The following is a 55722-nucleotide window of genomic DNA, read 5'->3' as shown; positions in this document are numbered from 1 at the left end:
AGCCGGCAGAATGGCCGTTCAAAAAGGCGCAAACTACTTGGAAAAACCTCTTGGTGGCAAAGGCATCCTATTGGGTGGCGTACCGGGCACATTGCCTGCTAAAGTCATCATCCTTGGTGGTGGTGTAGTAGGAACCCAAGCTGCATGGATGGCTGCCGGATTAGGAGCTGACGTGACTATCATGGATGTATCCCTTCCAAGAATGAGATACCTATCCGACGTGATGCCTAAAAATGTTAAGACTATGATGTCTAACGAATTCAACATCCGTAAAATGATCAAGGAAGCTGATCTTATCGTAGGGGCTGTTTTGATCCCTGGCGCCAAGGCTCCTCACTTGATCACTAGAGATATGCTGAAAGAGATGCAGCCAGGTACCGTATTGGTAGATGTGGCTGTAGACCAAGGAGGCTGTATCGAAACCTGTAAGCCAACTACTCACCAGGATCCAACTTATGTAATTGACGACGTCGTTCATTACTGTGTAGCTAACATGCCAGGTGCTGTACCTTACACTTCCACAATTGCATTGACTAATGCGACTCTACCTTATGCCATCCAATTGGCGGACAAGGGATGGAAGAAAGCAGCTTTGGAAAATCCTGAACTTGTTCCAGGTCTGAATGTAATCAAAGGTGACATTGTGTATAAAGCAGTTGCCGATGCATTTGACATGCCATATGTTCCAGTAGACAAATATCTTGAAGAAGAGTTAGTTAACTCATAAAAACTCAAAGCCCGGAAATTTCCGGGCTTTTTTTTTGCCAAATAATTAACCATTCCTCCCCTAGTTCCAACCCTTTCCACAAAACATCCCTTCGCGAATTACATAAAACACAAAAACAAGTTGGTATTTTTGAAACTCAGACAAAAAGTTGTCGATATTTTTATTTTGTATAATAAAAAACATCCTTTACCTTTGAAACATGTTATTATTCGCAGCACTATATTTTAGCTTCTTTTACTTTTACTTTCGCCCCCAAGGTCGAATCGGAGCTGCGTATTGTCTAGTGGAAAAATAAACTTCAAGATATTTACAAACCTAAAGCCCGGTTCGCAAGATCCGGGCTTTTTCTATTTTAAACCTATTGCAAAATGAAAAATCACTTACAGTCATCCGAATGGGGTTTGAACCTCAGCAACCAATTGATCATCGCAGGTCCCTGCAGCGCGGAAAGTGCAGAGCAGATTGAAAAAGTCTGCCTGGCCATGAAGGAGGAAAATGTATTGCCCTCCCTGTTCAGAGCTGGCATCTGGAAACCCCGCACCAGGCCGGGAAGCTTCGAAGGCATCGGCGAAGAAGGACTCAAGTGGATGGAGATCGTTCGCCACCACCTCAATATCCCCATCACTACTGAGGTAGGCAATGCCGCCCACGTGGAAATGGCCCTCAAGCACAAGGTTGATGTGCTCTGGATCGGCGCCAGGACCACTGTCAACCCGTTTGCGGTACAGGAAATTTCAGAAGCCTTGAGAGGCACGGATATCCCTGTGATGGTCAAAAACCCCATGAACCCTGACCTTCAGCTTTGGATCGGCGCTTTGGAAAGACTTCATGCCGTTGGCATTGATAAACTGGCCGCCATCCACCGGGGCTTCAGTGATGCGTACGACAAAAGATTCCGGAACAAGCCAAACTGGTCAATGCCCATCCACCTGAAAAGAGAATGGAAAGGCATGCAGGTCATCAACGACCCAAGCCATATTGTTGGTAAAAGGGACGGCATCCTGGAAACCTCCCAGCGAGCACTCAACTTCGGCCTCGACGGACTGATGATAGAAACCCACCACGACCCGGACAAGGCATGGTCGGATGCCCAACAGCAGGTTACCCCGGCCCAGCTAAAGCAGATCCTGCAGCAATTGGATTTCAAGACCCCATTGGAGGAAGTGCAGCCAAGTGAAAAACTTCATGATCTGCGGGCGGCAGTGGACCATCTCGATGATCAGCTGCTGGACATTCTTGCGGAGAGATTTGCCGTCATTGAGCAAATTGGCGCCCATAAAAGAGAAAACCACCTCAGCGTTTTCCAATCAGAGAGATGGAAGCAGGTGATGGAATCCAGAACACAAAAGGGCATTTCAAAAAACCTTGGGGAAAAATTCATGAAGGAGCTTCTTTTCACCATCCATGAAGAATCCGTTAAAAGACAGGAGAAGCAGTTGAGAGAGCCAGTGAAAATCGTAAAATAAGCAGTAATTTATTTGTAATTTGGACCTCAACATAATTTAAGGAAATTTGGAATCAATCATTTTCTCAGAAAAAATAGCTGAAAGGCTCACTGGCTTTTTAAGCAAGCAATCCTATTCAAAGTTGGGCATCATTACTGACAGCAACAGCTTTAATTACTGCTACCCTATGGTTGCCGACAAGCTTCCGGACCACCTGACTTTCACCTTTCAGGCAGGTGAGGCTCACAAGAACCTAGAAACCTGCACTAAAATCTGGACCTGGATGACGGAGAATGATTTTGATAGGAAATCCCTCATTATAAATCTGGGTGGAGGTGTCACAGGGGACATGGGAGGTTTTTGCGCCAGCACGTTCAAAAGAGGCATGCGTTTCATCAACATCCCCACCACCCTTTTGTCACAAGTGGACGCCAGTGTGGGAGGGAAACTGGGGATTGATTTTATGGGTTTCAAAAACCACCTGGGTGTATTTGCAGAGCCTCTTGCAGTAGTGATTTCTGAAGAGTTTCTCCAGACTCTTCCGCTTCGCGAGCTCAGGAGCGGATATGCCGAGGTGCTCAAGCATGGCCTTATCAAAAGCGAGAATTATTTTCATTGTCTCAAAACTGACAACTGGCAGGTACAGCCATGGAAGGACATCATAGAAAAATCAGTTTCCATCAAAAAAGAGGTGGTTGAAAAAGACCCCAAGGAAGAGGGTTTGCGGAAGATTCTGAATTTCGGGCATACCATTGGACATGCAGTGGAATCCCATTATCTGGACACTCCCGAACACCTGCTCCATGGGGAAGCCATTGCCATAGGAATGGTGGCCGAAGCCTATCTTTCCCATCTTAAATTGAGGTTGCCAAAAAATGACCTTGACACTGTATGCGACAAAATAATCGCTGTCTTCGGCAAGGTTTCCATAAACCCGGAAGCTTTCCAAAGCATTTCTGATTTGTGTTTGCAGGACAAGAAAAACGAGGGCAAAACCATCAACTGCTCCCTTTTGAGAAGAATCGGCGAGTGTGAGTACAATATTCCCATCACCAGAGAAGAGATTATTTCGGCCTTGGCCTTTTACAATGAATTGAAGCATGAACCAGCTTAGACTTCCACAACAAAGTAATATTCCATCCACAACAATCCCCCTGCCTTCCAGCAAAAGCGAAAGCAACCGGGTACTGATCATTGACGCACTCACTTCAGGTGAAAACCGGATTGAAAACTTGGCAGAGGCCCGGGACACGCAGACGATGATCCGACTGCTCAAAAAAGATCCACCAATTTATGATGTGCTTGACGCCGGCACCACGATGAGGTTTTTGACAGCCTATGCTGCGATTACCAACAAACAAAAAGTAATGACGGGAACCCCGAGGATGTGCGAACGCCCGATCGGGATTTTGGTTGAAGCCCTACAGCAGCTGGGGGCAGAGATCCATTATTTGGGAGTTGAAGGCTATCCTCCGCTTGCAGTCAACGGGTTTTCAGAGCAGAAAACGGATTTGATCACCATCAGGGGTGATGTCAGCAGCCAATATATATCCGCCATCCTGATGATTGCCCCGCTCCTCCCTCAAGGCTTGAAGCTGGAACTGACCGGAAAAGTCGGATCCCGCACATATATTGAGATGACCCTGCAACTGATGAAGCAATTTGGGATCAGCTATACTTGGAACGGCAACTTAATTTCCATTCCCCCCCAACCTTACCGGCCCACAATCTACTCAGTGGAAAGTGACTGGTCAGGTGCAAGCTACTGGTACAGCCTGTTGGCCTGTGCCGAAAGTGGTGAGCTCTTCCTAAATGGACTTAAAGAGGAAAGTTTGCAGGGAGATTCCAAAATAGTGGATATCATGGCCCATCTCGGCGTAGCAAGTGAATTCCAGAAAGATGGAATTAAATTGACTAAAATCCCGGTAAAGGGAATGCAGGAGTTCGATTTCACCCATTGCCCTGACCTGGCACAAACGGTGGCTGTCACCTGCGCAATCATTGGACAAAAAATGGAGTTTAGCGGACTGGAAAGCCTCCGGATTAAGGAAACCGACCGTATTGCCGCACTTCAGGCTGAACTGGCCAAGTTCAACGCCCACCTGTTGGAAGGCGGGGACGGCAGGTTTACTTTGATTCCATCAGTAAATATCCCGGATGAAGTGACGATTTCAACTTATGATGATCACCGCATGGCAATGGCCTATATGCCTCTTATGACAAAAACCAATGTGATCATCGAAGATCCGGAGGTGGTAAACAAAAGTTACCCAAGCTTCTGGAAGCATGTTGAAATGCTGACCTTAATCAAAAATCAATAGCCTTTACCAAAATATGAAAGGCATTTACACAATTGTCCTCCTGGTGCTTTCAAACACCTTTATGACATTTGCCTGGTATGGGCATCTCAAGTTTAAGGACCTCAAGTGGTTTGAGAATTTGGGTCTGATCTCCATTGTGATGATCAGCTGGGGCATTGCGCTCTTTGAATACTTCTTTCAGGTACCGGCCAATCGGATCGGCTTCAGAGAATATGGAGGCCCATTTTCCTTGGTAGAACTGAAGGTTCTGCAGGAGGTAATTACCCTGGTGATTTTCATGGTCTTCACCTTTGCGTTTTTTAAAACAGAAACCATTCGGCTCAACCACCTCATTGGTTTTGGCTTTTTGGTCTTAGCGGTTTATTTCATTTTCAAAAAGTAAAAAAGATGCCTATAGCAATCCAAGGAATCCCGGGCTCCTTCCACCACCAGGTGGCAATCAATGTGTTTGGCATTGACGCAGATGTACTCTGTTTTGACACTTTTGAAGAAATTGCAGCAGCAGTGGGAAATGGTTCGGCTTCACAGGGAGTAATGGCCATTGAAAACTCCATTGCCGGAGCCATCTTACCCAATTATGAAGTGATCGACAGGCATGGACTCTTTATCCAAGGCGAGCACTATCTGCCCATTTCACACAACCTGATGGCTTTGCCCGGCTTGAAAGTGGAAAATCTGCAAGTTGTGAAGTCCCATCCCATGGCCATTTTACAATGCCAAACATTTTTCCAAAAGCATCCCCATATCAAACTTGAACCAGGAAAGGATACCGCCAGCGTCGCCCGGGAAATATCAGAGAAAAAACTCCAATACCAGGGAGCAATAGCCAGCCATAAAGCCGCAGAAATATACGGATTGGAAATTCTGGCCGAAAATATCCAAACTGTAGAAGAAAACTTCACTAGATTCATCCTCCTGGCCAAAGAACCTGAAAAACCGGCCCAAATACCCAACAAGGCTTCCTTAAAAGTAATCATCCGCAACGAAAAAGGCGCACTGGCTAAGCTTCTTCAAATCTTTGCTGACCAGGACCTTGACCTGAGCAAAATCCAGTCAATCCCTGTGATTGAAAAACCCTGGGACTACGCTTTTTTCATTGATACTTTGATTTCCGATTATTCTAAATATTCCAAGGCGCTGGAAAAAGTAAGGGGAGCAGGGAATGAGGTGAAAATATTCGGAGAATACATAAGCCAAAAGCCATGAAAAAATATTCCAAAAGGCTCCAAAATGTCCAGGAATACTACTTTTCGTCCAAACTCAAGGAAGTAAAGCAACTGATTGCCCAAGGACAGCCTATCATTGAGATGGGAATAGGAAGCCCTGACCTGCCTCCACATCCGAGCATTATCAAAGCCTTACAGGATTCCGCCGGTCAGGCATGTTCACATGGATACCAAAGCTATCAGGGTTCTCCCGAGCTGAGGGCTGCTTTTGCCGAATTTTATCAAAGGCAGTATGGGGTCAGCTTTACGCCTGAGAATATCCTGCCACTGATGGGATCCAAGGAGGGTATCCTGCACATTTCCATGGCGTTTTTGGACGAAGATGACCAGGTATTGATCCCAAACCCCGGGTACCCCACCTATAGCGCTGTCACAAAACTGGTCAAAGCCCATCCAGTCTATTACAACCTAAAGGAAGAAGACAATTGGCAACCTGATTTTGAAGCCTTGCAACAGCAGGATCTTTCCAAAATAAAATTAATGTGGGTCAATTATCCCCACATGCCCACAGGTGCATTAGCCTCAGACAGCTTATTTGAAAAACTTGTCGCGTTTGGTCAAAACCATAACATCCTTATTGTCCATGACAATCCATACAGCTTCATCCTAAACCCGGAGCCCAAAAGCATTTTCTCAATAGAAGGGGCCGCTGAAAGTGTTCTTGAACTGAATTCGCTGAGCAAAACCTTCAACATCCCGGGATGGAGAGTAGGGATGGTGGCAGGGAAAAAAGAATTTCTGCAGGCAATTCTGCAGGTCAAAAGCAATATGGATTCGGGGATGTTTCTGGGAATCCAAAAAGGGGCAGTTGCTGCACTCGGACTGAACCAAGAGTGGTTTGATGGATTGAATTCCGCTTATCAGTCCAGAAGAACGCTGGTCTGGAAGCTTGCCGAAAGTCTTGGTCTGACCTTCCATCGACAAACGGCAGGCATGTTTGTTTGGGCTAAATTGCCGGACGGTATGGATGATCTGGAGTTCGCGGACAGGTTGATGCAGGAAAAGCAAATCTTTGTGGCACCCGGCAGCATTTTCGGATCAGGGGGTAAGGGCTATATCAGATTTTCCCTTTGCACACCCGAGGACCGCATACTGGCGGCTATCAGAAGGTGCTCCTCTTAATTAAATTCTATCGAAACCTATTAACCTAATGAAACACATACACATCATCGGCCTTGGCCTGATCGGAGGATCATTTGCCCTAGCCATTCGAAAAGCATTCCCGGAAGTACACATCAGCGGATTTGACAAAAACGATCAGCATCTGGAGGAGGCTCAATACCTAGGGCTAATTGACGAGGTCTCAGAAAAACCTTCCGCTGACACAGATATTGTCCTGCTGGCGACTCCTGTTGACGTACTACCTGAACTTTCCAAAAAACTTTTGGATGAGGTAAACGCAGAAACCTTGATCATCGACTTGGGCTCCACAAAGGCCACCCTCTGCAAACACCTTTCAGATCACCCAAAGCGGGGGCAGTTTCTGGCCGGCCACCCAATTGCGGGGACCGAATACTCAGGGCCTCGGGCGGCAAAAGAAGACTTGCTGAACAGAAAGGTTTTCATCATTTGCGAAATGGAAAAAACAGATGTACACCTCAAGGGTAAAGCATATGAGCTTTTCGAGGCACTGAACCTGAAACTCCGTTTTATGGATCCCGAAGAACACGACCTTCACCTTGCCTTCGTATCCCACCTTTCCCATATTTCATCCTTCATGCTGGGCAAAACAGTGATGGACAAAATGGAAGACGAGCGTCACATCTTTGATATGGCGGGCTCAGGTTTTGCTTCCACCGTAAGGCTGGCAAAAAGCTCCCCGGAAATGTGGACACCGATACTGAAGGAGAACAAAACACATGTGCTTGAGGCGCTGGGATGCTATATCGAAAAGCTTAAAAATCTTGAAAATAGCATCAAAAGAGATGATTTCGAGTCGGTGTACCGGCAACTGAAAGAAGTCGGCCCGATAAGGGAGATAATGGATATGGATTGAGAACAGCAAAAGGTTAAGATGGCCATCTGGCAATCTTGACCTTGTTTTGATTTAAAAATCGATAGCGGCGGGCAGGTGATTTTTTCTATAACCTTTCAAAATACTCCGGAGCCTTTGTAAGCCTGCTTCCATACCAAGAAAACATTTCACCATCAACTAACTTAACATTCGCATATGGGAATCTTCGCTTAAAATCTTCAAGATGTTTCTCTTTGAAAGGAAATGGTTCCGAACTCAGCAAAACCGTTTCAGGGTTTAATGCAGTAATTTCCTCAACGGTCATTTCGGGATACCGACTGGCATCCACCAAATTGGTATAACCTGCTTTCTCTAGCATGCAGTTCACAAACGTATCCTTCCCGGCAACCATTATGGGATCCTTCCATATCAGGTAAACCACGGTTCCCTTATAAAAAAAATCGCGGCGGAAACCGTATTCCACCAAGTTGATAATTCTTTCTGCTTCTACTTGTTTGCTAGTCATTTCCCCCAGACTTTTCATCATATCCAAAGCATCTTCTAGATTATAAATATCACTTACCCATACCGGGAAATCTTTGGCAAGTGCTTCGATCCCTTCCTGATAATTTTCCTCCTTATTTCCGATGATGAGGTCCGGGTTCAAGGATCGTATTTTGTCGAAATGAAAATTTTTGGTCCCCCCGATAATCGTTTTTGACTTTTTAAAACCTTCTGGATGAACACAAAACTTGGTTACCCCTACAATCTCTTTCCCCAACCCCATATCGGCCAGGAGCTCAGTCTGGGAAGGTACAAGGGACACAATGCGTTGAGGTTCATCAGGTATAGTCAGATTTCTTCCAAGTTGGTCAGTAATTTCCATATGTGCTTTTCTAGTGTTTTATATCCTCTCGATTTCTTCTACCTTTTTTGGCTAGAAAATTGGAACAATTTTATTTCCTAATACCCAAATAATTGAAAAATCAGGCAAGAAACCAAATGGAGTCGATAATCTTAATCCACCGACAGATTTGATCTAAACTTTGCTTCTATTGATCTGCGCAAAATCTTTGGGCTTTGATCTATTAACATGAAAAGTCCATAGTAGTCCAGCTTAATTTTACCAAGCCTCATTTGGTTGATCATTTCTTGGGTATAATATTTTTTCCAAAAATTAACTCCTTCCTTAAATGCCTTTTTTTCTTCAACTGATTTAATTAACGGCTTATTTCGATTCAATACTGAAAGAGCGGCTTTCAGCATTTTGGAATAATTGGATGACATATTGGATAAGTGAATCCTATATGCTGCAATAATTTTTTCATGATGAATAATTTCATATTTGCGTGTAATCTTGAGGTAAAGGTCATAATCCTCACACATCTTGAGATTCACATCAAATTTATATTCATCAAACACCCATTTATTATATAAAACGGCTGCATGCATTCCAATAAAGTTGCCCTGCAACATGTAGTAGAAATGATTTTCGTTGACAGTATCATTCAAAACAAAAACTTCCCCAGTCTCCTCATAAACTTTCTCATGGGATCCTGCCACAAAAGCGATTTGGGGGTTGTTTTGGATTATATCCAAGTTCGTGTGAAGAGAGTTGGGTTTAAAGTAATCATCCGCATCTAAAAACGCCAAGAATTTGCCTCTACTGTGTCTAATACCAGTATTGCGAGCCGCAGAAAGCCCTTGATTATATTGATAAATATACCTTACTGGCAACAACTTGGCAACCTCTGATGTATCATCAAGCGATCCATCATCGACAACCAAAATCTCCAATTCCTCTATATTTTGTTCAAGGGCACTCTGAACTGCCTGCTTCAGAAATTTCCCATGATTATAGCAGGTAATAATCACTGAGACCTGCACATTTGATAAATGCCTAGTTTCCATCTAAAAAATATTCTTAAAAGTTAAAAATTTAATACAATATAGCAAAAAATGCAGAATTGATTTAGAAGCAACAAAAAAGGGGCAACTAATTGTTACCCCTTCTTTTTTAGCTGATATACCTAAAATCAAACTCCGGATCAAAGTCCTCCAAGAACCCTTTGATCAGTGCGATTACCTCGTCAATATCTTTCTTACTGGCCGTCTCCACGGTTGTATGCATATATTTAAGCGGGAGGGATATCAGCGCCGATGGCACACCTTCATTGCTGTAAGCAAAGGCATCGGTATCGGTACCTGTACCCCGGGAGGCTGCGGCCCGTTGGAAATCAATTTTGCGGTTTTTTGCGGCAGCTATGATTAAATCTAAAAGCTTTTTATGCACTGAAGCTCCATAAGTCAATACAGGCCCATTTCCAGCTGTCTGGTCACCACTCGTCACCTTGTTGTACAAGGGAGCAGTGGTGTCATGACATACGTCGGTAATGATGGCCACATCAGGCTTGATTCTTCTGGCAATCATTTCTGCTCCACGCAGTCCGATTTCTTCCTGAACGGCATTGACGATGTACAGACCGAAAGGAAGTTTGACACCCTCTTCATGAAGTTGCCTGGCTACTTCTGCAATCATGTAGCCCCCGATCCTATTATCAAGTGCCCGGCCGGAATAGAATTTCCCATTTAGCTCAGTCAGTTCATCCCTGAAAGTTACTACGCAGCCAACATGAATCCCCATCTCTTCAACTTCATCCTTGCTTCTGGCTCCCACGTCGATAAAGATATTATCAAGAGTTGGCCCTTCTTCTTTGCTTTTGTCCCTGACATGTATGGCCGGCCAACCAAAAACACCCGGAATGATCTTCTCATCTGTATGTATGTTGACCCGCATCGAAGGAGCGATCATGTGGTCGGAGCCCCCGTTGCGGCGAACATAGATGTAACCTTCCGGCGTAATGTAGTTGACAAACCAGCTGATCTCGTCCGCATGGGCTTCAATTACCACCTTAAATTTGGCATCGGGATTAAGCACCCCCACAGCTGTACCATAATTATCGGTGAAATATTCATCCACATACGGTTTGATATAATCCAACCATATTTCTTGTCCGGACGCTTCAAACCCAGTGGGCGAGGCATTATTTAAATATTTGTATAGAAATTGTGTATTTGCTCCCATTAAGTATTTTGTTTACAAAGGAATATTGCCATGCTTCTTTCTAGGCAACTTGTCCACCTTGTTCTCCAGCATTTTAAAGCCTCTAATTAACTTCTCTCTTGTTTCCGACGGCATGATCACCTCATCGATAAAACCTCTGTGTGCGGCTCTGTATGGATTGGCAAACTTAGCGGTGTACTCGTCAACCTTCTCCTGCAATTTGGCCTCTTTATCATCAGCCTCTGCAATTTCCTTCTTAAAGATAATCTCGGCAGCACCTTTGGCACCCATTACCGCGATTTCGGCTGTTGGCCATGCAAAATTGAGGTCAGCACCGATATGCTTGGAGTTCATCACGTCATATGCACCTCCATAAGCTTTTCTAGTAATCACGGTAATTCTTGGTACTGTCGCTTCCGAGAAGGCATATAGCAATTTGGCACCATTGGTAATAATGCCGTTCCACTCCTGATCTGTACCAGGTAGGAAGCCTGGTACATCTACCAACACTAGCAAAGGTACATTGAAAGAGTCACAGAAACGCACAAAACGCGCAGCCTTTACAGAGGCGTCGTTATCCAAAACGCCAGCCATAGACTGAGGCTGGTTACCCACTACTCCAATACTTCTACCGGCGATTCTTGCAAATCCAACAACAATATTGTCTGCGTAATTTTTATGTACTTCCAAGAATGACCCCTCATCCACGGTTCCCTCGATTACCTCCCGCATGTCATATGGATGGTTGGGGTTTTCAGGAATTACCTCATCGAGCACCTTACGGCTTTCATCCTCCTTCATTTCGTATGGAAACACCGGAGCCGTGTCCTCACAATTCTGAGGGACATAGCTTAAGATCTGCTTGATATGGTTAATGCACTCCATTTCGTTGGCACAGGAGAAATGGGTCACCCCGCTTTTTACAGAGTGGGCACTGGCCCCTCCAAGTTCTTCTGCGGTCACATTTTCCTGGGTAACCGTTTTCACCACGTTTGGCCCAGTCACAAACATATAGGAGGTATCCTCTACCATTAAGATAAAGTCAGTGATAGCTGGGGAATAAACTGCCCCGCCAGCGCATGGCCCCATGATACCTGATATCTGCGGCACCACCCCTGAAGCAAGGGTATTTCTGTAAAAGATATCTGCATAGCCGCCAAGGGAATTGACACCCTCTTGGATTCTTGCTCCACCCGAGTCATTTAAGCCAATAACTGGAGCTCCATTTTTCATGGCCATATCCATGATTTTGCAGATCTTCTCAGCATGGGTCTCCGATAGCGATCCTCCAAAAACAGTAAAATCCTGGGAAAAAACATAGGTCAATCTACCGTTGACATTCCCGTAGCCAGTAACCACGCCGTCGCCAAGGTAATGTTCATTGTCAATACCGAAGTCCTTGCCCCGGTGCATCACAAACTTGTCAATTTCCTGGAAGGAACCTTCATCCATTAAAAGGTGAATCCTTTCCCTGGCTGTCAGTTTTCCTTTTTTATGTTGAGAGGCTATCCGGGCTTCTCCCCCGCCCTGGAGCGCCTCTTGGTTTTTCTTTTTTAATAAATCATATTTTTCCTGGTTGCCAGGTAAAGTATATACGCCTTTAGTTGTACTATCCATGAGTTTATTGTTGTAAAGATTTAGTCAAATATAGCCATGCAAACCCTATCCAAAAAATTTGCCTTCAACTTATTGTTGTTTTTGTCCAATGTCGGCCTAATTATTGGATTGTGGGCAGAAGATATTTTTTCCTTCTATTTTTTCTTAGTTAAATAAAAAGGAGGAACTAATGCTTTTTAAATAAACTTTCTATATTCGCACAACTAAATTTTGCCAAAAGATGAATTTTAAGAAGGCAGCAGTCATAGACATGGGGACCAATACATTTCATTTGCTATTGGTAGAATTGCATGAAGATAGTTTCAGGACAATTTATAAGGAAAAAGTTGCCGTTAAACTCGGCCAGGGGGGAATTTCCAAAAAACAACTTATGCCTGATGCCCGAAAAAGAGCCTACCACACCTTACAGCATTTCCACAACCTGATCAAAGGTGAAGGAATAAATGACATTTTTGCTTTTGCTACTAGTGCGGTTAGAAATGCAGAAAACGGCCCCGAATTCGTCCAAAAAATCAAAAAGCTTTACAATATAGAAGTAAATGTAATCGATGGTGAGCAAGAGGCCCAGTTGATATATGAGGGTATCAAATTCTCCGGTTCACTTTCGGATAGTACCAGCTTAATGATGGATATCGGTGGCGGAAGCGTGGAATTCATCATTGGCAATAATGTACAGTCCTTCTGGAAGCAAAGTTTTGAAATAGGGGGACAGCGCATGCTTGATCTTTTCCACTATCACGACCCGATTCTTCCTGAAGAAATGGATAAGTTGGAAAGCTACCTAGCCGAAAAACTTCACGATCTAGTTCTCGCTATCCATAAGTTTGAACCGACTGAACTGGTAGGAGCCTCTGGAACCTTTGATACGCTATCAGACATCTATTTTGCAAGCCTTAAACAGAAAAAGCAGAAAACTCAGCAAACATTTGACCTCCCTTCGACTGAGTTTTATAAAATCGCAAAACAACTCGTAACGTTGAACAAGCAAGAAAGGCTGGATATCCCTGGCATGATTCCCATGAGGGTGGATATGATCGTGGTGGCCAGCTTACTGATCACCTATATCTTGAAATTTGTCCCAGCCCAACACTTGTATTGTTCCACTTACGCACTCAAAGAGGGCGCTATTTCCCAACTTATCAGAAAAGAGTGCCCAGTAAATAGTTAATACTCTTCCGTACTTGATTACATGAATTACACACTTGATCGATTAAGTAAATTTTCAAAAGAAGTTTTTTTAAAAATCGGCTGTCCTGAAGACCAGGCAAGCATTGCTACCGGAATTCTATTATCTGCAGACCTGCGGGGGGTGGATTCACATGGAGTGGCTAGGCTATCTGGTTATGTCAGGTTATGGGAGGCTGGAAGGATTAATCCTAAACCAAATATCCACGTCACCTACGAAACTCCCAGCACGGCTGTGGTAGATGGTGATGGAGGCTTAGGGTTGGTAGTAGCGCCTTATGCAATGAAGGTTGCTATTGAGAAGGCAAAACTTGCGGGAACCGGCTGGGTTTCCGTCAAAAACTCCAATCACTACGGAATTGCGGGCGTTCATGCTATGGAGGCTTTGCAGCACGACATGATCGGGCTGTCTATGACGAATGCCAGTCCACTCGTGGCTCCTACTTATGCTAGGGAGCGCTTGTTAGGAACCAACCCCATCTCTGTAGCCATACCGGCGGGAAAGCAGCCCCCTTTTGTGGCAGACTTGGCTACTACCACTGCGGCAAATGGTAAGCTGGAAATCCTTACCCGAAAAAATGAGCAGGCACCATCAGGATGGATTCAAGATAAAGACGGGCAACCAACTACTAGTCCTAGCGGCGTAAAAGATGGTGGCGCATTACTCCCATTGGGGGGTGACAAAGAACATGGTTCACATAAAGGCTATGCTTTGGGGGCCATTGTAGATATATTCTCCGCAGTCCTTTCTGGAGCTAATTATGGTCCTTGGGTGCCGCCATTTGTAGCTTTTCTACAACCAGACCCAAACCCGGTTGGAGAAGGACTGGGACACTTCTTTGGTGCAATGCGGGTAGACGCTTTCCGACCGGCTGAAGAATTCAAATCAAACATGGACAATTGGATTTCAAGATTTAGATCGGCCAAGACAATTGAAGGCCATGATAAAGTCCTAATCCCCGGTGACCCTGAAAGAGAAATTGAGACAATCAGGAGAAAAGATGGAATACCATTGCTTCCTTCCGTGGTGGATGATTTAAAAGCGTTGGGAGAAAAATTTAGCGTTGAGCTGTAAAACAAACGGGGCTTGAATATCAGATATTCAAGCCCCGTTTGTTTTATGCGCCACCTTAATCAACCAAAAAGATCTGAACTCAGATATCTATCCCCCCTATCGCAGACTATGCAGACAATCCAACCTTTATCTATTTCAGAAGCCACTTTAAGCGCAGCATGCAAGGCACCCCCACTGCTCATGCCTGCAAGGACCCCTTCTTCTTTAGCCAATCTTCGAGTCATGTGAGTAGCATCTTGCTGGCTTACGTCTATTACCCTATCTACCCTTTTAGGCTCAAATATTTTTGGCAAAAACTCTTTGGACCACCGTCTTATACCCGGAATGCTTGAACCATCTGTAGGCTGGGTTCCTACAATCTGTATATCTGGATTTTTCTCTTTCAAGTATCTGGACACCCCCATGATTGTTCCCGTAGTCCCCATGGCTGAAACAAAGTGGGTGATTTGGCCATCTGTATCTCTCCATATTTCCGGACCCGTACCGACATAGTGGGCTCTATAATTATCCGGATTGGAAAATTGATTAAGAATGAAATAACCATCCCTTTCGGCCATTTCCTCTGCAAGAGTCCGGGAATACTCAATAGTTTTAGCAGCTGGAGTCAATATGACTTTAGCCCCATAAGCCTCCATGGATAATATTCTCTCTTTGGTGGAGTTATCCGGCATTACGAGGGTCATGTGTACGCCTAGTAAGTTGGCTACCATGGCGAGCGCGATACCGGTATTCCCAGAAGTAGCCTCAATAAGTCTGTCCCCAGATTTAAGCTCTCCCCGGTCTAGGGCAGAGCGGATCATATTATAGGCAGCCCTATCCTTCACGCTCCCTCCTGGGTTTTGCCCTTCAAGCTTTGCGAAGATTTTTACATTTGGATTTTCAGGAATTACGTTAAGCTCTACCAAGGGTGTATTGCCTATCAATTCAAATAAACGCATGGAAAAGAAATTTAAGATCCGCTTTTAACTATAAAAGTATCGGTTTCATTGGTGTTTTCTTGGTGCATTTTAGCCTGATAATAAATTTTAGAATCCGCCGGAATGCTTTTAGTTAACCAGACATTGCCTCCAATGATGCTTCGAGCACCTATTTCCGTTTCGCCACCAAGAATAGTCGCTCCTGCATAAATAACCACCTCATCATGAATGGTTGGATGTCGTTTTTTGTCAGCCATTTCTTTATCAACACTGAGGGCCCCAAGTGTTACACCCTGATACACCTTCACACCGCTTCCGATCAGGGCAGTTTCTCCAATCACTACACCCGTCCCATGATCAATGCAAAAACGTCTTCCAATCTGCGCGCCGGGATGAATATCTATGCCAGTCATACCATGGGCATACTCTGTCATCATACGCGGGATCAGCATTATTTTGTTTCTATACAATATATGGGCTATGCGGTAGGCTGCTATCGCTAAAAACCCAGGATAGCTTCGGATGATTTCAGTTTTGCTTTTGGCAGCGGGATCACCCTCAAACATTGCCTCAACATCCTCCAGTATCAAATCATAGACACCATCAAGATCAGCAAAAAACTTATGCTGTAGCTGAGTTACATCTTGATTGTGAAGTTGAGGATTGAGAAGCAAAAGAGAAGCAAAATCCTCTTTAATTTTCTCATACTTTTCTTCAACTTCAGTCCTTTTCAATAATGATTTCGGGGCATATTCTGGAAAAAGAAACCCTAAAAGCTCTTCCAGGAAATCATGAATGATTTTTCTGGAAGGACATTTAGGGCAGGCCGTGTGGGCTTTATAAATTTTATCAATGAACTTTTGCATAATTGGTTTTTTCCTAAAAAAGAAAACCCGCTCGAATTACATATGGTTCATTGTAGGGGGACCTTAGATTATCATACATCAAATTGTAAAGAATAGATATATTAATCCCTCCTCGTTGGCCAAATGGGGAAAAATAACCCCCTCCAACAAAAAGACCTGGCACCCAGTCACGCTGTAGTCTATCCTGATAATCTACATATTGGGCATTTAAGGTTTCAAATTCTCCATGAAGAAAGAAGTTGGGCAACACGTTAAACCTGTTGAATATCCTACCCCCAAATACACTTGAACCTGGTGTGTTGAGCCAACGGAAGTTTATGTATTGATAAGTTGCACCCACACCGGCGGAATATCTTTCGGTAATCATAACACCAGCCAATGGCGAAACATCAATGAAGGTAACAGACCCAAACTGCAAACTGAAATTACCTCCATAATACATTCTGTCCTTCAATGGAGGGCTTTCATCCAAGTATATTTCTCTCTGCGCAAAAGAGTCAAATGATAAGGCAAGTATTAAAAACAGGACTATTAAGGTAAGTTTACTCTTCAACAATGACATACAGGTCTTCTGATTTACGTTTCATTAAATATCTTTCACGGGCAAACTTCTCCAAAAGTTCATAATTGCTCATCAACTCTTCCCTCTCAGCCTGAATTTTGGTTTTCCGCTCTTGGTAGAATTCTTTCTGTTTTTCCAAATCCCGGAGCTTTGCTCTCAGTTTAAACTGGCTAAAGATGTCATTTGTATCAATGAAAATCATCCAGCATATGAATAGAACTGTAAAAATAAAATAGAAGTTTTTGGTGTACTTAAGGTATTTGGCCATTGCTGCAGATCTTTAACTCAAGCAAATATAAAAATTATTCAATAGAAAAAGGCCCTTCCGAGCTTGGGGCATCTAAAAATAAAAAAGGTAACCGATTGGTTACCTTTTCTTTATTTATTAAAATTTCTTTCCAGGAAAATAGGCTGATTCACCTAGCTGCTCCTCAATTCTCAAGAGCTGGTTGTATTTTGCCATTCTATCAGACCTGGAAGCTGAACCAGTTTTGATTTGGCCAGTATTTAAGGCTACTGCCAAGTCAGCAATTGTAGAATCCTCAGTTTCACCAGAACGGTGAGACATTACAGACTTATATTTATTTCTATGACAAAGGTCAACCGCTTTAATAGTCTCAGTCAGAGAACCGATTTGGTTTACCTTTACCAAAAGAGAATTGGCAATGTTCTCATCTATACCTCTTTGAAGTCTTTCCACATTGGTCACGAATAGATCATCTCCAACAATTTGGATTTTATGGCCAACAGCGTCGGTCATCAATTTCCAACCATTCCAATCATCCTCATGCATACCGTCTTCGATGGAGATGATTGGATACTTGTTGACCCAATCAGCCCAGTAATCAGCCATCTGCTGAGAAGTGAGTTCGTCACCAGTAGACTTTTTGAAAACATATAGGCCTTTTTCCTCATCATAGAATTCAGAAGAAGCTGCATCCATGGCTATGAATACATCCTCTCCAGGTCTGAATCCAGCCTTTTCGATAGCCTGTAGCACCACCTCAATAGCTTCAACATTGGAACGCAGGTTAGGAGCAAATCCTCCCTCATCGCCAACGTTTGTAGAAAGACCTTTGGACTTCAAAACTGACTTTAAGTGGTGGAAAATCTGAGTTCCCATTCTCAAAGAATCAGAGAAGGTCTCGGCACCAGTAGGCATTACCATGAATTCTTGGAAGTCAATCGCGTTATCAGCATGAGACCCACCATTCAAGATATTCATCATAGGTACAGGAAGTGTGTTGGCACTTACCCCACCGATGTATCTGTACAAAGGCTGACCAGCTTCCATGGCTGCAGCTTTGGCTACGGCCAACGAAACACCTAGAATAGCGTTGGCACCTAGATTTGACTTATTTTTTGATCCATCCAAATCAATCATGATCTGGTCAATCATATTTTGTTCAAAAACATCGAACCCAGCCAATTCAGGTCCTATCTTATCATTTACATTGGCGATGGCTTTCAAAACACCCTTTCCCATGTAAACCTCTTTGTCATCATCTCTAAGCTCTACAGCTTCATGAACACCCGTGGAAGCACCACTAGGCACTGCTGCTCTACCAAAAGCTCCGCTATCGGTTACCACATCTACCTCAATAGTAGGATTGCCCCTGGAGTCAAGAATTTGTCTAGCGTGAATTTGTTGTATTAAACTCATATGTATAAAAGGTTATAGGTTGATTTAATTATTGATTAAGGCTAAAAACTCATCAAAAAGGTATCTTGAATCATGTGGGCCCGGAGAGGACTCAGGGTGATACTGCACAGAAAACGCCGGTTTTGAAGTATGCTTGATACCTGCAATGGTTCCATCGTTCAAGTGGACGTGAGTAATTTCAACATTTGGGTTGTCCGAAATATCCTCTTTTGTAATATTGAAGCCGTGATTCTGAGAAGTAATCTCACTTTTCCCAGTTTTAACATTTTTGATTGGGTGATTAAGACCTCGGTGACCATGGTGCATCTTGTATGTCCCCACTCCGCAAGCTCTAGCTAACAACTGATGCCCCAAACAAATCCCGAAAAGCGGTTTGTTTAACTCAAGCAATTCTTTTGTAGTTTCAACTGCGTAATCCATCACAGCTGGATCACCAGGACCGTTAGAAAGGAAATAAGCATTGGGCGCCCATTTTTCCATTTCGGCCACACTGGTTTTAGCTGGAAACACTTTGCAATAAACACCGCGATCGGCCAGATTTCTTAAGATATTTAGCTTAATTCCGTAATCTATACAAGCAACTTTTACCTCTGCATTTTCATCTCCAAAGAAGTAAGGTTCTTTGGTTGACACCTTAGAGGAAAGCTCCAAACCGGCCATACTAGGAACTTTGTCCAATTCGGCTTGCAGATCTTCCAAGTTATCATATTCTGAGCTGATAATGGCATTCATAGCCCCTTTAGATCGAAGGTGCCTTACGAGTTTCCTTGTATCCACATCAGCAATACCAGTAACACCGTGCTCTTCCAAGTAAGCCTGTAAGCTCTTAGTGGCATCTATCCTACTATGCACATCAGAGAAGTGGCTCACCACTATCCCAGCAATCAAAGGATGTGCAGATTCAACTTCTGTATCTATAGTGCCATAATTTCCAATATGAGGAGTGGTGTTTACGATAATCTGGCCTGTATACGAAGGGTCGGTATAAATCTCCTGATAACCGGTCATCCCGGTATTGAAACATATTTCTCCGCCATTAGTGCCATCCTTGCCTACAAGAGTTCCGTAAAAAACGGTTCCGTCCGCTAAGAGTAAAGTTGCTTTTTTTCTGTTCATTCTTAGGTATTAGATTCGTTGGTCAAATTTAGTGAAATTATTAAGAAGTGAAGAATGTCCTATTCTTAAAGGATATAAAAAAAGGGATTGAACCAAAGCCCAATCCCTTTTCTATATTATGAAAATAACATATCTTATTCAGATTTGTTTTCATCTTTTGATTCTTCAGCATCAGACGACTTAGCTTCAGTAGAAGCATCAGTTCCTTCAGCCTTAGAAGCACCAGATCCTCTTCTACTTCTTCTAGTAGTTTTCTTAGCTGGCTTAGCTTCTTTCAACATCAATTCGTTGAAGTCAACCAATTCAATGATACACATTTCAGCATTATCACCTAGACGGAATCCAGTTTTAATAATTCTAGTGTACCCTCCTGGTCTTGTACCTACTTTCTCAGAGATTTCGCCGAAAAGAGCCTTTATGGCTTCTTTGCTTTGAAGGAAAGAGAAAGCAATTCTTCTATTGTGAGTAGTGTCCTCTTTAGCTCTCGTGATTAGAGGTTCTACATGTTTCTTCAATTCTTTAGCCTTGGCAAGCGTGGTGGATATACGCTTGTGAAGAATTAAGGAAGTAGCCATGTTCGAAAGCATTGCTTTTCGATGCGAGGCTGTCCTGCCAAGGTGGTTAAATTTCTTACCGTGTCTCATCGTTTATTATTCTTCATCAAGTTTATACTTAGACAAATCCATCCCGAAGGTCAATCCCTTATCTTGGATCAACTGCTCCAACTCAGCTAGAGATTTCTTACCGAAATTTCTAAACTTCATCATATCGGAGATTTCAAGTTTGGCAAGGTCACCCAAAGTTTTCACATCCGCTGCTTTCAAGCAGTTGAATGCTCTTACAGAAAGATCCAAATCGCCTAGAGAAGTCTTCAACAATTTTCTCATGTGAAGGAATTCCTCATCGATTGGCTCAGCTTGGTTCATTGTCACATCCTCAAGTACCATAGTCTGGTCAGAGAACAACATGAAGTGCTGAATCAAAATCTTGGCAGATTCCTGAAGAGCTTTCTCAGGGTGGATAGAACCATCAGTAGATACTTCAAGAATCAATTTCTCAAAGTCAGTCTTCTGCTCTACCCTTGTGTTTTCCACGCTGTATTTCACATTCTTGATAGGTGTGAAGATAGCATCAATAGGAATGACACCGAATACTTGCTCTTTTGGCTTGGACTCTTCAGCTGGAAGGTAACCTCTACCTTTTTCAACTGTTATTTCAATTTCAAAACTTTTCGTATCATCCAAGTGGCAGATGACCAACTCTGGATTCAGGACCTCAAAGGAAGAGGTGAACTTAGCGATATCTCCGGCAGTAAAGACATCCTGATTTTTGATTTCGATGGTGATTTTTCCATCAATAGAATCATGAATCTTCTTAAGTCTTACTTGTTTAAGATTAAGAATGATATCAGTAACGTCTTCGACAACCCCTTCAATGGTTGAAAACTCATGCACTACTCCAGGAAGTTTCACTGAAGTGATGGCATAACCTTCTAGGGAAGAAAGCAAAATTCTTCTCAACGCATTGCCAATTGTTACCCCATAACCCTTTTCAAGTGGCTTGAAGGTAAATAGGCCGTGAAAATCATCAGCTTTTTCCATTACCACTTTTTCGGGCATCTGAAATGCTAGTATGGACATATCTTTAGTTCTTTTAAGTCAGAAGTTATATTATTACTTAGAGTAAAGTTCAACGATAAGTTGCTCCTTGATATTCTCAGGGATATCATCTCTAGAAGGGATGCTTACAAACTTACCAGAATAAGAACTGTTATCCCACTCTAACCAAGGATAACGGTTTTGTGCTTTACCTGCAAGACTCTCCGTAATAGCTTCAAGAGACTTAGACCGTTCTCTAACCGCTACAACATCACCAGGCTTAAGGGTATAAGATGGGATATTTACAATCTCGCCATTCACTAAGATATGCTTGTGAGAAACCAACTGTCGAGCTGCTCTTCTAGTAGGGGCAATACCTAATCTAAATACGGTATTATCCAATCTACCTTCCAACAACTGAAGAAGGTTTTCACCAGTGATACCCTGCTTTCTAGAAGCGATATCAAACATTTTGGCGAACTGTCTTTCCAATACACCGTAGATGTACTTAGCTTTTTGCTTTTCCATCAACTGAATTGCATATTCAGACTGCTTTTTTCTTCTACCTCTCCCGTGCATGCCTGGAGGATAGTTTTTCTTTTGAAGTGCTTTGCTTTGTCCTTCGATTGGTTCACCGAACTTCCTAGCAATTTTCGCTTTAGGACCTCTATATCTAGCCATTCTCTTTATCCGTTAATATTAAACTCTTCTACGTTTTGGAGGACGACATCCGTTGTGTGGAAGTGGCGTCACATCTGTAATCGTAGTTACATCAAGACCTACATTTTGTAAAGTTCTGATGGCAGACTCTCTACCAGAACCAGGACCTTTTACAAAAACCTCGATTTTTCTCAAACCTAAGTCATAAGCAACTTGTCCGCAGTTTTGAGCGGCCATCTGTGCTGCATAGGGAGTATTTTTCTTTGAACCTCTGAAACCCATTTTACCGGCAGAAGCCCATGAAATCACCTGACCAGAGTTATTGGTAATGGAGATGATGATGTTGTTAAAAGAAGCTCTGATGTGGGCTTGCCCTACTGCTTCTACTTTAACAACCCTTTTTTTACCTTTAGCTTTATCGTTTCTTTTCTGAGCCATAATCTAAATCAAGATTTATTTAGTTGCTTTTTTCTTGTTAGCAACAGTCTTTCTCTTACCCTTTCTAGTTCTAGCGTTGTTCTTAGTCTTTTGACCTCTCAAAGGAAGACCTTTTCTGTGTCTTAGACCTCTGTAACAACCGATGTCCATCAATCGCTTGATGTTTAGCTGAACTTCAGACTTCAGTACACCCTCAGTTCTGTATTCTTCAGCAATAATATTTCTAATAGCGGTAGACTCCTCATCATCCCACTCACCTGCTTTTTTATCCTCAGATATGCCTGCTTTTTTCAAAATAGCTTCAGCTGAACTTCTTCCAATACCGAAGATGTATGTTAAGCCGATTACGCCGCGCTTGTTGTCCGGAATGTCAACACCTGCAATTCTTGCCATAATATTAACCTTGTCTTTGTTTAAACTTAGGGTTTTTCTTGTTGATAACGTAAAGCTTCCCTTTTCTTCTGATCACTTTACAGTCAACACTTCTCTTTTTAATAGATGCCTTTACTTTCATGTCTGTGTTATTTAATGGTCTACTAATATGAAGCTATCTTAATAGACCCTTCATGATAGTTTATTTATAACGATATACAATTCTGCCTTTGGAAAGGTCGTATGGAGACATCTCCAATTTCACCCTGTCACCAGGAAGAATCTTAATATAGTTCATTCTCATTTTACCGGAAATATGGGCTATCAGTTGATGACCATTTTCCAATTCTACTTTGAACATTGCGTTGGACAATGCTTCGATTATAGTACCATCCTGCTCTATAGAGGTCTGTTTCGCCATGTTTAGAATTTAAAATTTTCTTCTATATACTTATGTGTAGTCAATATCTCCGTTCTGTCCTCAAATACCGCAATGGTATGTTCAAAATGGGCTGAAGGTTTGCGATCAGCAGTCCTAATGGTCCATCCATCCCGTTCCTGCACCACATTTCTCGATCCCAAATTTACCATGGGCTCGATGGCGATTACCAGACCGTCCATTAGTTTTTGTCCACTTCCCCGTTTGCCGTAGTTAGGCACTTCAGGAGATTCGTGAAGGCTGCGGCCTAAGCCGTGTCCTACCAGCTCGCGGACTACCGTGTAGCCCTTGGCTTCTACAAATTTTTGGATCGCGTGGCCTATATCACCAATGCGGTTACCGAAAACAGCTTTTTCAATACCGTGATATAAAGATTCTTTGGTAGCTTTTAAAAGTGACAGTACAGAGGGGGAAACTTCACCGACAGGGTAAGTATAAGCGCAATCGCTATGAAAACCTTGGTGAAAGACTCCACAATCTATTGAGATTATATCGCCATCTTTCAAAACATACTCCCCTGGAAAACCATGTACAACAACTTCGTTGACCGATATACAAAGGGAGGATGGAAATCCATTATATCCTTTAAACGAAGGGACACCCTGGTGATCCCGGATGTACTCCTCCGCAATTTTATCCAAGAAGGAAGTCTTGACTCCTTCTTTCACATATTTGGCAACTTCTCCGTGAGCTCTGCCTAAAATTTCAGCACTATCTTTTATTAACTGGACTTCTTCTGAAGTCTTGTAATGTATCATATATTATGCGACAGCGTAGTTTGAAGGATTATTTTTAATGTTTCCACTCTTCATCATTCCTTCATAGTGTCGCATCAACAGATAGCTTTCTATTTGACGCAAAGTATCCATGATTACCCCTACCATAATCAGTAGAGATGTACCACCATAGAACTGGGCAAACTCACCTCCGACTCCAGCCATCATCGCAAAAGCTGGCATGATTGCCACCAAAGCCAAGAGAATGGATCCCGGTAATGTAATTCTTGAAATAATATTATCAATGAAATCTGCAGTAGGCGCACCTGGCTTGATACCCGGTACAAAACCACCATTTCTTTTCATGTCTTCAGCTATTTGCTCCGGATTAACCGTGATAGCGGTATAGAAGAAGGTGAAGAGGATAATCATTATTGCAAATACCAAATTGTATTGCCAAGAGGTAAAGTCACTAAATGTGCTCCCGATATAGTTGGCTATATCACTGTCTTCCGCCCAAATCTGAGCTACAAGAGCAGGAAGGAACATCAAGGACTGGGCAAAGATGATAGGCATTACCCCAGAAGCATTCACCTTGATAGGGATATACTGTCTCTGGCCGCCATAAACTTTACCACCAACCACTTGTTTGGCATACTGCACAGGTATTCTTCTGGTAGCTTCTGTCAACGCCACAACACCAACCACTACAAAGAACAGAACAGCAGCTTCAATGATCAGCAACAACATACCGCTGGTACCTCTAGAGAGGGTTTCTGCGATAATAGCTCCAGGGAACCTAGAAATGATACCGATCATAATCAACATGGAAATACCGTTGCCGATGCCTTTCTCCGTGATTTTCTCACCCAACCACATACAAAACATGGTACCGGCTGACAACAACACTAGAGAAGAGAACATGAATAAAGGCTTACTCACCATAATTGCTTCATTTGGAATGGTAGCGGTGACATAACCTATACCTTGGGCTACTGTGATCAAGATCGTCAATACCCTAGTGATTTGGTTGATGCGTTTTCTACCCGACTCCCCTTCTTTCTGAAGCTTTTGGAAATATGGTACTCCAACAGTTAACAATTGCAATACAATGGATGCCGAGATGTATGGCATAATACCTAACCCAAAAATGGATGCATTGCTAAATGCTCCACCAAGGAAGGTATCAATAAGCCCAAATATACCTTCAGATGATCCTGTTAGCTTACTTGGGTCAACACCTGGCAATACGATAAAAGAACCTAATCTGAATACAATCAGAAAACCGATTGTATTCAGAATACGGATTCTTAAATCTTCAATAGAAAAGATGTTCTTAACTGTTGAGATAAACTTTTTCATTCTTAAATCTTGTTAACAGATCCGCCAGCTTTTTCGATAGCTTCAACAGCGGATGCTGAGAAATGGTGAGCACTTACGTTTAATTTCGCCGTAAGTTCGCCTCTTCCAAGGACTTTTACAACATCTTTTTTCGCAGCTAGACCATTTTCTACTAAAGTATCAAATGAAATCTCCTGAATGTTAAGCTTATCAGCCAATTCCTGAAGGGTATTTAGGTTGACAGGCTTACATTCAATTCTGTTAAGGCTCTTGAAACCAAACTTAGGAACTCTTCTTTGAAGAGGCATTTGACCACCTTCAAAACCTAATTTAGATTTATAACCAGACCTTGATTTTGCTCCTTTGTGACCTCTTGTCGAAGTCCCACCTCTACCAGATCCTTGGCCACGGCCAATTCTTTTTCGAGTTTTTACGGAACCTTCGGCAGGTTTTAATGTATGTAATTTCATAATTAAGCTTCCTCCACTTTTACAAGGTGACTTACTTTTCTTATCATTCCAGCGATCTGAGGGGTGTTTTCCACTTCCACAGTCCTGTTAATCTTACCTAGACCTAGAGCGGTTATAGTCGCCTTTTGATCTTCTGGCTTACCGATTGTGCTTCTAACTTGCGTTACTTTTACCTTAGCCATGTTCTTAACCGTTAAATACTTTTGATAATTTAACTCCACGCTGTTGTGATACAGCGATAGCATCTCTAAGTTGAGAAAGCGCATCGATAGTAGCTTTCACCACGTTGTGAGGGTTAGAAGATCCTTTGGACTTAGCCAATACATCTTTCACACCAGCACTCTCCAACACCGCACGCATCGCACCACCGGCGATAACACCAGTACCGGGAGCAGCAGGTTTGATCAACACCAATCCGCCACCAAATTTTCCAATTTGTTCGTGAGGAATGGTACCTTTCAACACAGGAACCTTTACAAGGCTCTTCTTAGCGTCTTCTATACCTTTAGTAATTGCATCAGTTACCTCATTAGCCTTACCAAGACCAAATCCCACAATACCGTTACCATCACCGACTACTACAATAGCAGAGAAGGAAAATCTTCTACCACCTTTTACTACCTTAGCAACACGGTTGATAGCTACAACTTTTTCTTTAAGATCAGTATCTGTTGCCCTAATGGGTTTCTTTTTAACTTGGGACATAATTTCTATTAAAATTTAAGGCCACCTTCTCTTGCACCTTCGGCAAGAGCTTTTACATTACCATGATATAAATATCCACTTCTGTCGAAAACAACACCAGTGATACCATTTGCTACTGCTCTCTCAGCAAGCTTTTTACCTACTTCTTTAGAAACTTCAACGTTGGCGTTTTTCTTGCTTTTGTCTAGTTCTTTTGAGGAAGCCTGAGCTAAGGTGTGACCTTTAAGATCATCTACTAATTGCGCGTATATACCAGTATTGCTTTTAAATACTGACAAACGAGGTCTTGAATCAGTACCGGAGATCTTTCTCCTGATACTTTTCTTGATTCTAAGTCTTCTTGAATTCTTATTAAAAGCCATCTTTTAATTATTTTTTAGCAGCAGTTTTACCAGCTTTACGTCTAATCTGCTCACCTATGAAGCGAACACCTTTACCTTTGTAAGGTTCTACTTTACGTAGAGACTTGATTTTAGCGGCTACTTGTCCAATTAATTCTTTATCAATACTCTCAAGTGTAACAATTGGGTTCTTACCTTTAGGAGTTTCAGTTTTCACAGAAACACTATCAGGAAGAGCGAAGTATATACTGTGCGAGTAACCAAGGGCTAATTCAAGTACCTGGCCCTGGTTGGTGGCTTTGTAACCAACACCCACTAGTTCTAGTTCCTTCTTGTAACCTTCCGTTACACCAACAACCATGTTGTTGATCAAAGAACGGTACAGTCCGTGAAGAGACTTGTGTCTCTTCGATTCAGTAGGACGAGTTACTACAACCTGGTTGTCTTCCACCTGCATGGTGATATCGGGATTCACATCCTGAGTCAGCGTACCTTTGGGACCTTTAACAGTGACAACGTTATGCGCTGACACGTCTACAGTAACACCCGCCGGTATATTTATTGGTTTTTTACCTATTCTAGACATAACGGTTTATTAATATACGTAACAAAGTACTTCTCCACCTATCCCCTCTGTACGAGCTTCTTTGTCGGTCATTACACCCTTGCTGGTGGAAACGATGGCGATTCCCAAGCCGTTGATAACTCGTGGCATCTCATCATTTTTAACATATTTTCTCAAACCTGGCTTACTTACTCTTGAAAGGTTTACAATTGCGTTCTGCTTAGTGGTAGGGTTGTATTTCAAAGCTATCTTGATAGTCCCTTGAGGACCGTTGTCTTCAAACTTGTAGTTTTGAATATATCCCTTGTCAAAAAGCACTTTTGTAATTTCCTTCTTGATGTTGGAAGCAGGTATCTCTACGATTCGATGAGAAGCCTTGATGGCATTTCTCAACCTGGTTAGATAATCAGCTATTGGATCAGTCATATTTATATAAGTCTAACTGCATGCCCTTTCGGGCGTGCAAAGTTACACAATGATTCTTAGAATAAAAACTTTTGTCTGATTTTTACCAGCTCGCCTTAGTTACACCAGGAATCTTACCCGCAGAAGCCATTTCTCTAAAGGTAACTCTGTTGATACCGAATTTTCTCATGTAACCTTTAGGACGGCCAGTCAACTTACATCTGTTGTGCAGTCTGACAGGAGAAGCGTTTTTAGGAAGCTTATCCAAAGCTTCATAATCACCGGCAGCTTTTAGTTCTGCTCTCTTCTTGGCGTACTTGGCTACAAGACGTTCTCTTTTTCTCTCACGAGCTTTTATTGACTCTCTTGCCATAATTATTCTTCTTTATTTTTGTTGATGAAAGGCATTCCGAAAGCTTTCAATAAAGCAAAGCTCTCTTCGTCAGTATTAGCAGTGGTCACAAAAGTGATGTCCATTCCTGTGATACGGCTTACTTTTTCAATGCTGATTTCAGGGAAAATGATTTGCTCTGTTACACCCATGGTGTAGTTTCCTCTTCCGTCAAAGCCTTTGTCAGAGATACCTTTGAAATCTCTCACCCTTGGAAGAGCTACAGAAATCAAACGATCCAAGAATTCGTACATCCTGTCTCCACGCAAAGTAACTTTGGCGCCGATTGGCATGCCTTCTCTCAACTTAAAGTTAGAGATAGATACTTTTGCTACAGTAGGTACAGCCTTCTGGCCAGTGATCAAAGAAAGCTCTTCAACTCCCTGATCTACCAATTTCTTGTCAGCCACAGCAGCTCCGATACCTTTGTTGATCACAATTTTGGTCAACTTAGGCACCTGCATTACAGACTTATATTGGAATTTTTCCTTAAGTGCAGGAGCTACCTCCTTCACATATTTTTCTTTTACTCTAGGATTAGCCATTGATCACCTCCCCGGTTTTCTTAGAATACCTTACTAATTTACCATTTTCACCTGCTTTTCTTCCTGTTCTGGTAGCTTCACCAGATTTAGGATCTACAAGCATCAGGTTACTGATGTGGATGCCGGCTTCTTTCTTTTCGATGCCACCTTGTGGATTGGTTGCCGATGGTTTGATATGCTTAGTTACCATATTCAATCCTTCTACAATCGCTCTTTTCTTCTCAAGGTTTACAGAAAGTACTTTACCAGTTTTACCTTTATCATCTCCGGCCAATACCTTTACGGTATCGCCAGTTCTGATATGCAATTTTGGTTGCTTATTAAATTTTCTTTCCATGATTACAATACTTCTGGTGCCAAGGATACGATCTTCATAAATTGCTTCTCTCTCAACTCTCTGGCTACTGGGCCAAAGATACGAGTGCCTCTTGGCTCATCGTTGTTATTTAGAAGAACTGCTGCGTTATCCTCAAAACGGATATAAGAACCGTCTTTTCTTCTGATTTCTTTCTTAGTTCTAACAATCACCGCTTTAGAAACGGTACCTTTTTTCATGTTGCTGGAAGAAAGAGCAGACTTTACAGTTACCACAACCTTGTCACCAATGCTAGCATATCTTTTCTTGGTGCCTCCAAGTACACGGATTACAAGTACTTCTTTAGCACCTGAATTGTCCGCTACGCCTAATCTGGATTCTTGTTGTATCATGATTATTTAGCCTTTTCTATAATTTCTACTAATCTCCAACGCTTGTTCTTACTCAGCGGACGAGTTTCACTAATTTTCACAAGGTCGCCTGCGCCACACTCGTTGTTCTCGTCATGAACCATAAATTTGGTAGTTTTAGCAACAAACTTACCGTAGATCGGGTGCTTGACCCTTCTCTCAACGGCAACTGTGATAGACTTATCCATCTTGTTGCTTACTACTTTTCCTATTCTTTCTTTACGTAGATTTCTCTCAGTAGTAGCCATTGATTTCTTATTTAGCTAGTTGTTTTGCTCTCAAAGAAGTCTTTAGTCTGGCTATCAACTTCTTGGTTTCTCTTATTTTATTCGGATTCTCTATTGGAGAAATGGCATGAGCGAAGCGCAATTTTGTCAAATTTTCTTGCTCAGCTGCAATACGCTCAGTGATTTCACTCTCGGAGAGTGCTTGGATTTCAGAGTTTTTCATAGTTGTGAATTATCCTACGTAATCTCTACGTACTACAAATTTTGTACTCACTGGAAGTTTCTGTTGTGCTAGTCGTAGCGCCTCTTGAGCTACTTCTAAGCTTACACCGGTTGCTTCGAAAAGAATTGTCCCCGGTTTGATAACGGCTACCCAATACTCAGGAGCACCTTTACCTTTACCCATACGAACCTCTGCAGGTTTCTTGGTAATAGGCTTATCAGGGAAAATTCTGATCCATACTTGACCTTCTCTTTTCATGGCTCTTGTCATTGCGATACGCGCCGCTTCAATCTGACGAGAAGTAATCCATCCTGGCTCTAGGGATTTGATGCCAAAGTTCCCGAAAGAAAGCGTATGCCCTCTTTGCGCGATGCCTTTGACACGGCCCTTTTGCATTTTTCTATATTTAGTTCTTCTTGGCTGTAACATGATTTCTCACTTATCGGTGAAAATTAGTTATTTCTCTTTCTTCTCTTTGGTCCGCCTTCTCTTCTACGGCCGGCATCTCTTCTTCCGCCCTTCGCTTCATTGGCTACTCCGGCATTTGGAGAAAGATCTCTCTTCCCGTATACCTCACCTTTGAAAATCCAAACTTTGATTCCGATGATTCCGTAGACGGTTGCAGCTTCTGAAATCGCATAATCGATATCTGCTCTCAATGTATGCAAAGGAATTCTTCCCTCTTTGTACATCTCAGATCTCGCCATTTCAGCACCACCCAAACGTCCAGAAAGTTTGATTTTGATTCCTTCGGCTCCTACTCTCATGGTAGCGGCAATAGATTGCTTCATCGCTCTTCTGAAAGAAATACGGGCCTGAAGTTGTTGAGCTATAGATTCCCCTACCAACTTTGCATCAAGTTCAGGACGCTTGATCTCAAATATGTTGATCTGCACATCCTTGTCGGTAAGCTTTTTCAGCTCTTCTTTTAATTTATCGACTTCTGCTCCTCCTTTACCGATTACCACACCTGGGCGAGCTGTATGGATTGTCAGGGTGATTCTCTTAAGAGTTCTTTCGATAATTACCTTTGCGATGCCTCCCTTAGGGATACGGGCATACACATATTTTCTTATTTTTTGGTCTTCATATAGCTTGTCGGCAAAGTCTCTGCCGCCGTACCAGTTAGAATCCCAACCTTTTACGATACCAAGTCTAAAACCTATCGGGTTTACTTTTTGTCCCATAGTCTGATCTTAATTAGAATTATCTTTAGTTTCTACTTCACCAGCGGTCTCCACAGTGTTGATCGCATCAACTACCAAGGTTACATGGTTTGATCTTTTACGAATCCTGTGGGCCCGTCCCTGAGGAGCAGGTCTTAGTCGCTTCAACATACGACCGCTGTCTACCATGATAGTCTTGATCACTAGATCAGCATCTTCCAATTTGGTATCAGGGTTTTTGGCTTGCCAGTTGGCTATAGCAGAAAGTAGAAGTTTCTCTAATCTAATAGCACCATGGTTTGGTGTAAACTTCAATATGCTTAGTGCCTGTCCCACTCTCTTGCCTCTAACTAGGTCAGCTACTAGACGCATTTTTCTAGGTGAGGTAGGAACATTATTTAATCTTGCTACTGCTTCCATGATTATCTCTTTCCTTTATCTTTTTTGGCAATGTGACCTCTAAAGTTTCTTGTAGGGGCAAATTCACCAAGCTTGTGACCCACCATGTTGTCGGTTACGAATACTGGGATGAATTTATTACCGTTATGCACAGCAAAGGTATGGCCTACAAAATCCGGAGAGATCATCGATCTTCTGGACCAGGTCTTGATTACAGACTTCTTTCCAGACTCGTTCATCACGTCCACCTTCTTTAGGAGGTGATGCTCGATATAAGGACCTTTTTTTAATGAACGTGCCATAATTATTTAGATCTTTTACTGATAATAAACTTATTTGAATACTTTTTAGGAGACCTGGTCTTCTTACCTTTAGCAAGCAAACCAGTTCTTGAACGCGGGTGACCTCCTGATGAACGGCCTTCACCACCACCCATTGGGTGATCGACAGGGTTCATAGCCACACCTCTTGTTCTAGGACGTCTTCCTAACCAGCGGTTTCTACCAGCTTTACCTAATACCACGTTCATGTGGTCTGAATTGGAAACAGTTCCTACTGTTGCCAAACATACACCTAGTACCAATCTCATCTCGCCAGAAGGCAATTTGATCGTCACATATTTACCCTCACGGGCTACAATCTGAGCATAGCTACCGGCTGATCTAGCCATAGCTCCACCTTTACCAGGCTTCAGCTCAATGTTGTGAACTATGGTACCCAAAGGAATATTAGCCAGTCGCATAGTATTTCCTACTTCTGGGGCAACACTTTCTCCGGAAATCACTGTTTGTCCAACTTGCAAACCTTCCGGAGCAATAATGTAAGCCTTAGCACCATCCACGTAGTACAACAAAGCCAGACGAGCAGTCCTGTTTGGATCATACTCGATAGCTTTTACTACCGCTGGCACACCGAATTTAGTACGCTTAAAGTCTACTACTCTAAGTCTTCTCTTGTGACCACCACCCATATAGCGGGCTGTCATCTTACCTACATTATTTCTACCACCTGATTTTTTCAACGGAGCCAATAGAGATTTCTCTGGCGTTGACTTGGTAATCTCGTCAAACGCTGGAGCTACTCTGAATCTGGTCCCAGGAGTTACAGGTCTTAATTTTTTAACTGCCATGATTTAATTTCAATTAAACTTCTCCGTAAAAATCAATTACTTCTCCATCGGCTACCTGTACAATGGCCTTCTTGAAGGCATTGGTGTAACCGGATACGATCTTCGACTTGGTGTATCTTGTCTTATGCTTCGCAGCATATCTCATAGTCCTGATTCCGACTACTTTCACACCAAACATTTTCTCTACGGCTTTTTTGATTTCTGGCTTCTTAGCAGTTTTCTCTACGATAAACCCGTAAACTCCGCGTTCATTCATAGCAGAAATCTTTTCCGTAATCAAAGGCTTCTTTAGTATATCCATTGTATTACTTCGATAAAATGTTTTCTAACTTACTTACAGCGTCTTCACAGAAAACAACAACGTCAGCGTGTAGCAGCTCGTAAGTATTTACGTCATCTACTGTGATCACCTTTGTCTTAGGTAGGTTTCTGCTGGATAAGTATACATTCTTGTTTCCTTCTGGAAGGATCACAAGTGATTTCTTATCTGTCAAAGAAAGGCCAGACAATAAAGAAATAAAGTTCTTTGTCTTTGGAGCGTCAAATGACAAGTTCTCCAATACAGAAACATTATTCTCCTGAGCTTTGTAAGAAAGCGCAGACTTTCTAGCCAACTGCTTCAATTTTTTATTTAATTTGAAAGAATAGTTTCTTGGTCTTGGACCGAAGATTCTACCTCCTCCTCTAAATACAGGCGATTTGATGGATCCAGCTCTGGCGCCACCTGTACCTTTTTGCTTTTTGATCTTTCTAGTTGATCCGGCTATCTCAGCTCTTTCTTTGGATTTGTGCGTTCCCTGTCTTTGGTTAGCCAAATATTGCTTAACATCCAAGTAGATCGCATGATCATTTGGCTCAATGCCGAAAATGTCATCCGAAAGGGTTACCTTCCTACCTGTGTCTTCACCGTTATGTTTTAATACTACTAATTCCATTTTCTTACTTCTCTAGAATAACGAAAGAATTCTTTGGACCAGGGACAGAGCCGCTTACCAGGATCAAGTTCTTTTCAGGATAGATTTTAAGTACTTTGAGGTTCATCACTTTCACTCTGTCTCCACCTGTTCTACCGGCCATTCTCATACCTTTGAAAACTCTCGAAGGCCAAGAACATGCACCAATGGAACCTGGATGTCTCGCTCTGTTGTGCTGACCGTGAGTCTGGCCACCAACACCGGCAAAACCATGGCGTTTTACAACACCTTGAAAACCTTTTCCTTTTGAAGTACCGATAGCATCCACAAAGTCTCCCTCGATGAATACTTCTTCTGATTTTACAGTTTTTCCAAGATCAACTTGACCTTCAAACTCTACCCTGAAATCTCTGAATTCAACAACTTTCTGCTTTGGCGTAGTGCCGGCCTTCTTAAAGTGCCCCACTAGTGGCTTAGGAGTGTTTTTCTCCTTACGCTCACCGTATGCCAATTGAACAGCGTTGTACCCGTCTGTTTCAACATTTTTTACTTGCGTCACTACGCAAGGACCAGCTTCTATTAGCGTGCATGCGACGTTACGCCCATCGGCACTAAAAATGCTAGTCATTCCTACTTTTTTACCTATTATTCCAGACATCTTCTGTTATATAATATAATATTTCCACAAGTATCCACACACTTGTGCCCTAAGGGACTGCAAAGTTAGTAATTTAAAACCAGCCTACAAATTACAACTCAAATATTTTCAAACATTTACGCAATATTCCCGTATAAATCATTTTGCGCCTAAAAGAAAAAACCCATCCGCTCATAGCGGACAGGTTTCCAAAAACTTTCGTTTCGTGTCAGGAGGATCAAACTTTGATCTCTACATCCACTCCACTTGGTAATTCGATTTTCATCAAAGCGTCAACAGTCTTAGAACTGTTAGAGTAAATATCCACCAATCTCTTGTAAGTACAAAGCTGGAATTGCTCACGAGCTTTCTTGTTTACGTGTGGAGATTTTAGAACAGTGAATTTCTCTTTTTTAGTAGGCAATGGAATTGGACCTACCACTACTGCTCCTGTAGATTTTACAGCTTTTACGATTTTCTCTGATGACTTATCCACCAGGCTGTGATCGTAAGACTTAAGTTTTATTCTTATTTTCTGATTCATGTTCTAATTTGTTTAGGCTTTGTCTCCTTTTACTTTAGCAATAACTGCCTCTGCAATATTCGATGGAACCGGCTCATAGTGTGAGAAGGTCAAAGAAGCGGTTGCTCTACCAGAAGTGATCGTTCTAAGGTCAGTGATATAACCGAACAATTCAGACAATGGCACTGAAGCTTTGATTACGGAGGAAGTACCTTTGGTATCCATACCTTTCATCAATCCTCTTCTTCTGTTCAAGTCACCTGTGATAGGACCAGTATATTCATCAGGAGTTACAACATCCACAGCCATGATTGGCTCCAATAGTTGTGGCTTGGCTTTCTTAGCAGCTTCTTTAAAACCGATTCTTGCAGCTAGTTCGAAAGAAAGAGCATCTGAATCGACATCGTGGAAGGAACCGTGGAACAACCTAACTTTCATACTTTCGACAGGATAACCTGCCAATGGACCGTTTTTCATGGCCTCTGCAAATCCTTTTTGGATAGCAGGGATGAATTCCTTAGGAATTACACCACCAACGATACCGTTGACAAAATCAAGTCCTGGCTTGATTTCACCTGTTTCTGGATCTGGATCTTTTGGTCCAAGTTCGAACACAATGTCTGCAAACTTACCTTTACCACCAGACTGCTTTTTATAAACCTCTTTGTGCTCAATGTTGCCATACAAAGCTTCTTTGTATGCCACCTGTGGAGCACCTTGGTTGATTTCAACCTTAAATTCTCTTTTAAGACGGTCGATGATGATATCAAGGTGAAGCTCACCCATACCTCTCAAGATAGTCTGACCAGTTTCGTGGTCAGTGTTCACCTGAAGTGTAGGATCTTCTTCTACAAGTTTGGCGATAGCCATACCTAGCTTATCAACATCAGCCTGAGTTTTGGGCTCAATAGCATATCCGATAACCGGCTCAGGGAATACCATGGACTCCATTACCACCTTACGCTTCTCATCGCAAAGTGTATCACCCGTTTTGATATCCTTAAAACCAACTACAGCACCAATATCACCAGCTTCCAATCTCTCGATTTGGTTCTGCTTGTTGGCGTGCATTTGGAACACTCTGGAAATACGCTCTTTGTTACCAGAACGCGTGTTGAAAATATAAGATCCAGAATCCAATTTACCTGAGTAAGCCCTCACGAAGCAAAGACGACCTACGAAAGGATCGGTTGCAATCTTGAAAGCCAAACCTGTGAACGGTTCATTTACATCAGGCTTAATCAATACTTTTTCTTCTGAATCAACAGATGTAGCGTAAAGATCACCTTTTTCCAATGGAGATGGCAACAATTCCATCACAAGGTCAAGCATGGTCTGAACACCTTTATTTTTGAATGAAGACCCACATACCATAGGTACAATCTTCATGTCAATAGTAGCTGCTCTAAGTGCAGTTAAAATTTCTTCTTCAGTAATTGAGTTTGGATCTTCGAAGAATTTCTCCATAAGAGACTCATCATACTCGGCTACCGCCTCAAGCAAATGCTCTCTCCACTGGGCTACATCATCTACCATGTCCTCTGGAATCGGAACCTGTTCGAAGGTCATTCCAAAATCTTCTTCATTCCAAATGATGGCTCTGTTGTTAATCAAATCAACAACACCTCTGAATTTATCTTCTGATCCGATAGGAAGCTGCAATGGAACTGCGTAGCTACCCAACATCTCTTTTACTTGCTTACAAACTTCTAGGAAGTTAGCACCAGCACGGTCCATTTTGTTAACGAATCCGATTCGGGCAACTTTATAATTATCAGCCAAACGCCAGTTAGTCTCAGACTGTGGCTCTACACCGTCCACAGCACTGAAAAGGAAAACCAAACCGTCAAGTACTCTCAAAGACCTGTTAACCTCTACAGTGAAGTCAACGTGACCTGGAGTATCAATTACATTGATTTGATATTTTTTGTCTCTGTAATCCCAGAAAACTGTTGTAGCTGCTGAGGTGATCGTGATCCCTCTTTCCTGCTCTTGGGCCATCCAGTCCATGGTAGCCGCACCATCGTGCACCTCACCAAGTTTGTGGCTCACACCTGTATAGAAAAGGATACGCTCGGTCGTAGTAGTCTTACCCGCATCAATGTGCGCAGCAATACCAATGTTTCTAGTGTATTTTAAGTCTCTATTCGCCATCTTATTGTTTAGAATCTAAAGTGTGAGAATGCTTTGTTGGCTTCTGCCATTCTATGCGTGTCGTCTTTCTTCTTCACCGCAGCGCCTTCGCCTTTGGATGCCGCCATGATTTCACCGGCAAGTCTATCCATCATTGTTTTCTCACCTCTTTTTCTAGAATAAGTGATCATCCACTTAATACCTAGTGAAGTCTTTCTTTCAGGTCTCACCTCCATAGGCACCTGGAAAGTAGCTCCCCCAACTCTACGACTCTTCACCTCTACAGCGGGAGTTATATTGTTAAGCGCTTTCTTCCAAAGCTCAAGACCGTTCTCACCTGTTTTGTCTTCTACTTTCGCTACTGCGTCATAAAAGATTTTGTAAGCAATACTCTTCTTCCCGTCCACCATAAGGCAGTTCACAAATTTTGTCACCAAAGTGTCATTAAACTTCGGATCAGGAAGAATATATCTCTTTTTTGGTTTCGCTTTTCTCATTATTTCGTAATGTTAAAATATGGATTATTTTTTAGCGGCCTTAGGACGCTTAGCACCGTACTTGGAACGACCTTGCTTACGGTCTTTAACTCCAGAAGTATCCAATGCACCTCGAATGATGTGATAACGCACACCTGGAAGATCCTTCACACGACCACCTCTGATCAACACGATAGAGTGTTCTTGCAAATTGTGACCTTCACCTGGAATATAAGCGTTAACTTCTTTTCCATTCGTCAACCTAACCCTAGCTACCTTTCTCATTGCTGAGTTAGGCTTCTTAGGAGTAGTGGTGTACACTCTAGTACACACACCCCTACGCTGAGGGCACGCATCCAAGGCTCTTGACTTGGATTTGGTCTCAAGGGTATTTCTACCTTTTCTTACTAACTGCTGTATAGTAGGCATTAACTGATAAAATTTAGTTTTTCCTTACTTTTTTAAACTGATTTTTGGACTGCAAAGGTAATCAAATCGTTAAAACTAACAAAATTAAAGAGTTATATTTTATTGTAGATGATAGCCCATAGTCAACAGGCCACAGTCGGCCGTTGGCTTTCAACTAGGGAGCATGGACTATAGAATATAAACTAATCCTCATGCCTCTCCTGTCGTCCCACCGAAATTCATGGGAAAAGAAGGACCTTCCCCTCCCCCATTAATTTTACCGAAAGCGGCTTCGTATTTTTCAACATTTTCTTTCAAGGCTTGCAACAGCCTTTTGGCGTGATCCGGAGTCATGATGATCCTAGATTTAACCTTGGCCTTGGGCACACCCGGCATCAAACGGATGAAATCCACCACAAATTCTGAATTGGAATGCGCTATCATCGCCAGATTGGCATAAACTCCTTCAGCCACCTCTTCGGGAAGCTCCACATTGATCTGCTGATCCTGGGGTAATTTTTCTTCTGAATCCATTTACTCTTAAATTAAAGTGTTTATCTGCTACTCCTTTTCCATCTCTGCCATATTTCTGTCAGTGTCAGTATCCTATTTTTCTAGAAAATACTATTATCTTCAATAAGGTAATCCTAGGGGCAACTCTGCGTAATTCTGTGCAAAACTCGATGAAATTCTTGTATCCCTCCTCTTTCCGCAAAGTTATGTTCTCATTTTCCTTTGCCTCGCAGGAAACAAAAAAGGCCTGCTTTGAGACAGGCCTTTTTTGTTATAAAATCGCTATTACTTTATAGTCTCTTTGGATTTTCTGGTAGACTTCTCCTTTTCAGTTGAAAGTCTTTCATAATCTTCCTGAGATCCAACGATCACATCTTTGAATCTTCTCTGACCGGTACCGGCTGGGATCAAGTGACCAACGATCACGTTCTCCTTCAAGCCCAACAACTCGTCACGCTTACCGCGGATAGCCGCCTCACTCAACACCTTAGTCGTCTCCTGGAAGGAAGCTGCCGATATAAAGCTTTCCGTACCCAAAGAAGAAGCAGTGATACCTTGTAGGGTAGGTTTGGAAACCGCAGTTTCTGCATCTCTCACCTGCACAAGTTTCAAGTCTTTTCTCTTCAAGCTAGAATTCTCATCTCTCAGTCTTCTGGTAGTGATGATCATACCTGGCTTTAAGCTGTTGCTGTCACCGGCATCCATTACTACTTTCTTATCCAAGATGTTATCATTTTCCTCTCTGAAAGCCCACTTGTCAACAATCTGACCTTGAAGGAATCCAGTATCTCCAGCATCAAGGATCTCAACTTTCTGCATCATTTGGCTTACAATCACCTCGATGTGCTTATCGTTGATTTTCACACCCTGAAGACGATATACTTCCTGGATTTCATTCACTAAATATTCCTGTACTGCAGTAGGGCCTTTGATGGAAAGGATATCATTAGGCGTGATGGCACCATCTGACAACGGCTCACCAGCTCTAATGAAGTCATTTTCCTGCACAAGGATGTGCTTGGAAAGGGATACCATGTATCTCTTCTTAACACCATCTTTGGATTCGATGAAGATTTCTCTGTTACCACGTTTGATACCACCATAAGTTACCACACCGTCGATTTCAGAAACTACAGCCGGATTGGATGGGTTTCTTGCCTCAAACAATTCAGTAACCCTTGGAAGACCACCGGTAATATCTCTAGTTTTACCCACAGATCTAGGAATCTTCACTAGGATTTGACCAGCTTTTACCTTTTCACCTGCCTCTACAGAAAGGTGGGCTCCCACTGGAATATTGTATGACTTAGTCTCGTCACCATAGTTTACTACCACGGCAGGGTTCTTAGTCTTATCCTTAGTTTCGATAATTACTTTCTCTCTATAACCTGTCTGCTCATCAGATACTTCCTTGTAAGTGATGCCTTCAAGGATGGCATCAAAGGCTACCTCACCGTCAAACTCAGAGAGAATCACGGCATTGTATGGATCCCAAGTACATAGAGAATCTCCTTTAGAGATCTTCTGACCTTCTACTACATTCAAGATCGCACCGTAAGGCACGTGGTTTGTCACTAATGTTTTGCCAGACTTGGCATCGTTAATTTTCACCTCGCCAGATCTACCCATTACAATTGTAACAGCTTCACCGTCCTTATTTGTAGTATTGATCCATCTTAGTTCTTCTTCAAATTCGATGACACCATCAAACTTGGCAGGTATACTTGCCTCAACAGAAATGTTGGAAGCGGTACCACCCACGTGGAAGGTTCTAAGGGTAAGCTGTGTACCTGGCTCACCAATAGACTGGGCAGCAATTACACCTACAGACTCACCTGTCTGTACTATATTGCCCGAAGTCAGGTTTCTACCGTAACATTTGGTACATACACCTCTTCTAGTTTCACATGTCAATACCGACCTGATTTCAACCTCATCAATAGCAGACTCATCTACTCTCTTGGCAAGTTCTTCGGAGATTTCCTCCCCACCAGTCAAGATCAATTCGTCAGAGATAGGGTCGTACACATCGTGAACAGATACCCTGCCTACAATTCTTTCAGAAAGTGGCTCAACGATTTCGTCATTGTCTTTCAATGCCTCTACTACTAGACCTCTCAAGGTACCACAATCCTCCTCGGACACGATCATATCTTGAGCAACATCCACTAAACGACGGGTTAAGTAACCCGCATCGGCAGTTTTCAAGGCCGTATCGGCAAGACCCTTACGGGCACCGTGAGTGGAAATAAAGTACTCCAATACATCAAGACCTTCTTTAAAGTTGGAAAGGATCGGGTTTTCGATGATCTCACCGACAGAACCTTGAAGGTTTTTCTGCGGCTTGGCCATTAGACCTCTCATACCTCCCAGCTGTCTGATTTGCTCTCTAGAACCCCTGGCTCCAGAGTGCATCATCATATAGATGGCGTTGAATCCTTGCTTATCCTCTTCCATTTGCTTCATCAAGATGTTAGTCAAATGGGAGTTTGTTCTAGTCCAGATATCAATTACCTGGTTATATCTTTCGTTGTCGGTGATAAGACCCATTAAGTAGTTGTTCCAAACCTGGTCAACTTCCTCTTTGGCTTTGGCAATCAGCGGTTCTTTATCATCTGGGATAATAACGTCATTAAGACCCATTGATAGACCACCCTGATAAGCCATTTGGAATCCTAGATGTTTGATATCATCTAGGAACTGGGCACTTCTTGCGATACCGCAAATTTTCACCACTTCACCAATAATCTGCTGAAGCTTTTTCTTAGTCAAAAGTTCATTAACGAAACCTACTTGCTCAGGAACAAACTGGTTGAAGATCAACCTTCCTGCTACTGTTTCAATGATCTTGTTTTCAAGTTCACCGGCTTCGTTTCTAATAGATACTTTACACTTGATAAAAGCATGCTGAGAAATCTTGCCTTCGTTCAAAGCAATGATTACATCTTCCTCTCCGTAGAAAGTCATGCCTTCACCTGCTACTTTCTCCTCTTCCGTAGAGCGCTTGCCCTTAGTTACATAATACAGACCCAAAACCATATCTTGAGAAGGTACAGTAATAGGGGCGCCGTTAGCCGGGTTCAAAATGTTGTGAGATGCCAACATCAATGTTGAAGCCTCCAAGATTGCCTCATGTCCAAGCGGTACGTGAACAGCCATCTGGTCACCGTCAAAATCGGCGTTGAAAGCTGTACATACCAATGGGTGCAACTGGATTGCTTTTCCTTCAATCAATTTTGGCTGGAAGGCCTGGATACCCAACCTGTGAAGAGTTGGGGCTCTGTTTAGCAATACAGGGTGTCCTTTCAATACATTTTCAAGGATATCCCACACCACTGGATCTTTTCTATCTACAATCTTTTTGGCAGACTTAACTGTCTTTACAATTCCTCTTTCAATCAGTTTTCTGATAATAAAAGGCTTGAAAAGTTCAGCCGCCATGTTTTTGGGAAGACCACATTCGTGAAGCTTCAATTCAGGACCTACTACAATAACCGATCGACCAGAATAATCGACACGCTTACCCAACAGGTTTTGACGGAAACGACCTTGCTTACCTTTCAACATATCAGAAAGCGACTTCAATGCTCTGTTTCCATCAGATCTTACTGCGTTCACTTTTCTTGAGTTATCAAATAGTGAATCTACAGCTTCCTGAAGCATTCTTTTCTCATTTCTCAAGATCACTTCAGGAGCCTTGATATCGATAAGTCTCTTCAAACGGTTATTTCTGATGATCACTCTTCTGTAAAGATCATTCAAATCAGAAGTAGCAAATCTACCACCATCCAAAGGAACCAACGGTCTCAACTCCGGTGGAATTACAGGAACCATTCTTACCACCATCCATTCCGGACGGTTCTCAATTCTGGTTCTTGCATCTCTAAACGCTTCCACTACTTTCAGCCTTTTCAAAGCCTCCGCTTTTCTTTGCTGAGAAGTATCAGTAGCCGCCTGGTGTCTCAAGCTGTAGGAAAGGTCATCAAGATCCAGTCTTGACAACAACATTTCAATAGCTTCAGCACCCATTCTGGCGATAAATTTATTAGGATCCTGGTCATCTAGCTGCTGATTTTCTTTCGGCAGCTTGTCCATGATATCCAAGTATTCGTCCTCGGTCAAAAAGTCCAAGTATTGCAATCCATCTTCGGCTTTTACACCTGGCTGGATTACGGCATATCTTTCATAATAAACAATCTGGTCCAATTTCTTGGTTGGAAGTCCAAGAAGGTAACCTATTTTGTTAGGCAGGGATTTGAAATACCAAATGTGGGCAACTGGAACCACCAATTCAATGTGGCCCATTCTTTCTCTTCTTACCTTCTTCTCAGTAACTTCTACACCACATCGGTCACAGATGATACCTTTATATCTTATGCGCTTATATTTACCACAATGACATTCCCAGTCTTTGACCGGACCGAAGATACGCTCACAGAACAACCCACCCATTTCAGGCTTGTAGGTTCTATAGTTGATCGTTTCCGGCTGGGTCACTTCACCATGCGAGCTATCCAAAATGGATTCTGGAGAAGCTAAACTAATAGTGACTCTGGAAAAGTCGTTGTTTAGTTTTTTATTTTTTCTGAAAGCCATAATTTATTTGTGAGTATGTGAAGGGCCTTACGGCCCGTTTTATCAAATTAATCCAAGGTGATTTCTAGAGCAAGGCCTCTAAGCTCGTGAACCAATACGTTGAAGGATTCCGGAATATTTGGTTTCGGAAGGTTTTCTCCTTTTACTATTGCTTCGTAAGCCTTGGCCCTACCGATCACATCATCGGATTTCACGGTCAGGATTTCTTGAAGTACATGGGAAGCACCAAAGGCCTCCAATGCCCACACTTCCATCTCCCCGAATCTCTGTCCACCAAACTGGGCTTTACCACCCAATGGCTGTTGAGTAATCAACGAGTATGGTCCGATAGATCTGGCGTGCATCTTATCATCCACCAAGTGACCCAGTTTCAACATGTAGGCTACACCCACTGTCACTGGCTGGTCAAACTTCTTGCCCGATAGACCATCATAAAGGTAAGTTCTACCAAATGATGGCAAACCTGCAGCATCAAGTTCTGTAGCCACTTCATCCATGGTAGCACCATCGAAGATTGGGGTCGCATACTTTTTATTAAGCTTCTTACCAGCCCAAGCCAATACAGTTTCAAAGATCTGTCCTATGTTCATCCGAGATGGTACACCAAGTGGGTTCAATACGATATCCATTGGGGTACCGTCTTCCAAGAATGGCATGTCCTCATCTCTTACGATCTTGGCCACGATACCTTTGTTACCGTGACGGCCCGCCATCTTATCACCTACTTTTAGCTTTCTCTTCTTGGCGACATATACTTTAGCCAACTGAACGATTCCCGCTGGAAGCTCATCCCCTACCTCATGAGTGAACTTGTCACGCTTGAAGATCCCGGAGATTTCATTTCTTGTATTGGTATAGTTTTTCACCAATTGCTGAATCAATGAGTTGGTATGCGCATCCTCAGTCCAGTCATCTAGGATGATATCCGAAATCAGGTTAGCTTCCTCAGCCACATTGTAGTTAGACTCATCTCTATAAGGGTTCTTAGCAGGGAATAAGTTTTGCTCAATATTTTTGTGGTTAAACTTCACGCCTTTGCTGATAATCTCATCCCCAAACTTGTGCTTTACACCTTGAGAAGTCTTACCATCAAGAAGCTTCACCAATTTATTGATCATCTTAGCCCTTACACCAAGAAGATCTTTGGAGTATTGGTTCTTAAGTTTTTCAACCTCAGCTTTAGACTTAGCTCTTAGATCCTTATCCTTCTTAGGTCTGCTGAACAATTTGGTATCGATTACCACACCGTTCAATGAAGGAGAAGCTTTCAAAGAAGCGTCCTTCACATCCCCAGCCTTGTCACCGAAGATAGCTCTCAGAAGTTTCTCTTCAGGTGTAGGATCAGTTTCACCTTTTGGCGTGATCTTACCGATGATGATATCACCTTCTTTCAGTTCAGCGCCAATTCTGATTATACCGTTTTCGTCAAGGTTTTTAACTGCCTCTTCGGAAACATTGGGAATTTCAGATGTCAATTCTTCTTCACCTCTCTTGGTGTCTCTAACTTCCAACTGGAACTCTTCAACGTGGATAGAAGTAAAGATATCTTCTCTTACAACCCTTTCGGAAATTACGATAGCATCCTCAAAGTTGTAACCTTGCCATGGCATGTAAGCCACTTGAAGGTTTTTACCCAAAGCAAGCTCTCCTTGGTTGGTTGAATAACCTTCTACCAACACCTGCCCCTTCACTACCTTTTGGCCCTTAAGTACCAATGGAGTCAAATTGATGGTGGTGTCCTGGTTGGTTCTTCTGAACTTGATCAGGTCATAAGTTTTATATTCGTCACTGAAGTTGACCATAAGCTCATCTTCAGTTAATTCATATTTAATGGTAATTTTCTTGGCATCCACATAGTCTACCACACCATCAGCCTCAGCAATGATCAATGATCTCGAGTCAACAGCAGCTTTTGCTTCAAGCCCTGTACCCACAATCGGAGACTCTGCTTTCAACAACGGCACTGCTTGACGCTGCATGTTTGATCCCATCAAAGCACGGTTGGCGTCATCATGTTCCAAGAATGGAATCAATGAAGCCGCAACCGATACAATCTGGTTAGGAGCAACGTCCATGTAGCTGATTTCATTTGGTTCCAACACTGGGAAGTCACCTTCAAATCTAGCTTTTACTCTCTCATTGATAAAGTTACCTGCATCATCAAGAGGTGCATTTGCCTGGGCGATGTTGTTATCATCTTCCTCTTCAGCGGTTAAGAACACAATGTCTTCAACATTCATGGAAACTTTACCTTCCTTCACTTTCCTATATGGAGTCTCCAAGAAGCCCATAGAGTTCACTTTAGCGTGAACGCAAAGGGAAGAAATCAAACCAATGTTTGGACCTTCTGGTGTTTCAATCGTACAAAGACGGCCGTAGTGAGTATAATGTACATCACGAACCTCGAAACCTGCTCTTTCTCTTGAAAGACCACCTGGACCCAAAGCTGACAACCTTCTTTTATGGGTCAACTCGGCTAGCGGGTTGGTCTGATCCATAAATTGAGAAAGCTGATTGGTACCAAAGAATGAGTTGATAACAGAAGAAAGAGTTCTAGCATTGATCAAATCAACAGGCTTGAAATCTTCGTTATCTCTTACGTTCATTCTTTCACGGATAGTTCTGGCCATTCTGGCAAGACCTACACCGAACTGGCTATACAATTGCTCGCCTACAGTTCTAACCCTTCTATTACTCAAGTGGTCAATATCATCGACTACCGCTTTAGAGTTGATTAGACCGATTAGATACTTCACAATGTTGATGATATCTTCGGTGGTCAACACGATCTTGTCTGAAGCGATGTCCAAACCAAGTTTCTTGTTAATTCTATATCGTCCTACTTCTCCCAAGTCATATCGCTTGTCAGAGAAGAAAAGACCATGAATAACCTCACGGGCAGTAGCTTCAGTATTTCTTAACTGTCTATAGATAACTTCCACCGCCTCTTTCTCAGAATTGGAATTATCTTTCTGTAGGGTGTTGTAGATGATGGAGTAATCGGCTACATTAACATCTTCTCTGTGAAGGATGATGCTTTTGGAGCCGGATTCCAAAATCAACTCGATATCCTCGTCAGTAAGGATGGAGTCTCTTTCCAACAATACTTCGTTTCTGTCAATAGAAACTACCTCACCAGTATCCTCATCCACGAAATCCTCTACCCAAGTTCTCAAAACACGGGCAGCTAGCTTTCTACCACTTACTTTCTTCAAAGCAGCTTTGGTGGAAGGAACTTCTTCAGAAAGTCCAAACAGATCCAAGATTTGCTTATCAGAGCCGTATCCGATTGCTCTCAACAAAGTCGTAACAGGGAATTTTTTCTTACGGTCAATGTAAGCATACATCACGTTATTGATGTCGGTAGCAAATTCGATCCAAGAACCTTTAAAAGGAATAATTCTTGCAGAATATAGTTTTGTACCGTTGGTATGTTTACTTTGAGCGAAGAATACGCCTGGAGACCTGTGCAATTGAGATACAATTACACGCTCGGCACCGTTGATTACAAAGGAGCCTTTTTCGGTCATGTAAGGAAGGTTTCCTAAGAATACTTCCTGTTCGATGGTTTCAAAATCCTCGTTGTCCTCATCAGAGCACAATAGACGAAGTTTTGCTTTCAACGGAACAGAATAGGTAAGCCCTCGGTCAATACTTTCGGAAACGTTGTATTTTGGAGGATCTACGGCGTAGTCAATGAATTCAAGGGTGAAGTTTTCTCTGGAATCACTGATAGGGAAATTCTCAGAAAACACCTTGAAAAGACCATCCTGTCTTCTTTTTTCAGCTGGGGTATCTAGCTGAAAGAAATCTTTGAAAGATTGAAGCTGGATATCTAGGAAATCCGGATAGTCTTTGACTACCTTAATAGATGAGAAACTTTTCCTTTCGGGTTGATTCTGGATAGCCAAGGCAGTATATGTTTATAGTGATAATTTATAACCAAATGCGACAATTATCGCTTAGAATAGTGCAATTTTTAAACTGCGCACAAACAGGAAAAGACCTGACTATACAGTCAGGTCTAATTTTTTTAACCTTTACCCTCTGGGTGAAAGGTTAAGGAGATTATTTAAGCTCAACTTCAGCTCCAGCTTCTTCAAGTTGCTTTTTAAGAGCTTCCGCTTCGTCTTTAGCGATACCTTCTTTAACCGCTTTAGGAGCGCTATCAACTACTTCTTTAGCCTCTTTAAGACCAAGACCAGTCAATTCTTTTACAAGCTTAACTACAGCAAGTTTCTGTCCACCAGCAGCTTTCAAAATAACGTCAAAAGAAGTTTTTTCTTCTTCTCCAGCACCTTCACCAGCTCCACCACCGGCTACCATCATTGGAGCAGCAGCAGCAGGTTCGATACCATACTCGTCTTTCAAAATAGTGGCTAACTCACTAACTTCTTTAACAGTCAAGTTAACTAACTGCTCAGCGAATGCTTTAAGATCTGCCATTGTATTATTATTTTAATTGATTGTTTTTAAACTAATTGATTTGATGATATTTTAAGATTCTCTTTCAGAAAGAGTTTTAACAAGTCCTGCAAGTTTATCCTGGCCACTCTTGAGCGCAGAGATAACGTTTTTGGCAGGAGATTGAAGCAATCCAATGATTTCTCCCAGTAGCTCCTCCTTAGATTTAAGGGTTGACAACATTTCAAGGTTTTTCTCACCTATGAAAAGATCGCTGTCAATGGAAGCACCTTTGAAAACTGGTCTTGTTTCTTTCTTACCTAATTTCTTTCTGAAATCCTTAATGATTTTGGCAGGAAGATTAGAAGTCTCCGGAGAGAAGATAATCCCTGAAAAACCTTTAAGTGTTTGCTCTGAAAAAGCAGCGTAATCAGTGTCAAGGTTTTCTAACGCCTTTTGGATAAGGGTGTTCTTGTAAACCCTGTACTCGACTCCTTTTTCAAAACACATTCTTCTGAAAGCATTTACCTGAGCCACGTTGAAACCGGATGCATCTGTGATATAGAAATGCGGAGTTTCTTTTAATTTCTCGGTAAGACTTTCGATTACTACTTGTTTTTCCTCTCTAGTCATAATTATATACCTTGAATACTCCCTTTATCTATTGCAATACCAGGAGACATTGTGCTAGACAAATGTATACTCTTGAAATATGTACCTTTTGAAGATGCTGGCTTTAACTTAGAAATGGTAGCAATAAGTTCCTTCACGTTGTCCTGAATTTGCTCAGGTCCGAAAGATACCTTGCCCACACTCGCGTGGATGATACCAAATTTATCTACTTTAAAGTCGATCTTACCGGCTTTAACTTCTTTTACCGCTTTCCCTACATCAAGGGTTACAGTACCGGATTTAGGATTAGGCATCAAACCTCTTGGTCCTAATACTCTACCTAACCTACCTACTTTCGCCATTACGTTAGGCATAGTGATGATGACATCTACGTCAGTCCATCCGCCTTCGATTTTGGCAATATAGTCATCCAATCCCACATAGTCCGCTCCAGCTTCCTTTGCTTCTTCTTCCTTTTCAGGAGTACAAAGCACAAGAACTTTAACGTCCTTGCCTGTACCGTGAGGCAACGCCACTACTCCTCTTACCATTTGATCTGCTTTACGTGGATCAACACCCAAACGGATGTCTAGATCTACAGAAGCATCAAACTTGGTAGTAGTGATGTCCTTCACAATTGAAGAAGCGTCAGCCAGGGAGTACTGTTGGCTTGGGTCGTATTTAGAAAGAGCTTCTTTTTGCTTTTTTGTTAACTTAGCCATTGTTTAATATTTATTCCTCCCAAGGAGCTTTTCCTGAAACTGTGATTCCCATACTTCTTGCAGTACCTGCGATCATTTTCATGGCAGATTCTACTTTGAAAGCATTCAAGTCAGGCATTTTCACCTCGGCAATTTCCTTAACTTGATCCCAGGTAACAGATCCTACTTTCTTCCTGTTTGGTTCTGATGAACCAGCTTTGATCTTCGCCGCCTCAATTAGCAAGTTTGCTGCTGGAGGAGTTTTTACTACGAAGTCAAAAGACTTATCCGAATAAATCGTGATAAGAACAGGAACAACTTGACCCATTTTTTCCTGAGTTCTAGCATTGAACTGCTTACAGAACTCCATGATGTTCAAACCCTTTGAACCAAGGGCCGGACCAACTGGAGGAGATGGATTTGCCTGGCCACCTTTCACCTGTAATTTCAGATAACCAGTAATTTCCTTAGCCATTTCCTAGTCTAGTTTTTCTACTTGCATAAAGTTTAATTCGACAGGCGTGTTCCGACCGAAGATCTTGACCATAACATTCAATTTCTTCTTGTCTTCAAACACCTCTTCTATTGTACCCTGGAACCCACTGAAAGGACCATCCATTACTTTTATGGTCTCTCCAACTATATATGGGGTATCTAATTTCTCGGCAAACTCATCCACGTCCTCAACACGACCTAAAATCCTGTTGACTTCTGACTGGCGTAATGGTTCAGGGGTTTTGGAAGCTCCCCCTGTGCTTGACCCTAAGAAACCGATAACTCCCGGAATACTTGTAATCACGTGATTGGCCTCACCATTGGTAATGTCAGCATGGACTAAAACGTAACCCGGGAAATAGTTTCTCTCCCTTACCCGCTTCTTACCATTGCGCATTTCGTAAACTTTCTCAGAGGGGATCAAAACCTCAGGAATAAATTCCTCAAGCTTTTGCCTGGCAATCTCGTTGTCTAAATATGATTTAGCCTTCTTTTCTTGCCCTGCAACCACTCTAAGTACGTACCATTTATGTTCAGCCATCCGTAACTTTAATTCTCAATTAAAATAAATCGTAAAACCATGTCATCAAATTCTCGAAGCTCAGATCAATCACACCGATAACCAGTGCGAAAATCAAAGACGCCACAAGAACCAATACAGCACTATTCTGCAAAGACGAATATGTAGGCCAAGTAACCTTGTTCTTCATCTCGTCTATTGACTCAACTACAAAATTCTTAACATTCATGATTTTATGATTTAGTGGCACGGGCAGAGAGATTCGAACTCCCATCAACGGTTTTGGAGACCGCTATTCTACCATTGAACTATGCCCGTGTATTTGTTGAATTGCTCATTCCAAACGGAACGCAAAACTAGTCAATTTTCCTTAAAGAAACAAATGCGATTCCGATAAATTTCAGAACCGCATTTGAATTTATTTCAATCACTAAGGATTAGTCAAGGATTTCAGTAACCTGTCCAGCACCTACTGTTCTACCACCCTCACGGATAGCGAATCTAAGACCTTTCTCAAGAGCTACTGGGCTCAAAAGATTCACTTCGATAGTAACGTTATCACCTGGCATAACCATTTCAACGTTCTCAGGAAGTTTGATCTCTCCAGTTACGTCAGTTGTTCTCAAGTAGAACTGTGGACGGTATTTGTTGAAGAATGGAGTGTGACGTCCACCTTCTTCTTTTGAAAGTACGTAAACCTCAGCTTTGAAGTGAGCGTGTGGCTTCACAGAACCAGGCTTACAAATGATCATACCTCTCTTGATTTGAGATTTCTCAATACCTCTAAGAAGTAGACCTACGTTGTCACCAGCTTCACCTCTGTCTAGGATCTTACGGAACATCTCAACACCAGTTACGGTAGACTTAAGACCTTCAGCACCCATACCGATGATATCTACTGGATCACCAGAGTTGATTACACCTCTTTCGATTCTACCAGTAGCTACAGTACCACGACCAGTGATCGAGAATACGTCCTCTACAGGCATCAAGAAGTCTTTGTCGATAAGACGCTCAGGAAGAGGAATGTGCTCATCTACAGCGTTCATCAATTCCATGATTTGGTCTACCCACTTCTCGTCGCCATTAAGACCACCAAGAGCAGAACCGGAAATCACAGGGATGTTGTCACCGTCGAAATCATAGAAAGAAAGAAGCTCTCTTACTTCCATTTCAACTAGTTCTAACAATTCAGGATCATCTACCAAGTCAACTTTGTTCAAGAAAACTACTAGAGCTGGTACACCTACCTGACGAGCAAGAAGGATGTGCTCTCTAGTTTGAGGCATTGGTCCGTCAGTGGCAGCAACTACAAGAATTGCACCGTCCATCTGAGCAGCACCAGTTACCATGTTCTTCACGTAATCCGCGTGACCTGGACAGTCAACGTGCGCATAGTGACGCTTCTCTGTCTGGTATTCTACGTGTGAAGTATTGATAGTGATACCTCTTTCTTTTTCTTCTGGAGCGTTGTCGATAGAAGAGAAATCTCTTAATTCAGAAAGACCCTTGTTAGCCAATACGGTCGTAATGGCAGCTGTCAAGGTAGTCTTACCATGATCTACGTGACCAATAGTACCGATATTAACGTGCGGTTTGGAACGGTCAAAGGTTGCTTTTGCCATGCGTGAAAATCCTCTGTTTAGTTAAAGATATGAATTAGTTATTTTTTCTGAATGTCTCTGAGCCAACGACGGGATTTGAACCCGTGACCTCTTCCTTACCAAGGAAGCACTCTACCCCTGAGCTACGTCGGCTGATAACATTAATAGTATGCCTATAAACAAGCATAGAGCGGGAGACGAGGCTCGAACCCGCGACCTGCAGCTTGGAAGGCTGCCGCTCTACCAACTGAGCTACTCCCGCTTGTTAATCTAATATGCTTGCAAAACTACAAAAGTTTTGCGAATAAATTGTGGGGGAAACAGGATTCGAACCTGTGAAGACATAAGTCAACGGATTTACAGTCCGTCCCAGTTGGCCGCTTTGGTATTCCCCCAACTGATCCGCTAAGCCATTTTCAAAACGTTTGTTTGTTTTTGTATGTCTTAACGGATGGCAAAATTATAGGCTTTTGTGAAACTATCAAAATATTGGCTGAAAAAATCTCATATTTTTTTAACCTTCCCGCTTAAGCGTTTCGTCATCAACCAATTAATTTTTCTAGAATATTTGCCCTCACCTTTAATCTCCATAATTCTGCAGGTAAAAACCCTGATACTGCCTCACCATACTATCGGTCTCCTCTTCGTTGAGGCGCTTGAGTTTTTCTTTTACCCCATCTTCGTCATAGAATCCAAACAGACTCTGAAAGGCTCCCAAGCGGATATAGTTCGCAGGGTTCTCTGCTGCCACTTCATAAAGCTTTTCAATGGCCACGTTCCTCTCTTGCTCCTCAAGCCTAGCAAAGAAATCACCATAATACCCCAAAAAGTAATACAGCGACTCTCCACTAAGCTTGTTGAGATTATCGTGAAACCAGCCCGCATACTGCTTTTCTTCCCTTGCAGAAAAGTAATTGGCCAAAGCCACTACCACCCGGATGTTACGGTGATCCATATATCCTTCTGCTACTTCCTGTCTGTCGTCATTACCTTCATGCCCCAGGTATGCGGCCAAAGCTGCCCCAGCCACATAAAGGGAAGGTTCATCCAATTGGGCTCTGAAAAAGGCTTGATACTTCTCCGGGTTGTTTTGCGCCAGCACCTCGATAGCTGCAGCCCGCACACTGTTCTTCTCATCCTCTTGGGCCATCTGGTACACCAAGTCCTCCACAAATTGGAAGTTTACCTCACTCGAACTCAACCTGTCCAAGGCCAGCTCTCTCAATGAACCAAACCTATCCTCCATTCCAGAACGGAATATCCCACCGAGTTCCTGACGGGTGTAGTGAGTAGTCAAACTGTCCAGTGCCTCATACCTGGCTATCCCTGCCTCTGCATTTTCAAATTGGGCCACCAGCCTATCAAATCCCCTGAAAGTCTGCTTTTTGGCCAGCAACTCCATGCCCTCATCAAACAGCACGACATCCGTTAATTCTCCGTTCTCTAGGGCAAAAAACTGCTCTCCTTCTTCCAACACAAACTCCCGCTCATACCGCACCCCATCAATGTAATATTGAACCTTAAAGGGCAACTTATACAACGGGGTTTGCCCCAAAGGCTGCTGTTGCCTTACGGTCAGCAGAATATTCCCTGGCACACTCTCATCTATCCTGACATCCAATTCAGGATGCCCAGAGTCCAAAAACCACTGGTTGAAAAACCAATTGAGGTCTTTACCACTCACCTTCTCAAAAGCCAGTCTCAAATCGTGAACTTCAACACTGCTCAGGGCATGCTTCTCCAAATAATGGTTTAGGGAAGCAAAAAAGGCCTCATCTCCCAAGTACTTTCGTAACATATGCAGGATTCTACCCCCCTTTGCGTAGGAGTGGCTATCAAACATCTCCTCATCATTATCATAGTAAAATCTAATCAGGTCTACCTGCTTCCCTTCAGCCTCGGAAAAATACTGCTCCATTTCTCCAACATGTGAAAGGTCTGCCGCATCCTTACCATGCTTGAATTCTTCCCACAGGTATTCGGAATAATTGGCAAAAGCCTCATTCAACGGCAAATTGGACCAAGATTCCGTAGTTACATAATCCCCAAACCACTGGTGAAAAAGTTCGTGGGCAATGATGCCCTCCCATTCGCTATCCAAGGCTTCCCGCTCATCGAGATTAAGTGCTTCCATGAAAATGGAAAGGGTTGTGTTTTCCATAGCTCCAGACACAAAATCCCTTACCACCACCTGATCATACTTCTGCCAAGGATACCTCACGCCCAACAGCTCCGAGAAAAAACCGATCATCTCGGGAGTATTTTCAAAAACCTTGGCCGCACCCTCTTTGTATCCTTTCTCTACAATATAGCGCAGGGGTACATCCTCCCATTGGTCTTCCACTACTTCAAAATCCCCAACAACTACTGCGGCTAAGTATGGTGCATGAGGCATATCCATCTCCCAGTGGTCTGTGCGCGTACCATCTTCATTATCCTGCCTGCCCAGTAACTTTCCGTTACTGAATGTCTGGTATCCTTCGGGCACGGTCAATTTGAAATCATGGGTGGCCCGCTCATTTGGGGCATCGATGGTGGGAAACCACTTGGAATTATGCTCCGTTTCCCCTTGGGTCCAGATCTGCGTGGGCTTCCCCTCCTCCTCACCGGTTGGATTTATAAAATACATCCCCTTATCATCCGTGATGGCTGCGCTGCCGCCGCTACCGCCTTCATACGGCTTGGCAGTGTAACTAATGGACAGGTCCAGGGTGTCGCTTGAGGAGATTTTTCCCGGCAGGTAGATTAAAAGTTTCTTCTGGTCATACTTGAAATTCAGGGGATAATTTTCATCCTCCCTGATGACAGAAACATCGTAAACTTCAAAGTCTTTGGCATCAAGTTCCAGCTTCCTTTGATCATAAAAATATGGCTTGAGTTTTAGCTTGGCTTTCCCAAGAACATGCTTTTTCTCAAAGTCAAAAGACAGGTCCAATGAAGTATGAAGAAGGTCAAAATGCCTTTCCCTAGTAGCCCTATACTCCCTTAGTTCATATTCTTTCTGCCTTAAAACCCCTTTCTGCTGCTGGGTAGTCTCAAACCTTTCCTCCACCTCTGCTGGCACCTCTTCCATTTCTGCCGGTGCCTGGGTTACTTCGGTTTGCGTCTTACACCCCAGCAAAAGGGCCAATAACAAAACACTGGTATTTTTTAAATTCATAAAATCAAACGGGTTTGAAATAACAACGTCCTAAGTTAAGATAATTTTCGGGGATTGGGTTTTTGGCTGAAAGTGAAGCCCATAAAAATTTTGCGCACTCTTTTTGTTATACTATTATTTTAACCAAACACACTACACTTTATGAAAATAGCTGGAATGATTTTACTAATTCTGGGTGTTGTTGGCACCTTGATCTTTGGCATCCAGGCCATTCAGGATTCGGAAAGCTTCTCTTTCCTGGGCATGGATATCGCCGTGAGCACGGCCAACTGGACCCCCGTGATTGTGAGCGTTGTACTATTAGTAATCGGGGGCATCATGATGGGCGCCGGATCCAAAAAGCTGACATAAGCATTACCTCCAAATATGATTTTTTGTTCAAAAGACGACAGCATGTAGTTGTCGTTTTTTTATTGTACTATTTGTTGTACCAAGATTCTAGGTACTAGGCACTAAGTCAAAGACACAGGATAGCGGTGAGCCTCCGCTGCGATTAGGTGGTACGTGGTAGTACTCTTGGTACTCACTATCCCTTCGCCTTCGTGAACGCTTAGTACATCGTACTTAGTACCTAGTACAATATAGTTAGTACAATGCCCACACCTTGTCCTTTCCCACACATTTACTATCTTTAGCCACCAAAATTCCCTAATATGTATTCAGTAACTATAAATAAAGACAAATTCGAGGTAAGCAAGGAAAACGAGGGCTTTCAGGTCAATGAAAGTCTGGTCGAGTGGGACATTACCAAACTCGAGGACCGACGCTACCATATTTTAGCCAAAAACAAGTCCTACAACTTGGAGCTCATCGAGCACAATGCCGAGGAAAAAACCCTCAAGGTCAAACTCAACAACAAAACCGTCACCCTTTCCATAAAGGACCGTTATGACTTGCTTTTGGAAAAATTGGGAATGAACAACACAGCCGGATCAAAAGCTAAAGATATCAAGGCACCCATGCCGGGGCTTATTTTTGATATCAAGGTGAAAATAGGAGATGAGGTACAGAAGGGCGATCACGTACTTGTGCTGGAAGCCATGAAAATGGAAAACATCATCAAATCCCCAGGCGACGGAGTGGTAAAGGAAATCAAGGTAAGCAAAGGGGCCAGCGTGGAAAAAAACCAGGTTTTGATTCAATTCTAGAATCTCCGGTCATCGGACATCCTACATCGGTCCAAAAAAACCCAATTTCCCATAGTTTTATTACCTTAACAAATTATATTTGTCGAGTTTAAATATTCGATAAAAATCATTTCAACAACAAATACCTTTCTTTAGAAGGCCATCAGAGCATGAAGTATAAAAGAATCCTCCTTAAGCTTAGCGGCGAAGCCCTAATGGGTGACAAAAACTACGGCATAGATCCAAAAAGACTAGAGCAATATGCCCTGGAAATCAAAAAAGTGGTGGACATGGGTGTAGAAGTA

67 protein-coding genes and 4 tRNA genes (2 of these 71 running past the window's edge) are annotated in these 55722 nt (G+C 42.6%); 13 read left to right on the top strand and 58 right to left on the bottom strand.

Features of this window, described 5'->3' with window-relative positions:
* The 8 genes from ald to KI659_RS08570 all read left to right on the top strand — a co-directional run.
* Positions 1-727 carry the 3' portion of an alanine dehydrogenase gene (gene ald, locus KI659_RS08605; RefSeq protein WP_213944924.1) on the top strand. It extends 407 nt beyond the left edge of the window, so the window shows 727 of its 1134 coding nt (coding positions 408-1134); the start codon falls outside the window, past its left edge; its stop codon occupies positions 725-727.
* Between the two features lie 368 nt (positions 728-1095).
* A complete protein-coding gene (locus KI659_RS08600) occupies positions 1096-2193 on the top strand; it encodes a chorismate mutase (protein WP_213944923.1) in 1098 nt (365 codons plus the stop codon).
* 46 nt (positions 2194-2239) lie between these two features.
* Positions 2240-3286 carry a 3-dehydroquinate synthase gene (aroB, locus tag KI659_RS08595; RefSeq protein WP_213944922.1) on the top strand — a complete coding sequence of 349 codons (1047 nt, stop codon included), beginning with the start codon at positions 2240-2242 and terminating at the stop codon, positions 3284-3286.
* Positions 3273-4493 carry a 3-phosphoshikimate 1-carboxyvinyltransferase gene (locus KI659_RS08590; RefSeq protein WP_213944921.1) on the top strand — a complete coding sequence of 407 codons (1221 nt, stop codon included), beginning with the start codon at positions 3273-3275 and terminating at the stop codon, positions 4491-4493. Before aroB ends, KI659_RS08590 begins: the two co-directional genes overlap by 14 nt.
* A 13-nt stretch (positions 4494-4506) precedes the next feature.
* Entirely contained in the window at positions 4507-4875 is a 369-nt protein-coding gene (locus KI659_RS08585; protein ID WP_213944920.1) for a DMT family protein, read from the top strand.
* 5 nt (positions 4876-4880) lie between these two features.
* Entirely contained in the window at positions 4881-5699 is an 819-nt protein-coding gene (locus KI659_RS08580) for a prephenate dehydratase (protein WP_213944919.1), read from the top strand.
* Positions 5696-6841, top strand: coding sequence for a pyridoxal phosphate-dependent aminotransferase (locus KI659_RS08575; RefSeq protein ID WP_213944918.1), 1146 nt, complete (start codon positions 5696-5698; stop codon positions 6839-6841). The genes KI659_RS08580 and KI659_RS08575 overlap by 4 nt, the downstream gene beginning before the upstream one ends.
* A gap of 28 nt (positions 6842-6869) precedes the next feature.
* Positions 6870-7715 carry a prephenate dehydrogenase gene (locus KI659_RS08570; RefSeq protein ID WP_213944917.1) on the top strand — a complete coding sequence of 282 codons (846 nt, stop codon included), beginning with the start codon at positions 6870-6872 and terminating at the stop codon, positions 7713-7715.
* Between the two features lie 85 nt (positions 7716-7800).
* On the opposite strand, the gene KI659_RS08565 is transcribed toward KI659_RS08570, so the two are convergent.
* The 4 genes from KI659_RS08565 to KI659_RS08550 all read right to left on the bottom strand — a co-directional run bounded on the left by KI659_RS08565 (position 7801) and on the right by KI659_RS08550 (position 12354).
* Positions 7801-8559, bottom strand: coding sequence for an ABC transporter substrate-binding protein (locus tag KI659_RS08565; protein WP_213944916.1), 759 nt, complete (start codon positions 8557-8559; stop codon positions 7801-7803).
* A gap of 131 nt (positions 8560-8690) precedes the next feature.
* Entirely contained in the window at positions 8691-9584 is an 894-nt protein-coding gene (locus KI659_RS08560; RefSeq protein WP_213944915.1) for a glycosyltransferase family 2 protein, read from the bottom strand.
* 106 nt (positions 9585-9690) lie between these two features.
* Positions 9691-10758 carry a M42 family metallopeptidase gene (locus KI659_RS08555; RefSeq protein WP_213944914.1) on the bottom strand — a complete coding sequence of 356 codons (1068 nt, stop codon included), beginning with the start codon at positions 10756-10758 and terminating at the stop codon, positions 9691-9693.
* A gap of 12 nt (positions 10759-10770) precedes the next feature.
* Positions 10771-12354, bottom strand: a complete 1584-nt coding sequence (locus tag KI659_RS08550; protein WP_213944913.1) for an acyl-CoA carboxylase subunit beta — start codon at positions 12352-12354, stop codon at positions 10771-10773.
* A 220-nt stretch (positions 12355-12574) separates the two neighbouring features.
* Here KI659_RS08550 and KI659_RS08545 point away from each other — a divergent pair, with 220 nt between their 5' ends.
* A complete protein-coding gene (locus KI659_RS08545) occupies positions 12575-13522 on the top strand; it encodes a Ppx/GppA phosphatase family protein (RefSeq protein WP_213944912.1) in 948 nt (315 codons plus the stop codon).
* Between the two features lie 21 nt (positions 13523-13543).
* Entirely contained in the window at positions 13544-14614 is a 1071-nt protein-coding gene (locus tag KI659_RS08540) for an Ldh family oxidoreductase (RefSeq protein WP_213944911.1), read from the top strand.
* 59 nt (positions 14615-14673) lie between these two features.
* On the opposite strand, the gene cysM is transcribed toward KI659_RS08540, so the two are convergent.
* From cysM to KI659_RS08270, 54 genes are all read right to left on the bottom strand, one after another.
* On the bottom strand, positions 14674-15552 hold the full coding sequence (gene cysM, locus KI659_RS08535) for a cysteine synthase CysM (RefSeq protein ID WP_213944910.1): 879 nt from the start codon (positions 15550-15552) through the stop codon (positions 14674-14676).
* Between the two features lie 11 nt (positions 15553-15563).
* A complete protein-coding gene (gene epsC / locus KI659_RS08530; RefSeq protein WP_213944909.1) occupies positions 15564-16397 on the bottom strand; it encodes a serine O-acetyltransferase EpsC in 834 nt (277 codons plus the stop codon).
* A gap of 13 nt (positions 16398-16410) precedes the next feature.
* Positions 16411-16959, bottom strand: coding sequence for a hypothetical protein (locus KI659_RS08525; protein ID WP_213944908.1), 549 nt, complete (start codon positions 16957-16959; stop codon positions 16411-16413).
* Positions 16940-17227 (bottom strand): FtsB family cell division protein, encoded by a 288-nt coding sequence (locus KI659_RS08520; protein WP_213944907.1) that lies wholly within the window; start codon positions 17225-17227, stop codon positions 16940-16942. Before KI659_RS08520 ends, KI659_RS08525 begins: the two co-directional genes overlap by 20 nt.
* A 117-nt stretch (positions 17228-17344) precedes the next feature.
* Positions 17345-18622 (bottom strand): phosphopyruvate hydratase, encoded by a 1278-nt coding sequence (eno, locus tag KI659_RS08515; RefSeq protein WP_213944906.1) that lies wholly within the window; start codon positions 18620-18622, stop codon positions 17345-17347.
* Positions 18623-18646: 24 nt separating this feature from the next.
* On the bottom strand, positions 18647-19738 hold the full coding sequence (carA, locus tag KI659_RS08510) for a glutamine-hydrolyzing carbamoyl-phosphate synthase small subunit (protein WP_213944905.1): 1092 nt from the start codon (positions 19736-19738) through the stop codon (positions 18647-18649).
* A gap of 134 nt (positions 19739-19872) precedes the next feature.
* A complete protein-coding gene (gene rplQ, locus KI659_RS08505) occupies positions 19873-20382 on the bottom strand; it encodes a 50S ribosomal protein L17 (protein WP_213944904.1) in 510 nt (169 codons plus the stop codon).
* A gap of 6 nt (positions 20383-20388) precedes the next feature.
* Entirely contained in the window at positions 20389-21378 is a 990-nt protein-coding gene (locus tag KI659_RS08500; protein ID WP_143960029.1) for a DNA-directed RNA polymerase subunit alpha, read from the bottom strand.
* A 33-nt stretch (positions 21379-21411) separates the two neighbouring features.
* Positions 21412-22017: a 30S ribosomal protein S4 gene (gene rpsD, locus KI659_RS08495; protein WP_213944903.1), complete on the bottom strand. Its 606-nt coding sequence runs from the start codon at positions 22015-22017 to the stop codon at positions 21412-21414.
* A gap of 18 nt (positions 22018-22035) precedes the next feature.
* Entirely contained in the window at positions 22036-22434 is a 399-nt protein-coding gene (rpsK, locus tag KI659_RS08490; protein WP_143960027.1) for a 30S ribosomal protein S11, read from the bottom strand.
* A gap of 15 nt (positions 22435-22449) precedes the next feature.
* Positions 22450-22827 (bottom strand): 30S ribosomal protein S13, encoded by a 378-nt coding sequence (gene rpsM, locus KI659_RS08485; protein WP_213944902.1) that lies wholly within the window; start codon positions 22825-22827, stop codon positions 22450-22452.
* A gap of 4 nt (positions 22828-22831) precedes the next feature.
* The gene (gene rpmJ / locus KI659_RS08480) at positions 22832-22948 is read right to left on the bottom strand and encodes a 50S ribosomal protein L36 (RefSeq protein ID WP_009034194.1); all 117 of its coding nucleotides are present in this window, start codon (positions 22946-22948) and stop codon (positions 22832-22834) included.
* Positions 22949-23008: 60 nt separating this feature from the next.
* Positions 23009-23227 carry a translation initiation factor IF-1 gene (infA, locus tag KI659_RS08475; RefSeq protein ID WP_143960025.1) on the bottom strand — a complete coding sequence of 73 codons (219 nt, stop codon included), beginning with the start codon at positions 23225-23227 and terminating at the stop codon, positions 23009-23011.
* Between the two features lie 2 nt (positions 23228-23229).
* Positions 23230-24003 carry a type I methionyl aminopeptidase gene (gene map, locus KI659_RS08470; RefSeq protein WP_213944901.1) on the bottom strand — a complete coding sequence of 258 codons (774 nt, stop codon included), beginning with the start codon at positions 24001-24003 and terminating at the stop codon, positions 23230-23232.
* 3 nt (positions 24004-24006) lie between these two features.
* Positions 24007-25323 carry a preprotein translocase subunit SecY gene (secY, locus tag KI659_RS08465; protein WP_213944900.1) on the bottom strand — a complete coding sequence of 439 codons (1317 nt, stop codon included), beginning with the start codon at positions 25321-25323 and terminating at the stop codon, positions 24007-24009.
* Between the two features lie 2 nt (positions 25324-25325).
* Positions 25326-25772 (bottom strand): 50S ribosomal protein L15, encoded by a 447-nt coding sequence (rplO, locus tag KI659_RS08460; protein ID WP_213944899.1) that lies wholly within the window; start codon positions 25770-25772, stop codon positions 25326-25328.
* 2 nt (positions 25773-25774) lie between these two features.
* Complete coding sequence (gene rpmD, locus KI659_RS08455) at positions 25775-25954, bottom strand: 50S ribosomal protein L30 (RefSeq protein WP_213944898.1); 180 nt, start codon at positions 25952-25954, stop codon at positions 25775-25777.
* A 4-nt stretch (positions 25955-25958) separates the two neighbouring features.
* Positions 25959-26477: a 30S ribosomal protein S5 gene (rpsE, locus tag KI659_RS08450; protein WP_213944897.1), complete on the bottom strand. Its 519-nt coding sequence runs from the start codon at positions 26475-26477 to the stop codon at positions 25959-25961.
* Positions 26478-26485: 8 nt separating this feature from the next.
* A complete protein-coding gene (gene rplR, locus KI659_RS08445; RefSeq protein WP_213944896.1) occupies positions 26486-26839 on the bottom strand; it encodes a 50S ribosomal protein L18 in 354 nt (117 codons plus the stop codon).
* A 7-nt stretch (positions 26840-26846) separates the two neighbouring features.
* Positions 26847-27404, bottom strand: a complete 558-nt coding sequence (gene rplF / locus KI659_RS08440; protein ID WP_213944895.1) for a 50S ribosomal protein L6 — start codon at positions 27402-27404, stop codon at positions 26847-26849.
* A gap of 9 nt (positions 27405-27413) precedes the next feature.
* On the bottom strand, positions 27414-27809 hold the full coding sequence (gene rpsH, locus KI659_RS08435) for a 30S ribosomal protein S8 (protein ID WP_213944894.1): 396 nt from the start codon (positions 27807-27809) through the stop codon (positions 27414-27416).
* 82 nt (positions 27810-27891) lie between these two features.
* Positions 27892-28161 carry a 30S ribosomal protein S14 gene (gene rpsN / locus KI659_RS08430; protein WP_018475630.1) on the bottom strand — a complete coding sequence of 90 codons (270 nt, stop codon included), beginning with the start codon at positions 28159-28161 and terminating at the stop codon, positions 27892-27894.
* A 2-nt stretch (positions 28162-28163) separates the two neighbouring features.
* On the bottom strand, positions 28164-28724 hold the full coding sequence (gene rplE, locus KI659_RS08425; protein ID WP_213944893.1) for a 50S ribosomal protein L5: 561 nt from the start codon (positions 28722-28724) through the stop codon (positions 28164-28166).
* Positions 28717-29061, bottom strand: coding sequence for a 50S ribosomal protein L24 (gene rplX / locus KI659_RS08420; RefSeq protein ID WP_213944892.1), 345 nt, complete (start codon positions 29059-29061; stop codon positions 28717-28719). Before rplX ends, rplE begins: the two co-directional genes overlap by 8 nt.
* A 2-nt stretch (positions 29062-29063) precedes the next feature.
* Positions 29064-29432, bottom strand: coding sequence for a 50S ribosomal protein L14 (rplN, locus tag KI659_RS08415; protein ID WP_009183371.1), 369 nt, complete (start codon positions 29430-29432; stop codon positions 29064-29066).
* Positions 29433-29434: 2 nt separating this feature from the next.
* Positions 29435-29698 carry a 30S ribosomal protein S17 gene (gene rpsQ / locus KI659_RS08410; protein ID WP_213944891.1) on the bottom strand — a complete coding sequence of 88 codons (264 nt, stop codon included), beginning with the start codon at positions 29696-29698 and terminating at the stop codon, positions 29435-29437.
* A 7-nt stretch (positions 29699-29705) separates the two neighbouring features.
* A complete protein-coding gene (rpmC, locus tag KI659_RS08405) occupies positions 29706-29900 on the bottom strand; it encodes a 50S ribosomal protein L29 (RefSeq protein ID WP_143960012.1) in 195 nt (64 codons plus the stop codon).
* Between the two features lie 9 nt (positions 29901-29909).
* Positions 29910-30329, bottom strand: a complete 420-nt coding sequence (gene rplP / locus KI659_RS08400) for a 50S ribosomal protein L16 (RefSeq protein WP_143960011.1) — start codon at positions 30327-30329, stop codon at positions 29910-29912.
* 23 nt (positions 30330-30352) lie between these two features.
* Entirely contained in the window at positions 30353-31087 is a 735-nt protein-coding gene (gene rpsC / locus KI659_RS08395; RefSeq protein ID WP_213944890.1) for a 30S ribosomal protein S3, read from the bottom strand.
* 9 nt (positions 31088-31096) lie between these two features.
* Entirely contained in the window at positions 31097-31486 is a 390-nt protein-coding gene (gene rplV / locus KI659_RS08390) for a 50S ribosomal protein L22 (protein WP_143960009.1), read from the bottom strand.
* A gap of 2 nt (positions 31487-31488) precedes the next feature.
* Positions 31489-31767 (bottom strand): 30S ribosomal protein S19, encoded by a 279-nt coding sequence (gene rpsS, locus KI659_RS08385; protein WP_008203028.1) that lies wholly within the window; start codon positions 31765-31767, stop codon positions 31489-31491.
* A gap of 2 nt (positions 31768-31769) precedes the next feature.
* On the bottom strand, positions 31770-32594 hold the full coding sequence (gene rplB / locus KI659_RS08380; protein ID WP_213944889.1) for a 50S ribosomal protein L2: 825 nt from the start codon (positions 32592-32594) through the stop codon (positions 31770-31772).
* Between the two features lie 13 nt (positions 32595-32607).
* The gene (gene rplW / locus KI659_RS08375; RefSeq protein WP_213944888.1) at positions 32608-32895 is read right to left on the bottom strand and encodes a 50S ribosomal protein L23; all 288 of its coding nucleotides are present in this window, start codon (positions 32893-32895) and stop codon (positions 32608-32610) included.
* A 4-nt stretch (positions 32896-32899) separates the two neighbouring features.
* On the bottom strand, positions 32900-33529 hold the full coding sequence (rplD, locus tag KI659_RS08370) for a 50S ribosomal protein L4 (RefSeq protein WP_213944887.1): 630 nt from the start codon (positions 33527-33529) through the stop codon (positions 32900-32902).
* A gap of 4 nt (positions 33530-33533) precedes the next feature.
* Positions 33534-34166 (bottom strand): 50S ribosomal protein L3, encoded by a 633-nt coding sequence (gene rplC, locus KI659_RS08365; RefSeq protein WP_213944886.1) that lies wholly within the window; start codon positions 34164-34166, stop codon positions 33534-33536.
* A gap of 217 nt (positions 34167-34383) precedes the next feature.
* On the bottom strand, positions 34384-34689 hold the full coding sequence (rpsJ, locus tag KI659_RS08360) for a 30S ribosomal protein S10 (RefSeq protein ID WP_014020620.1): 306 nt from the start codon (positions 34687-34689) through the stop codon (positions 34384-34386).
* 12 nt (positions 34690-34701) lie between these two features.
* Complete coding sequence (fusA, locus tag KI659_RS08355; RefSeq protein WP_213944885.1) at positions 34702-36822, bottom strand: elongation factor G; 2121 nt, start codon at positions 36820-36822, stop codon at positions 34702-34704.
* Between the two features lie 8 nt (positions 36823-36830).
* On the bottom strand, positions 36831-37298 hold the full coding sequence (gene rpsG / locus KI659_RS08350; protein WP_143960003.1) for a 30S ribosomal protein S7: 468 nt from the start codon (positions 37296-37298) through the stop codon (positions 36831-36833).
* A gap of 24 nt (positions 37299-37322) precedes the next feature.
* Positions 37323-37706, bottom strand: a complete 384-nt coding sequence (rpsL, locus tag KI659_RS08345) for a 30S ribosomal protein S12 (RefSeq protein WP_143960002.1) — start codon at positions 37704-37706, stop codon at positions 37323-37325.
* 189 nt (positions 37707-37895) lie between these two features.
* Positions 37896-38219, bottom strand: a complete 324-nt coding sequence (locus tag KI659_RS08340; RefSeq protein WP_213944884.1) for a DUF3467 domain-containing protein — start codon at positions 38217-38219, stop codon at positions 37896-37898.
* 264 nt (positions 38220-38483) lie between these two features.
* Positions 38484-42794: a DNA-directed RNA polymerase subunit beta' gene (gene rpoC / locus KI659_RS08335; protein WP_213944883.1), complete on the bottom strand. Its 4311-nt coding sequence runs from the start codon at positions 42792-42794 to the stop codon at positions 38484-38486.
* 47 nt (positions 42795-42841) lie between these two features.
* A complete protein-coding gene (rpoB, locus tag KI659_RS08330) occupies positions 42842-46705 on the bottom strand; it encodes a DNA-directed RNA polymerase subunit beta (RefSeq protein WP_213944882.1) in 3864 nt (1287 codons plus the stop codon).
* A gap of 157 nt (positions 46706-46862) precedes the next feature.
* A complete protein-coding gene (gene rplL, locus KI659_RS08325; RefSeq protein WP_213944881.1) occupies positions 46863-47240 on the bottom strand; it encodes a 50S ribosomal protein L7/L12 in 378 nt (125 codons plus the stop codon).
* A gap of 51 nt (positions 47241-47291) precedes the next feature.
* Complete coding sequence (gene rplJ, locus KI659_RS08320; RefSeq protein ID WP_213944880.1) at positions 47292-47831, bottom strand: 50S ribosomal protein L10; 540 nt, start codon at positions 47829-47831, stop codon at positions 47292-47294.
* Positions 47832-47833: 2 nt separating this feature from the next.
* Complete coding sequence (gene rplA, locus KI659_RS08315; RefSeq protein ID WP_213944879.1) at positions 47834-48532, bottom strand: 50S ribosomal protein L1; 699 nt, start codon at positions 48530-48532, stop codon at positions 47834-47836.
* Between the two features lie 10 nt (positions 48533-48542).
* Entirely contained in the window at positions 48543-48986 is a 444-nt protein-coding gene (rplK, locus tag KI659_RS08310) for a 50S ribosomal protein L11 (protein WP_213944878.1), read from the bottom strand.
* Positions 48987-48989: 3 nt separating this feature from the next.
* Complete coding sequence (nusG, locus tag KI659_RS08305; protein ID WP_213944877.1) at positions 48990-49547, bottom strand: transcription termination/antitermination protein NusG; 558 nt, start codon at positions 49545-49547, stop codon at positions 48990-48992.
* Positions 49548-49566: 19 nt separating this feature from the next.
* Positions 49567-49755, bottom strand: a complete 189-nt coding sequence (gene secE, locus KI659_RS08300; protein WP_143959993.1) for a preprotein translocase subunit SecE — start codon at positions 49753-49755, stop codon at positions 49567-49569.
* A 15-nt stretch (positions 49756-49770) separates the two neighbouring features.
* Positions 49771-49844, bottom strand: a tRNA-Trp gene (locus KI659_RS08295).
* Between the two features lie 119 nt (positions 49845-49963).
* Positions 49964-51151: an elongation factor Tu gene (tuf, locus tag KI659_RS08290; RefSeq protein WP_213944876.1), complete on the bottom strand. Its 1188-nt coding sequence runs from the start codon at positions 51149-51151 to the stop codon at positions 49964-49966.
* Positions 51152-51211: 60 nt separating this feature from the next.
* A tRNA-Thr gene (locus tag KI659_RS08285) sits at positions 51212-51283 on the bottom strand.
* 36 nt (positions 51284-51319) lie between these two features.
* Positions 51320-51392, bottom strand: a tRNA-Gly gene (locus tag KI659_RS08280).
* Positions 51393-51442: 50 nt separating this feature from the next.
* Positions 51443-51525, bottom strand: a tRNA-Tyr gene (locus tag KI659_RS08275).
* A 185-nt stretch (positions 51526-51710) separates the two neighbouring features.
* On the bottom strand, positions 51711-54290 hold the full coding sequence (locus tag KI659_RS08270; RefSeq protein WP_213944875.1) for a M1 family metallopeptidase: 2580 nt from the start codon (positions 54288-54290) through the stop codon (positions 51711-51713).
* Between the two features lie 156 nt (positions 54291-54446).
* Here KI659_RS08270 and KI659_RS08265 point away from each other — a divergent pair, with 156 nt between their 5' ends.
* The 3 genes from KI659_RS08265 to pyrH all read left to right on the top strand — a co-directional run.
* On the top strand, positions 54447-54641 hold the full coding sequence (locus tag KI659_RS08265; RefSeq protein ID WP_246535334.1) for a hypothetical protein: 195 nt from the start codon (positions 54447-54449) through the stop codon (positions 54639-54641).
* A 302-nt stretch (positions 54642-54943) separates the two neighbouring features.
* Entirely contained in the window at positions 54944-55438 is a 495-nt protein-coding gene (locus KI659_RS08260; protein ID WP_213944873.1) for an acetyl-CoA carboxylase biotin carboxyl carrier protein subunit, read from the top strand.
* Positions 55439-55587: 149 nt separating this feature from the next.
* On the top strand, positions 55588-55722 hold the start of the coding sequence (gene pyrH / locus KI659_RS08255; RefSeq protein ID WP_213944872.1) for a UMP kinase. 576 nt of this gene lie beyond the right edge of the window; 135 of the gene's 711 nt are visible here — the first part of the coding sequence; the start codon lies at positions 55588-55590; its stop codon lies beyond the right edge, outside the window.

The organism is Litoribacter ruber (assembly GCF_018449405.1).
GTDB classification, from domain to species: Bacteria; Bacteroidota; Bacteroidia; order Cytophagales; family Cyclobacteriaceae; genus Litoribacter; species Litoribacter ruber.
Note: the sequence above shows the minus strand (reverse complement) of the source record. Positions and strands in the feature narration are given on the sequence as shown.

What these genes read in the sequence shown, in the direction of transcription:
- rplK (WP_213944878.1), bottom strand. Translation starts at nt 48,986, where the DNA reads ATGGCTAAGGAAATTACTGGTTATCTGAAATTACAGGTGAAAGGTGGC.
- rplW (WP_213944888.1), bottom strand. Translation starts at nt 32,895, where the DNA reads ATGGATATACTAAAGAAGCCTTTGATTACGGAAAAGATTTCTGCTATG.
- rplB (WP_213944889.1), bottom strand. Translation starts at nt 32,594, where the DNA reads ATGGCAGTTAAAAAATTAAGACCTGTAACTCCTGGGACCAGATTCAGA.
- rpoC (WP_213944883.1), bottom strand. Translation starts at nt 42,794, where the DNA reads ATGGCTTTCAGAAAAAATAAAAAACTAAACAACGACTTTTCCAGAGTC.
- rpmJ (WP_009034194.1), bottom strand. Translation starts at nt 22,948, where the DNA reads ATGAAAGTAAAGGCATCTATTAAAAAGAGAAGTGTTGACTGTAAAGTG.
- KI659_RS08265 (WP_246535334.1), top strand. Translation starts at nt 54,447, where the DNA reads ATGATTTTACTAATTCTGGGTGTTGTTGGCACCTTGATCTTTGGCATC.
- secY (WP_213944900.1), bottom strand. Translation starts at nt 25,323, where the DNA reads ATGAAAAAGTTTATCTCAACAGTTAAGAACATCTTTTCTATTGAAGAT.
- KI659_RS08560 (WP_213944915.1), bottom strand. Translation starts at nt 9,584, where the DNA reads ATGGAAACTAGGCATTTATCAAATGTGCAGGTCTCAGTGATTATTACC.
- rpsD (WP_213944903.1), bottom strand. Translation starts at nt 22,017, where the DNA reads ATGGCTAGATATAGAGGTCCTAAAGCGAAAATTGCTAGGAAGTTCGGT.
- map (WP_213944901.1), bottom strand. Translation starts at nt 24,003, where the DNA reads ATGATACATTACAAGACTTCAGAAGAAGTCCAGTTAATAAAAGATAGT.
- rpsG (WP_143960003.1), bottom strand. Translation starts at nt 37,298, where the DNA reads ATGAGAAAAGCGAAACCAAAAAAGAGATATATTCTTCCTGATCCGAAG.
- KI659_RS08540 (WP_213944911.1), top strand. Translation starts at nt 13,544, where the DNA reads ATGAATTACACACTTGATCGATTAAGTAAATTTTCAAAAGAAGTTTTT.
- KI659_RS08600 (WP_213944923.1), top strand. Translation starts at nt 1,096, where the DNA reads ATGAAAAATCACTTACAGTCATCCGAATGGGGTTTGAACCTCAGCAAC.
- KI659_RS08565 (WP_213944916.1), bottom strand. Translation starts at nt 8,559, where the DNA reads ATGGAAATTACTGACCAACTTGGAAGAAATCTGACTATACCTGATGAA.
- KI659_RS08570 (WP_213944917.1), top strand. Translation starts at nt 6,870, where the DNA reads ATGAAACACATACACATCATCGGCCTTGGCCTGATCGGAGGATCATTT.
- rpsQ (WP_213944891.1), bottom strand. Translation starts at nt 29,698, where the DNA reads ATGGCTACTACTGAGAGAAATCTACGTAAAGAAAGAATAGGAAAAGTA.
- eno (WP_213944906.1), bottom strand. Translation starts at nt 18,622, where the DNA reads ATGAGTTTAATACAACAAATTCACGCTAGACAAATTCTTGACTCCAGG.
- rpsC (WP_213944890.1), bottom strand. Translation starts at nt 31,087, where the DNA reads ATGGGACAAAAAGTAAACCCGATAGGTTTTAGACTTGGTATCGTAAAA.
- rplD (WP_213944887.1), bottom strand. Translation starts at nt 33,529, where the DNA reads ATGGAATTAGTAGTATTAAAACATAACGGTGAAGACACAGGTAGGAAG.
- rpsS (WP_008203028.1), bottom strand. Translation starts at nt 31,767, where the DNA reads ATGGCACGTTCATTAAAAAAAGGTCCTTATATCGAGCATCACCTCCTA.
- rplE (WP_213944893.1), bottom strand. Translation starts at nt 28,724, where the DNA reads ATGGCTAATCCTAGAGTAAAAGAAAAATATGTGAAGGAGGTAGCTCCT.
- rplN (WP_009183371.1), bottom strand. Translation starts at nt 29,432, where the DNA reads ATGATACAACAAGAATCCAGATTAGGCGTAGCGGACAATTCAGGTGCT.
- KI659_RS08260 (WP_213944873.1), top strand. Translation starts at nt 54,944, where the DNA reads ATGTATTCAGTAACTATAAATAAAGACAAATTCGAGGTAAGCAAGGAA.
- cysM (WP_213944910.1), bottom strand. Translation starts at nt 15,552, where the DNA reads ATGCGTTTATTTGAATTGATAGGCAATACACCCTTGGTAGAGCTTAAC.
- rpsK (WP_143960027.1), bottom strand. Translation starts at nt 22,434, where the DNA reads ATGGCTCAGAAAAGAAACGATAAAGCTAAAGGTAAAAAAAGGGTTGTT.
- fusA (WP_213944885.1), bottom strand. Translation starts at nt 36,822, where the DNA reads ATGGCGAATAGAGACTTAAAATACACTAGAAACATTGGTATTGCTGCG.
- KI659_RS08545 (WP_213944912.1), top strand. Translation starts at nt 12,575, where the DNA reads ATGAATTTTAAGAAGGCAGCAGTCATAGACATGGGGACCAATACATTT.
- KI659_RS08575 (WP_213944918.1), top strand. Translation starts at nt 5,696, where the DNA reads ATGAAAAAATATTCCAAAAGGCTCCAAAATGTCCAGGAATACTACTTT.
- infA (WP_143960025.1), bottom strand. Translation starts at nt 23,227, where the DNA reads ATGGCGAAACAGACCTCTATAGAGCAGGATGGTACTATAATCGAAGCA.
- carA (WP_213944905.1), bottom strand. Translation starts at nt 19,738, where the DNA reads ATGAACAGAAAAAAAGCAACTTTACTCTTAGCGGACGGAACCGTTTTT.
- KI659_RS08550 (WP_213944913.1), bottom strand. Translation starts at nt 12,354, where the DNA reads ATGGATAGTACAACTAAAGGCGTATATACTTTACCTGGCAACCAGGAA.
- rplX (WP_213944892.1), bottom strand. Translation starts at nt 29,061, where the DNA reads ATGGAAAGAAAATTTAATAAGCAACCAAAATTGCATATCAGAACTGGC.
- KI659_RS08340 (WP_213944884.1), bottom strand. Translation starts at nt 38,219, where the DNA reads ATGGATTCAGAAGAAAAATTACCCCAGGATCAGCAGATCAATGTGGAG.
- rpsL (WP_143960002.1), bottom strand. Translation starts at nt 37,706, where the DNA reads ATGCCTACTATACAGCAGTTAGTAAGAAAAGGTAGAAATACCCTTGAG.
- rplQ (WP_213944904.1), bottom strand. Translation starts at nt 20,382, where the DNA reads ATGAGACACGGTAAGAAATTTAACCACCTTGGCAGGACAGCCTCGCAT.
- rpsJ (WP_014020620.1), bottom strand. Translation starts at nt 34,689, where the DNA reads ATGAATCAGAAAATAAGAATAAAACTTAAGTCTTACGATCACAGCCTG.
- rplA (WP_213944879.1), bottom strand. Translation starts at nt 48,532, where the DNA reads ATGGCTAAGTTAACAAAAAAGCAAAAAGAAGCTCTTTCTAAATACGAC.
- KI659_RS08555 (WP_213944914.1), bottom strand. Translation starts at nt 10,758, where the DNA reads ATGGGAGCAAATACACAATTTCTATACAAATATTTAAATAATGCCTCG.
- tuf (WP_213944876.1), bottom strand. Translation starts at nt 51,151, where the DNA reads ATGGCAAAAGCAACCTTTGACCGTTCCAAACCGCACGTTAATATCGGT.
- rplL (WP_213944881.1), bottom strand. Translation starts at nt 47,240, where the DNA reads ATGGCAGATCTTAAAGCATTCGCTGAGCAGTTAGTTAACTTGACTGTT.
- rplC (WP_213944886.1), bottom strand. Translation starts at nt 34,166, where the DNA reads ATGTCTGGAATAATAGGTAAAAAAGTAGGAATGACTAGCATTTTTAGT.
- rpsE (WP_213944897.1), bottom strand. Translation starts at nt 26,477, where the DNA reads ATGTCCCAAGTTAAAAAGAAACCCATTAGGGCAACAGATACTGATCTT.
- rplO (WP_213944899.1), bottom strand. Translation starts at nt 25,772, where the DNA reads ATGAAATTACATACATTAAAACCTGCCGAAGGTTCCGTAAAAACTCGA.
- KI659_RS08580 (WP_213944919.1), top strand. Translation starts at nt 4,881, where the DNA reads ATGCCTATAGCAATCCAAGGAATCCCGGGCTCCTTCCACCACCAGGTG.
- rpmC (WP_143960012.1), bottom strand. Translation starts at nt 29,900, where the DNA reads ATGAAAAACTCTGAAATCCAAGCACTCTCCGAGAGTGAAATCACTGAG.
- rplV (WP_143960009.1), bottom strand. Translation starts at nt 31,486, where the DNA reads ATGGAAGCAGTAGCAAGATTAAATAATGTTCCTACCTCACCTAGAAAA.
- KI659_RS08585 (WP_213944920.1), top strand. Translation starts at nt 4,507, where the DNA reads ATGAAAGGCATTTACACAATTGTCCTCCTGGTGCTTTCAAACACCTTT.
- secE (WP_143959993.1), bottom strand. Translation starts at nt 49,755, where the DNA reads ATGAATGTTAAGAATTTTGTAGTTGAGTCAATAGACGAGATGAAGAAC.
- KI659_RS08270 (WP_213944875.1), bottom strand. Translation starts at nt 54,290, where the DNA reads ATGAATTTAAAAAATACCAGTGTTTTGTTATTGGCCCTTTTGCTGGGG.
- KI659_RS08520 (WP_213944907.1), bottom strand. Translation starts at nt 17,227, where the DNA reads ATGGCCAAATACCTTAAGTACACCAAAAACTTCTATTTTATTTTTACA.
- epsC (WP_213944909.1), bottom strand. Translation starts at nt 16,397, where the DNA reads ATGCAAAAGTTCATTGATAAAATTTATAAAGCCCACACGGCCTGCCCT.
- nusG (WP_213944877.1), bottom strand. Translation starts at nt 49,547, where the DNA reads ATGGCTGAACATAAATGGTACGTACTTAGAGTGGTTGCAGGGCAAGAA.
- rplR (WP_213944896.1), bottom strand. Translation starts at nt 26,839, where the DNA reads ATGGCTTTTAATAAGAATTCAAGAAGACTTAGAATCAAGAAAAGTATC.
- rplF (WP_213944895.1), bottom strand. Translation starts at nt 27,404, where the DNA reads ATGTCTAGAATAGGTAAAAAACCAATAAATATACCGGCGGGTGTTACT.
- rpsH (WP_213944894.1), bottom strand. Translation starts at nt 27,809, where the DNA reads ATGACTGATCCAATAGCTGATTATCTAACCAGGTTGAGAAATGCCATC.
- KI659_RS08590 (WP_213944921.1), top strand. Translation starts at nt 3,273, where the DNA reads ATGAACCAGCTTAGACTTCCACAACAAAGTAATATTCCATCCACAACA.
- rpsN (WP_018475630.1), bottom strand. Translation starts at nt 28,161, where the DNA reads ATGGCAAGAGAGTCAATAAAAGCTCGTGAGAGAAAAAGAGAACGTCTT.
- rplP (WP_143960011.1), bottom strand. Translation starts at nt 30,329, where the DNA reads ATGTTACAGCCAAGAAGAACTAAATATAGAAAAATGCAAAAGGGCCGT.
- rpsM (WP_213944902.1), bottom strand. Translation starts at nt 22,827, where the DNA reads ATGGCAAGAATTGCAGGTGTTGACATTCCGGACAACAAGCGCGGCGTA.
- rplJ (WP_213944880.1), bottom strand. Translation starts at nt 47,831, where the DNA reads ATGACTAGAGAGGAAAAACAAGTAGTAATCGAAAGTCTTACCGAGAAA.
- KI659_RS08500 (WP_143960029.1), bottom strand. Translation starts at nt 21,378, where the DNA reads ATGTCCATACTAGCATTTCAGATGCCCGAAAAAGTGGTAATGGAAAAA.
- rpmD (WP_213944898.1), bottom strand. Translation starts at nt 25,954, where the DNA reads ATGGCTAAGGTAAAAGTAACGCAAGTTAGAAGCACAATCGGTAAGCCA.
- KI659_RS08525 (WP_213944908.1), bottom strand. Translation starts at nt 16,959, where the DNA reads ATGTCATTGTTGAAGAGTAAACTTACCTTAATAGTCCTGTTTTTAATA.